The 57,671-nt window shown below is 69.9% G+C and carries 53 protein-coding genes (2 of these 53 running past the window's edge); 21 read left to right on the top strand and 32 right to left on the bottom strand.

What is annotated here, in order from left to right; genetic code table 11:
- From VGB75_12460 to VGB75_12450, 3 genes are all read right to left on the bottom strand, one after another.
- Positions 1-1,489, bottom strand: partial view of a WD40 repeat domain-containing protein gene (locus tag VGB75_12460; protein ID HEY0167844.1) — the 5' portion only. Its footprint begins 230 nt before the window's first position; the window shows 1,489 of its 1,719 coding nt (coding positions 1-1,489); its start codon is at positions 1,487-1,489; the stop codon falls past the left edge of the window.
- Positions 1,486-2,094 carry a GTP cyclohydrolase II gene (gene ribA / locus VGB75_12455; protein HEY0167843.1) on the bottom strand — a complete coding sequence of 203 codons (609 nt, stop codon included), beginning with the start codon at positions 2,092-2,094 and terminating at the stop codon, positions 1,486-1,488. Before ribA ends, VGB75_12460 begins: the two co-directional genes overlap by 4 nt.
- A gap of 467 nt (positions 2,095-2,561) precedes the next feature.
- Positions 2,562-3,743, bottom strand: coding sequence for a class I SAM-dependent methyltransferase (locus VGB75_12450; GenBank protein ID HEY0167842.1), 1,182 nt, complete (start codon positions 3,741-3,743; stop codon positions 2,562-2,564).
- 132 nt (positions 3,744-3,875) lie between these two features.
- Between VGB75_12450 and VGB75_12445 the strand changes: the two genes are divergently transcribed.
- The 3 genes from VGB75_12445 (at position 3,876) to VGB75_12435 (ending at position 7,705) form a co-directional block, all read left to right on the top strand.
- Positions 3,876-5,777 (top strand): hypothetical protein, encoded by a 1,902-nt coding sequence (locus VGB75_12445; GenBank protein ID HEY0167841.1) that lies wholly within the window; start codon positions 3,876-3,878, stop codon positions 5,775-5,777.
- Between the two features lie 124 nt (positions 5,778-5,901).
- Entirely contained in the window at positions 5,902-7,239 is a 1,338-nt protein-coding gene (locus tag VGB75_12440; protein HEY0167840.1) for an ATP-binding protein, read from the top strand.
- Position 7,240: 1 nt separating this feature from the next.
- A complete protein-coding gene (locus VGB75_12435) occupies positions 7,241-7,705 on the top strand; it encodes a hypothetical protein (protein ID HEY0167839.1) in 465 nt (154 codons plus the stop codon).
- A 56-nt stretch (positions 7,706-7,761) separates the two neighbouring features.
- On the opposite strand, the gene VGB75_12430 is transcribed toward VGB75_12435, so the two are convergent.
- The 11 genes from VGB75_12430 to VGB75_12380 all read right to left on the bottom strand — a co-directional run bounded on the left by VGB75_12430 (position 7,762) and on the right by VGB75_12380 (position 18,674).
- Complete coding sequence (locus VGB75_12430) at positions 7,762-8,073, bottom strand: hypothetical protein (protein ID HEY0167838.1); 312 nt, start codon at positions 8,071-8,073, stop codon at positions 7,762-7,764.
- A gap of 186 nt (positions 8,074-8,259) precedes the next feature.
- Positions 8,260-9,597, bottom strand: coding sequence for a ThiF family adenylyltransferase (locus VGB75_12425; GenBank protein HEY0167837.1), 1,338 nt, complete (start codon positions 9,595-9,597; stop codon positions 8,260-8,262).
- Between the two features lie 3 nt (positions 9,598-9,600).
- Positions 9,601-10,008: an E2/UBC family protein gene (locus VGB75_12420; GenBank protein ID HEY0167836.1), complete on the bottom strand. Its 408-nt coding sequence runs from the start codon at positions 10,006-10,008 to the stop codon at positions 9,601-9,603.
- Between the two features lie 4 nt (positions 10,009-10,012).
- Positions 10,013-10,300, bottom strand: coding sequence for a multiubiquitin domain-containing protein (locus tag VGB75_12415; protein HEY0167835.1), 288 nt, complete (start codon positions 10,298-10,300; stop codon positions 10,013-10,015).
- Positions 10,301-10,392: 92 nt separating this feature from the next.
- Positions 10,393-12,144, bottom strand: a complete 1,752-nt coding sequence (locus tag VGB75_12410; GenBank protein ID HEY0167834.1) for an AAA family ATPase — start codon at positions 12,142-12,144, stop codon at positions 10,393-10,395.
- On the bottom strand, positions 12,141-13,142 hold the full coding sequence (locus VGB75_12405; protein ID HEY0167833.1) for a hypothetical protein: 1,002 nt from the start codon (positions 13,140-13,142) through the stop codon (positions 12,141-12,143). Before VGB75_12405 ends, VGB75_12410 begins: the two co-directional genes overlap by 4 nt.
- Positions 13,123-13,743 (bottom strand): hypothetical protein, encoded by a 621-nt coding sequence (locus VGB75_12400; protein ID HEY0167832.1) that lies wholly within the window; start codon positions 13,741-13,743, stop codon positions 13,123-13,125. The genes VGB75_12405 and VGB75_12400 overlap by 20 nt, the downstream gene beginning before the upstream one ends.
- Positions 13,744-13,825: 82 nt before the next feature.
- Complete coding sequence (locus tag VGB75_12395) at positions 13,826-15,568, bottom strand: hypothetical protein (protein HEY0167831.1); 1,743 nt, start codon at positions 15,566-15,568, stop codon at positions 13,826-13,828.
- An 11-nt stretch (positions 15,569-15,579) separates the two neighbouring features.
- On the bottom strand, positions 15,580-16,761 hold the full coding sequence (locus VGB75_12390) for a glycosyltransferase (GenBank protein ID HEY0167830.1): 1,182 nt from the start codon (positions 16,759-16,761) through the stop codon (positions 15,580-15,582).
- 109 nt (positions 16,762-16,870) lie between these two features.
- Positions 16,871-17,605 (bottom strand): class I SAM-dependent methyltransferase, encoded by a 735-nt coding sequence (locus VGB75_12385; GenBank protein HEY0167829.1) that lies wholly within the window; start codon positions 17,603-17,605, stop codon positions 16,871-16,873.
- 46 nt (positions 17,606-17,651) lie between these two features.
- Positions 17,652-18,674, bottom strand: coding sequence for a lysylphosphatidylglycerol synthase domain-containing protein (locus tag VGB75_12380; protein ID HEY0167828.1), 1,023 nt, complete (start codon positions 18,672-18,674; stop codon positions 17,652-17,654).
- 188 nt (positions 18,675-18,862) lie between these two features.
- Here VGB75_12380 and VGB75_12375 point away from each other — a divergent pair, with 188 nt between their 5' ends.
- From VGB75_12375 to helR, 5 genes are all read left to right on the top strand, one after another.
- A complete protein-coding gene (locus VGB75_12375) occupies positions 18,863-20,008 on the top strand; it encodes a glycosyltransferase family 1 protein (GenBank protein ID HEY0167827.1) in 1,146 nt (381 codons plus the stop codon).
- Positions 20,005-21,081, top strand: a complete 1,077-nt coding sequence (locus tag VGB75_12370) for a glycosyltransferase family 2 protein (GenBank protein ID HEY0167826.1) — start codon at positions 20,005-20,007, stop codon at positions 21,079-21,081. Before VGB75_12375 ends, VGB75_12370 begins: the two co-directional genes overlap by 4 nt.
- The gene (locus VGB75_12365; GenBank protein HEY0167825.1) at positions 21,078-22,151 is read left to right on the top strand and encodes an NDP-sugar synthase; all 1,074 of its coding nucleotides are present in this window, start codon (positions 21,078-21,080) and stop codon (positions 22,149-22,151) included. The genes VGB75_12370 and VGB75_12365 overlap by 4 nt, the downstream gene beginning before the upstream one ends.
- Before the next feature lie 29 nt (positions 22,152-22,180).
- Entirely contained in the window at positions 22,181-23,098 is a 918-nt protein-coding gene (locus VGB75_12360; protein ID HEY0167824.1) for a hypothetical protein, read from the top strand.
- 195 nt (positions 23,099-23,293) lie between these two features.
- Positions 23,294-25,537 carry an RNA polymerase recycling motor ATPase HelR gene (gene helR, locus VGB75_12355; GenBank protein ID HEY0167823.1) on the top strand — a complete coding sequence of 748 codons (2,244 nt, stop codon included), beginning with the start codon at positions 23,294-23,296 and terminating at the stop codon, positions 25,535-25,537.
- Positions 25,538-25,567: 30 nt separating this feature from the next.
- Here helR and VGB75_12350 read toward each other — a convergent pair whose 3' ends face one another.
- From VGB75_12350 to VGB75_12325, 6 genes are all read right to left on the bottom strand, one after another.
- Entirely contained in the window at positions 25,568-25,951 is a 384-nt protein-coding gene (locus VGB75_12350; GenBank protein ID HEY0167822.1) for a PIN domain-containing protein, read from the bottom strand.
- Positions 25,948-26,190, bottom strand: a complete 243-nt coding sequence (locus VGB75_12345) for a type II toxin-antitoxin system prevent-host-death family antitoxin (GenBank protein ID HEY0167821.1) — start codon at positions 26,188-26,190, stop codon at positions 25,948-25,950. Before VGB75_12345 ends, VGB75_12350 begins: the two co-directional genes overlap by 4 nt.
- Before the next feature lie 126 nt (positions 26,191-26,316).
- Positions 26,317-27,171, bottom strand: a complete 855-nt coding sequence (locus VGB75_12340; protein HEY0167820.1) for a serine hydrolase domain-containing protein — start codon at positions 27,169-27,171, stop codon at positions 26,317-26,319.
- A gap of 41 nt (positions 27,172-27,212) precedes the next feature.
- Entirely contained in the window at positions 27,213-28,577 is a 1,365-nt protein-coding gene (locus VGB75_12335; protein HEY0167819.1) for a coenzyme F420-0:L-glutamate ligase, read from the bottom strand.
- Positions 28,574-29,527 (bottom strand): 2-phospho-L-lactate transferase, encoded by a 954-nt coding sequence (gene cofD, locus VGB75_12330; protein HEY0167818.1) that lies wholly within the window; start codon positions 29,525-29,527, stop codon positions 28,574-28,576. Before cofD ends, VGB75_12335 begins: the two co-directional genes overlap by 4 nt.
- A 58-nt stretch (positions 29,528-29,585) precedes the next feature.
- Positions 29,586-30,221 carry a GPP34 family phosphoprotein gene (locus VGB75_12325; GenBank protein ID HEY0167817.1) on the bottom strand — a complete coding sequence of 212 codons (636 nt, stop codon included), beginning with the start codon at positions 30,219-30,221 and terminating at the stop codon, positions 29,586-29,588.
- A gap of 137 nt (positions 30,222-30,358) precedes the next feature.
- On the opposite strand from VGB75_12325, the gene VGB75_12320 reads away from it, so the two are divergent.
- Both VGB75_12320 and VGB75_12315 read left to right on the top strand, forming a co-directional pair.
- Positions 30,359-32,875, top strand: coding sequence for a bifunctional FO biosynthesis protein CofGH (locus tag VGB75_12320; protein HEY0167816.1), 2,517 nt, complete (start codon positions 30,359-30,361; stop codon positions 32,873-32,875).
- A gap of 250 nt (positions 32,876-33,125) precedes the next feature.
- Positions 33,126-33,386, top strand: coding sequence for a WhiB family transcriptional regulator (locus tag VGB75_12315; GenBank protein ID HEY0167815.1), 261 nt, complete (start codon positions 33,126-33,128; stop codon positions 33,384-33,386).
- 145 nt (positions 33,387-33,531) lie between these two features.
- Here VGB75_12315 and VGB75_12310 read toward each other — a convergent pair whose 3' ends face one another.
- Entirely contained in the window at positions 33,532-34,011 is a 480-nt protein-coding gene (locus VGB75_12310) for a metallopeptidase family protein (protein ID HEY0167814.1), read from the bottom strand.
- A 92-nt stretch (positions 34,012-34,103) separates the two neighbouring features.
- Between VGB75_12310 and VGB75_12305 the strand changes: the two genes are divergently transcribed.
- The 9 genes from VGB75_12305 (at position 34,104) to VGB75_12265 (ending at position 43,778) form a co-directional block, all read left to right on the top strand.
- Complete coding sequence (locus tag VGB75_12305; protein HEY0167813.1) at positions 34,104-34,463, top strand: DUF3499 domain-containing protein; 360 nt, start codon at positions 34,104-34,106, stop codon at positions 34,461-34,463.
- Between the two features lie 194 nt (positions 34,464-34,657).
- Entirely contained in the window at positions 34,658-36,031 is a 1,374-nt protein-coding gene (locus tag VGB75_12300; protein ID HEY0167812.1) for a phosphomannomutase/phosphoglucomutase, read from the top strand.
- A gap of 8 nt (positions 36,032-36,039) precedes the next feature.
- A complete protein-coding gene (locus VGB75_12295) occupies positions 36,040-36,288 on the top strand; it encodes a Trm112 family protein (protein ID HEY0167811.1) in 249 nt (82 codons plus the stop codon).
- Positions 36,285-37,418, top strand: a complete 1,134-nt coding sequence (locus VGB75_12290; protein ID HEY0167810.1) for an SIS domain-containing protein — start codon at positions 36,285-36,287, stop codon at positions 37,416-37,418. The genes VGB75_12295 and VGB75_12290 overlap by 4 nt, the downstream gene beginning before the upstream one ends.
- Before the next feature lie 49 nt (positions 37,419-37,467).
- On the top strand, positions 37,468-38,400 hold the full coding sequence (locus VGB75_12285; protein ID HEY0167809.1) for a cation diffusion facilitator family transporter: 933 nt from the start codon (positions 37,468-37,470) through the stop codon (positions 38,398-38,400).
- Positions 38,397-39,629: a mannose-6-phosphate isomerase, class I gene (manA, locus tag VGB75_12280; GenBank protein ID HEY0167808.1), complete on the top strand. Its 1,233-nt coding sequence runs from the start codon at positions 38,397-38,399 to the stop codon at positions 39,627-39,629. Before VGB75_12285 ends, manA begins: the two co-directional genes overlap by 4 nt.
- 80 nt (positions 39,630-39,709) lie before the next feature.
- Positions 39,710-40,399, top strand: a complete 690-nt coding sequence (gene mtrA / locus VGB75_12275) for an MtrAB system response regulator MtrA (GenBank protein ID HEY0167807.1) — start codon at positions 39,710-39,712, stop codon at positions 40,397-40,399.
- Entirely contained in the window at positions 40,396-42,045 is a 1,650-nt protein-coding gene (gene mtrB / locus VGB75_12270; protein ID HEY0167806.1) for an MtrAB system histidine kinase MtrB, read from the top strand. The genes mtrA and mtrB overlap by 4 nt, the downstream gene beginning before the upstream one ends.
- A complete protein-coding gene (locus VGB75_12265) occupies positions 42,042-43,778 on the top strand; it encodes a hypothetical protein (GenBank protein ID HEY0167805.1) in 1,737 nt (578 codons plus the stop codon). The genes mtrB and VGB75_12265 overlap by 4 nt, the downstream gene beginning before the upstream one ends.
- A gap of 133 nt (positions 43,779-43,911) precedes the next feature.
- On the opposite strand, the gene VGB75_12260 is transcribed toward VGB75_12265, so the two are convergent.
- From VGB75_12260 to VGB75_12250, 3 genes are read right to left on the bottom strand one after another with little or no spacing between them, the layout of a single operon-like run.
- Positions 43,912-44,730 carry an NAD(P)H-binding protein gene (locus VGB75_12260; GenBank protein HEY0167804.1) on the bottom strand — a complete coding sequence of 273 codons (819 nt, stop codon included), beginning with the start codon at positions 44,728-44,730 and terminating at the stop codon, positions 43,912-43,914.
- Positions 44,727-45,833 (bottom strand): acyl-CoA dehydrogenase family protein, encoded by a 1,107-nt coding sequence (locus VGB75_12255; GenBank protein HEY0167803.1) that lies wholly within the window; start codon positions 45,831-45,833, stop codon positions 44,727-44,729. The genes VGB75_12260 and VGB75_12255 overlap by 4 nt, the downstream gene beginning before the upstream one ends.
- Complete coding sequence (locus VGB75_12250) at positions 45,833-47,632, bottom strand: FAD-binding oxidoreductase (protein ID HEY0167802.1); 1,800 nt, start codon at positions 47,630-47,632, stop codon at positions 45,833-45,835. Before VGB75_12250 ends, VGB75_12255 begins: the two co-directional genes overlap by 1 nt.
- A 129-nt stretch (positions 47,633-47,761) precedes the next feature.
- On the opposite strand from VGB75_12250, the gene VGB75_12245 reads away from it, so the two are divergent.
- Both VGB75_12245 and VGB75_12240 read left to right on the top strand, forming a co-directional pair.
- Positions 47,762-49,240: an MFS transporter gene (locus tag VGB75_12245; protein HEY0167801.1), complete on the top strand. Its 1,479-nt coding sequence runs from the start codon at positions 47,762-47,764 to the stop codon at positions 49,238-49,240.
- 109 nt (positions 49,241-49,349) lie between these two features.
- Positions 49,350-49,949 carry a TetR family transcriptional regulator gene (locus tag VGB75_12240; GenBank protein HEY0167800.1) on the top strand — a complete coding sequence of 200 codons (600 nt, stop codon included), beginning with the start codon at positions 49,350-49,352 and terminating at the stop codon, positions 49,947-49,949.
- A gap of 24 nt (positions 49,950-49,973) precedes the next feature.
- Here the strand turns inward: VGB75_12240 and VGB75_12235 are convergent, their stop codons facing one another.
- The 8 genes in view from VGB75_12235 to VGB75_12200 are tightly spaced (at most 45 nt apart) and all read right to left on the bottom strand, a layout consistent with a single transcriptional unit that may run on beyond the window.
- A complete protein-coding gene (locus VGB75_12235; GenBank protein HEY0167799.1) occupies positions 49,974-50,942 on the bottom strand; it encodes an acyltransferase domain-containing protein in 969 nt (322 codons plus the stop codon).
- Complete coding sequence (locus tag VGB75_12230; GenBank protein ID HEY0167798.1) at positions 50,939-52,510, bottom strand: acyl-CoA carboxylase subunit beta; 1,572 nt, start codon at positions 52,508-52,510, stop codon at positions 50,939-50,941. The genes VGB75_12235 and VGB75_12230 overlap by 4 nt, the downstream gene beginning before the upstream one ends.
- The gene (gene fabD, locus VGB75_12225) at positions 52,497-53,450 is read right to left on the bottom strand and encodes an ACP S-malonyltransferase (protein HEY0167797.1); all 954 of its coding nucleotides are present in this window, start codon (positions 53,448-53,450) and stop codon (positions 52,497-52,499) included. The genes VGB75_12230 and fabD overlap by 14 nt, the downstream gene beginning before the upstream one ends.
- The gene (locus tag VGB75_12220; protein ID HEY0167796.1) at positions 53,450-54,907 is read right to left on the bottom strand and encodes an FAD-dependent monooxygenase; all 1,458 of its coding nucleotides are present in this window, start codon (positions 54,905-54,907) and stop codon (positions 53,450-53,452) included. Before VGB75_12220 ends, fabD begins: the two co-directional genes overlap by 1 nt.
- A 45-nt stretch (positions 54,908-54,952) precedes the next feature.
- Entirely contained in the window at positions 54,953-55,144 is a 192-nt protein-coding gene (locus VGB75_12215) for a ferredoxin (GenBank protein ID HEY0167795.1), read from the bottom strand.
- Positions 55,141-56,331 (bottom strand): cytochrome P450, encoded by a 1,191-nt coding sequence (locus tag VGB75_12210; GenBank protein HEY0167794.1) that lies wholly within the window; start codon positions 56,329-56,331, stop codon positions 55,141-55,143. The genes VGB75_12215 and VGB75_12210 overlap by 4 nt, the downstream gene beginning before the upstream one ends.
- Position 56,332: 1 nt before the next feature.
- Positions 56,333-57,271, bottom strand: a complete 939-nt coding sequence (locus tag VGB75_12205) for an SRPBCC family protein (GenBank protein HEY0167793.1) — start codon at positions 57,269-57,271, stop codon at positions 56,333-56,335.
- A 12-nt stretch (positions 57,272-57,283) separates the two neighbouring features.
- Positions 57,284-57,671, bottom strand: the final stretch of a protein-coding gene (locus tag VGB75_12200) for an SDR family NAD(P)-dependent oxidoreductase (protein HEY0167792.1). 398 nt of this gene lie beyond the right edge of the window; only the last 388 of its 786 coding nucleotides appear in the window; the start codon falls outside the window, past its right edge — the gene reads right to left on this strand; the stop codon is at positions 57,284-57,286.

Here is a 57,671-nt window from a genome sequence, read left to right as displayed (position 1 = left end):
GCACCACGCGGCTCTGCCCGTCCGGTTCCCAGATGCGCAGGGTCATGTCGCGGCTGACGCTGGCGAACCGGTCACCACCGAGGCTGACACAGCCGTTGACGATGCGGTCGTGAGCCATGCGCAAGGTGCGAACCTCGGTCATAGAGGCCAGATCCCACCAGGTCACGCTGTAGTCGGCGCACACCGCGAAGAGCAGGTTCTCGCCGGCCGCGACCCCCTTGATCGCGTTCTGCAACAAGGGCAGGTCCTGAACGTGCTCGGCGCGGTCACCCTCGACCCGAAACAGCAGGCCCTCGCCGGTGTAGGCGCCGACCACCGCGTAGCGGCCGTCGGCGCGGTCGAAGGCCGTGCCGCAGTTGAGCGGCGAGCGATGCTGGTGCAAGACCCTGCCGGTCAGCGCGTCGAAGACTCTTCCGAGCTGGCCGCCGGTCAGGACGAGGTCTTCGACGGGAGTGAGGAAGTTGCAGAGGCTGCCCATCTGGGCGACCTCCTGGCGACCGCGCTCGCTGTCGATCCAGGTGATGCCGGCGTCACCGATGGCCAGCGCCTCGCCGGCGTCGCCGTAGGCAATCGCGGCGTTCACGCCGAAGGTCGGCGCTATCGGGGCCTCGTCCCACTTGCCGGTGGCGTAGTCGAAGGTCCGGTAACGGCTGCCGAACGTTCCGAACACCAGCGTCGTGCCGGCGCCGAAGGCGCAGGAGCGCGCCCAGACGTCCTCGGGGATCGAGGTGTCGCTCACCGCGACGATCTCATCGCCGGTGACGTTCCAGAGACGGGCCGTGCGGTCATAGCTCAGGCTCACCAACAGGCCCTGGGCGCTGCCGAGCACCAAACGTTTGACGCCGGCGTCGTGTGCCATCGTGACGGTGCGAGAGCCGTCCGGACGGACCGTGACGACCTCGCCGGCGTCGTTGCCGGCGTAGATGGTGCCGTCTGCGGAGAGCACGATCGTGTCGGTCTCCACCTGGTCCATGTCGATGTCGCTGAGCAGCGTGCCGTGAGCCACGCTCCAGCGCTTGATAGTCCCGTCATCGCTGGAGGAGATCAGCTCGGCGCCGTCGGCAGACCACTCCACGGAGATGACATCAGCGGTGTGGCCGGCAAGCGAGGCCACCACGTTGCCGCGGTAGTCGAATACCCGGACGAGATGGTCGCGACTGGCCGTGGCGATCAGCTCGCGGGTCGGATGGAACACCGACATCTCGACGTCGTCCTCGTGGGCGTCCATGACCGCGTGCAGGCGCAGGTCGGGCACGGACCACAACCGCGCGCTGTAATCACTGGAGGAGGAGACCAGCCAGCGTCCGTCCGGACTGAACGCGCACTGGTTGGCGAGATGGTCGTGCAGGACGCGGGCCAGCGGCACGCCGGTCTCGGCCTCCCACAGGATTACCTGGTTGTCGTAACCGGCCGTGGCGACGTAGCGGTCGCGCCAGCACGCGACGCCGCTGATGGGACTGCGGTGGGCGATTCCGAGCTTGCCTGTCATGTCGTCTCCTCGTTTATCTCGGTCGCCGACATGACCGACGGCATGACCATGTCGTGGTGGGCGTGGGCCACCTTGGCCTCGAGGTAGGTCCGGTTGGCGCCGCTGACGTACACGCCCGTCGCCTGCCGCTCGACGACCTCGATGCCCCGTTCCTGCAACTGTCGATGCTTCTGCGGGTTGTTGGTGAGCAGACGGCACTTGCGGACACCCAGGGCCAGCAGCATGGCCGCGGCCACCCCGAAATCCCGCTCGTCCTCTGCCCGGTTGAGCGCGCGGTTCGCCTCGTAGGTGTCGAGTCCCCGGTCTTGTAGGCGATAGGCGTCCAGCTTGTTGTACAAGCCGATTCCGCGGCCCTCTTGGCGCAGGTAGAGGACGATGCCACCCTCGGCGGCCATCAACGCCAGCGCCTCTCGCAGCTGGGGCCCGCAGTCGCAGCGCGCCGAACCGAAGACGTCCCCGGTCAGGCACTCCGAGTGGATGCGCACGAGCGGAGCATCCTGACCCATCCAGTCACCGAGCAGAACCGCGACGTGTTCGCCGTCGATGTCAGGACCGAAGGACGCGATTTCAGCCTGAGCCAGAGGGGTTTGGGTCAGTTCGACCACGGGCAGATGAGCCGGCAGCGGAACCCGGGTCAGCACGTTGAGGTCGGGCTTCGATAACTGTGTCAAGTTTTTGTCCGAAGGATGAGTTAATTCCCGATGAGGTGGCACACACGCATAGCCGCCTTGGCCGCAAATAACCATAATGCCGCGTTCGGAGGGCGTCAAGTTAAAACAATTCAGCCCATACACCGCCTATTAGGTGAGCTATCTCGCTAGCGGCGAGAGCAGTCACTCAAAGCGGAGGTCGTTCCGGCTGGCGGCCCGGCCAGCAGGCGAAGTCGTGATTTCCGTTGTGCTTAAAGGATGAATGAGAAAATAGCGACAAGAGTGAGCCACAAGGCAGTCACTCGACGGTCACGGCTCATGTCCAGGACGTTTGCATCCGAAATCCATCGACATGCTTCGGCCCCCGCAGGCAGCGTCGAGCGCGCATTCGCCATCGCCTCGAGGAACGATTGGCGCCTTCGTTAGCTAGGAGAGCCCGACTCGGGCTCGGTCTCCTCGTCCGGCTGCTCGGTCGGCTCGGCGTGTCCGGGATCGGCTGCCGGCTCGTCCTGATCGGCGCCGGGCTCGTCGGACTCGGCGGAGTCCTTGGGCTGGATCGCGACAACGGGTGGGGGCGCGTTGGTGAATTGGGGCGCCGACTCAGCCCAGTGGTCATCGGCGATGGCCAGCAGCTTGATGCCGCTGATGGCCACCTGTGACAGCGGCAGGTGCGAGGCCTCGACCGGGATATGCACCGCCTCGGAGTCCAGCGCCACTTTGACGATCCGGAACCCGGCCTGGCGCAGGGCGTCCTGCAGGCCGTCGGCGGTAATGCCGTTGAGGGTCCGGTAGGCCTCGATCATGTCGCTGGCCATCTGCTGCTCGCCGCTGGAGCGGACCGTGCGCAGGATCTGCTCGTGGCTGTGCCGGAACTGCGCGAAGCCCTCGGGGTACCAGTCGACGAGGTGGGTGCCGTGCGCGGAGTGGTAGAACGGCCACAACTGGATGAACAGCACGCCGTGCGGGCGCAGGATCCGGCGGATCTCACGCAGGATCGCGACCGGGTCGGCGATGTGCTCGAAGGCCGACCAGCTGATCACGTAGTCGAACTCGTCGTCCTCGGCGGGCAGCCGGGTGGTGTCGCTGACGCAGAAGTACAGGTTGTCGGGCAGCTTCTCCAGGCCGGCGTACGTCGCGGCCCGTTCCCGCAGCTCCTCGACGTCGTGGGACAGGATGTCGAAGCCCACCAGCCGGTCGGGCTTGGCGCGCACGGCGACGCCGAGGTCGATGATGCCGTCGCCGCAGCCGATGTCGGCGACCGACTTGCCTTCCAGTGAGATGCCGTCGCCGGCGAAGAAGTCCAGAACCTGCCCGGCCGCCTGCTCGAAGTGGGCGTTCCACCAGATCTCGGCGTTGGCCGACTTCGAGTAGTGGTCGTTGGCGGCTGTCGTGGGCGGCGCCTCGATAGACGTGGTCGAGGCTGCCGTGGTGGTCGCCGTCTCGGCCGCTGCCGGCCCCGGCGTCATCGCCGCCCGCTCGTGCGCGGACGGTGGCGGGGCTGTCGCCGTCTCGGCCGCGATCTCGGCGGCTGTCGGTTCTGGTGTCGTCGCTTCGGAGGCCGGGTGTTCGGGCATCGACTCGGTCGAGGTCGTGAGCTCTGACATGAACCGCTCTCTCCTAGCTGGCCAGGCGGGTTGAGGCGGCCCGCGCAGCGCAGTTTAACGCCGCCAGCGGCCGGGCCGGACCCGCGCCGCACCTGCCCGGCCGGCGGGCGCGGCAATGCCATACTGGCCTTCGTGGCGAGCCAGGCAGTTATCTCCGACGAGCGCAGTCCCCAAGCCCCCGCCACCGACCACCGGCGGTTGCTGGACCGGTTGGCGATCGTGCTGGCCGTGGTGCAGGCGGCGCTGCTGTACCGGTTCATGAGCGTCGGCAGCTGGTTCCTGGACGACTTCCAGAACCTCGAGCTCGCCCAGATGAACCCCCTGTCCCGGGAGTACCTGCAGCTGACCGTGTTCGGGCATCCGCAGCCGGGCAACCGGCTGGTCAACTGGCTGCTGATCCGCGCCTTTCCGATGAACTACCAGGTCGCGGCCGCTCTGGTCGCGGCCGGCATCGGCCTGACCGCCTTCACGGTGTACCGCATCCTGCGCAACCTCTACCCGCCCAGTCCGCTGCACCTGGTGTTCGCCTCGATGGCCGGCGCCACCGCGATGTGGCTGCCCACCGGCGAGTGGTGGGCCGGCGGCTCGGGGGTGACGACCTGCGCGTTGACCAGCGCGCTCAGCTGCGCGTCGCTGGTGCGGTGCTACCTCACCGCCCGAGGCCCGCGCCGGGCGCTCTGGGGGCTGCTGGCCGGTTTCTGGATGCTGCTCGGCCTGATGTTCTACGAGCGGACGCTGTTCGGCTGCCTGTTCGGCGCGCTGTTCCTGCCGGCCGCGGTGTGCCGCCGGGTCAGCCCGCGGGAGCTGCTGCGGGTGCTGCGCCGTGCCTGGGTCGGCTATCTGTCGCTGATCGTGGTGGCGGCCGGTTTCCTGGCGTATTACCTGACCGGCTCGTTCGTCCGCAAGCAACCCGGCTACACCACCGCCGAGGTGGTGGAGTACCTGTGGGTGGCCTGGAGCCGCGCGCTGGTGCCGGCCCTGTTCGGCGGGCCGATCCGGACCGAGCCGCTGGGGCCGGAGTCCACGGCCGGCACCCCGCTGTGGTGGCTGGTCACCACCCAGCTGGCGGTGCTGGCGATCACCGTCTGGGGGGTGCGCCGGCTGGGCTGGCGCGCGCTGCGCGGCTGGGTGATCCTGCTGCCGATCTTCCTGGTGGCGCAGTACTCGATCGCCACCGCCCGGCTGGCCGGGCACGGTCCGCGAATCGGAAACGAGTTCCGCTACATCTCTGACGTGGCGGTGCTGGCGGTGCTGGCGCTGGCGGTGGTGCTGATGCGTCCGGGCCCTGACCCCGATCAGCCCAACGTCGCCGCCGACGCCGAGCCCTCGCACGCGGTGACCGGCTGGCTCGGCGGCGCCTGGCGGGGCCTCAACCGCCGGCACCTGCTGATCACCGGGGTCTTCCTGCTGGTCACCTGGACGGTGTTTCTCACCTCGGCCGTGCCGATCTCGCGCCGCTGGTCCACCGCGCCGGGGCGCACCTACGTGCCCAACCTGCAGCAGGGCATCGAGGCCGCCGACGCCCGGGGGCCGTGGAGCCTCTACACCACGATGGTTCCCCACACGCTGTCACTGACGACCTATGGCCGCTACAGCACCTCGCCGTTCCTGGCCCGGTTGGTCAGCGGGCACGAGGTCAGCGTCGATGACCTGCGGCGGCCGATGTACGTGGTGGACCGGGCCGGGCATCTGGTGCCGGCCACGTTCCAGACCCGCAGCACGGTAGCGCTGGCCTGCAGCACCCGCAGCAAGCAACAGGTGTTCGCGCCGCTGAAGCCGGCGCTGGGCAAGGAGAACTGGACGATCAGGTTCCGCTACAAGGTGGCCGAACCGTCGATGCTGCGGTTCGCGGTGCACGACGGCACCCGCTACATCGAGGCGACCGGGTCCTTCCGCGGCTTTCCGGTGAGGGGCTCGGGGGAGCTGACCTTCATGCTGCGCGGCACCGCGATCAAGGTCCTGCGGTTGGATGCCCAGAATCCTGGGATCTGCCTGACCGACGTCCGGATCGGCCGCCCGGTGCCTGCCAGTTGACGCCGAACCGCCGATCGGATTCAGCAGACGGGAACGTGTAGCCTCGGGCCGGCCGGTACTGCGACAGGCACCGTTCGACAGTCAGCTTCCCACGCGCAGGGGAGCGTCTGGATACGCTAGTGGCATGACCGCAGCGCGTCTGACCGAAATACAACTGCATGCCTTCAAGTCGTACAAAGGCGAAAGGCTTCCCCTTGACGCTGTCACGGTTCTCACTGGCCGAAACAGTTCAGGTAAGTCAAATGCGTTAGATGCTATAGAGGTGTTGTCGCGGCTAGCCGGGGGCGAGGACCTCGCTGATGCATTAGATGGCAGAAGGCGAACGGGTGGACCGGTTCGAGGTGGGTCCGCAGGATGCGCCCCCCATGGGATGAACCGATTTCGCCTCGGGTGCTTGGTGGCCCAGGGGCAGGATGTGTATCGATTCAGCGTAACAGTACAAGTCCGACCAGAACTTCGGATCCTCCAAGAGTCGCTATGGGGTCCCGGGCCCGCGCTTGAGTCTGGATATATCGAGGATCGCCCACTGTTATGGTCCCGGCCCGTGAAGAAGGATTCGACGGGCTTGGTGGCCGAGGTGTTCAATGGTAAGCGCGGAAACAATCCAACTATGCAATTCCGAGATAGTCGACTGTTGGTAACACAATTACCCCTCCGATTTGTGGCTACCAGCCTAGCTGATGAAGCTGTGCTCAAAGGCGCTCAAGCCGTCATTGGGGCACTACGGGCAGTGTTCCACTTCGACCCGGTGCCTCATTTCATGCGCGATTACGTACCTGCTCGAAATGCAGAATTAACACGCAACGGAGACAATATATCCGCAGCAATAGCAAGGCTTCGTAGAGAAGACCCGGATACTTTTACGGAGCTAGAAGAATTGGTGCGGAATGTGGCAGATGATGGTATCAAGAGCGTCACTGTAACTTCATCAGACTTGGGTGATGTGATGCTGGCTCTTCGAGAAGGTACAAAGCGGGGAGACCTTACGCCAGCTCGGGAGATGAGCGACGGGTTATTGCGGTTCATGGCGATTGCTACAGCACTCTTAACATCCAACAAGGGTTTGGATATCGACTCGGGGTTAGTGCTAAATAAGTTACCAGTCACAGTGTTGATGGTTATCGAGGAATTAGAAAATGGCTTACACCCGTCTCAAGCCGGACGTGTGTTGGAGCTCATCCAGCAGACAAGTCAGGAATCGGGTACTAGCATGCTGGTGACGACTCATAGCCCGGCTCTATTGAATGCTATGACTGGCCAGTTGAACCGGAGCATTTTCGTGTGCTTCCGAGATCCAAAGTCTCGGGCAAGTAAAATCTCTCGGATAACTGATCTGCCGGGTTATGCCGGGACGATAGCATCCGGTCGAATCGGTGACCTCGTATCCCTGGGGCGTTTGACGGAACCTCAATCGCGAACTCCTGATGATGATGCCTTCGATCGACTGTTAGGAATTAGTTGAGGTGACGGTAAGTTTTATCGACACCTCGATACTTTGCAATCTTTTACCGGTGCCTGGTCGAGACCAAGGACGAGCAGAGGTGGTCGCAGAATTTGCCAATCGGCGCGCACGTGGTGAGACTTTCATCTTACCGGTGACAGCGATAATTGAAACAGGAAATTTTATCGCGCAAGTGCCCGACGGGAGAATGCGACGAGCGACCGCCCAAGTGTTTGCTGATCTGATCAGCTTAGTGGCCGAAGGCAAAGCTCCATGGACGATGCATCAATTCCTCTGGGAAGGCGATTATTTGCGCAGATTGGTCGCAGGATCGGGCACAGCCATGACGCTAGTCGAGCACGCAGTGAACGGTTTGGGTGGGGGAGACCTCTGCATCCTTGCTGAACGTGATCTGTACCGAGCTCGTTCAGGAATCACCGCAGTGACTATCTGGACAATTGATACCGTTTTGGCGGCACATAATTAAACGACGCATGCCCAGCCAAGCACAAGTGAGGTTCTCGCTAGCAGTCACCACCCACTTCAACTGACGGCCCAGTAGTTGGTGGCGCCGTGGGTCGATTCGACCCACTCCTGACCGCACAGGATCGACACGGCCCGGCCGGTGTTCGGGTCCTCGGTGCGCACCACGGTGGTGCACCGGCGGATGAACAGCTGGTCGGCCGGCCACTCGGTCAGCTGGCCGTTGAGTTCGAGCTTGCGGGTGTCACGCCGCACGCGGTAGGCGGCCAGGGGCAGGGCGTGGCCCATCGGGTGCATGCCCGGACGTGGCTGCCAGTGGCCGGCCGGGCAGTACCGGACCGCGCCGTAAGCGGGAAGAGCTGAGTTATGCATCAGGGACCTCGTAGGAGCTGCAAGCGATGGTGGTCGAACATGTGTTCGATAATAGGTGGCGGGGCGGCGGCTTTGGAAGAGCCATCTGCCCTGAGTGACTCGGCGGATCAACTGGCGGCGCACCGAGGGTGGGATGCGCGCGGTATCGATGCGCCGCCAGCCGCCGTCTTCACCCGGCCAGCCGCTTCATGACCGGACACGGGCGAAGCGGCTTCGGCTGGCGCAGGTGATGCATCCAGGGTCTGGGCCGGCGACCTGGCGCGGGGCCACCTGGGTGCCTGGCCGGGTCGGGTCCCCGATCAGGTCCACGTCCAGCCACCGCGCCGGCACCCGCGCGCCCGACAGCCAAGCGGCCAGCTCCGACAGCGCGGCGTTGACCGTCAGGCCGTTGAGGAACACCACCGACGGGCTCTTGCTGCCGGTGCCGTACCCGTGCTGGCGGTCCAGGCCCTGCTGGTGGGCCGGCTTGGCCCAGCGGGCGATCTCGGCCGCGTCCAGCTCGCCGAGGCAGCTCAGGCACGGACCGTCGGGCGTGGTGAAGATGACCCGGCCCCCCAGCGCGAACGGCTCGACCGTGTCATCGACCCCGGTCGCGATGTCGATGTAGGGCGTCCGGGTGCGGGCGGCGATCACGTTGAGCCGGTTGCGCGGGCCGTCGTCGTCCACGCAGCCGATGATCAGATCGACGTCGTCGAGTTCGGGATGCTCCCCGGCGACGGTGACCCCGCCGGCGACCGACACCTCGATCAGCGGGTTGATGGCGCGCATCCGCGTGCGGGTCGCCTGGGTCTTGCGGTGGCCGATGTCGGCGTAGCCGGCGGTGACCATCCGGTTGAGATTGCTGATCTCCACCAGGTCGTCGTCCATGACCAGGACGTGGCGAAAGCCCAGGTAGGCCAGCGACTGGGCCACGTGCGAGCCGGTGCCGCCGGCGCCCACCACAGCCACCCGCAGGGCGCTGATCGCGGCCTGGGCCCGGGTGCCGAGCAGCGGCAGCTGCCGGGCCAGCCGCTCCTCGGCGGCGGGCGCGGCGTTGAGCACGCGCAACTGGTCGCCGAGGACGGTCACCGTGCTGAACTGGCCGCGTTCGACGCCGCCGTCCAGGCCCAGGCGCCACCACTCGGCGTGGACCGCGCCGTCGGCCCAGACCGCCGCCGCGTAGGGCACGCCGTCGAGCAGGTCCAGGCAGTAGCTGACCGTCGGGGCGAGGGTGTCCTCATCGGTGTGGGAGAAGCCCGGCGGCCCGTGCCGGTGGTTGTGGAACTCCACGATGCCGCAACCGGTGGCCAGGGCATGGTTGTGGACCCGGTCCACGGCAGGGTCGGACAGGTACCAGCCGTCGATGCCGCGGGTGGTGTCGGCGTCGGAGATCAGCGTGATCCCGACGACCTCGAGCACCGGGCCGGCGCCGGAGTCGCTGAGCATGCGGGTGTAGGCGAAGGCGAATCGCTCACCGTTGGCCGCGGCCAGGTGCTGCTCGAGGCGGTCCCACTGGTGCGGGTCGGTGAACTTCAGTGTGCTCACGTGTCAGCTCGCTTCATCGAATCGGGTGAGCGCCCCGGTGAGGTACTCGGTCAAATTGCTGCCCGCCGCCGGGTCGGCCTTGGGCCGCCAGTCGGCGGGATTGACGTGGTAGGACAGCTGCAGCCACGGCCTGCCCGCGTGGGTCTGGACGCCCTGGCTGTTGCCCGGCACGCCGCCGTCGACCAGTGTCAGGTCCGGCCGCGCGCAGATGTTCTCCGGCTGACCGGCGGGGTAGTTGGCCGGGACGGCGAACAGCACCTCGGTGCGCTGATGGGACCAGCCGGGCGGCAGCGAGTAGTCGGCGACGGTGACGACGAGGGCTTCGACGTCGAGCGAGGCGGTGGGAAACGCCTGGCGCAGGTATGGGCTCTCCAGCGCCAGGCGCCGCCGCAGGTCGGCCGGAATCGACATGACCTCAGCCCCGCTTGAACCGGGGGCGGCGCTTGAAGTGGGCCCCGGCGGAGAGGTTGACCGTCTCGGCCGCGGTGATGGTGACCCGGGACCCGTCGCTCAGGATGTGGATCAGCCCCTGCTGCGGGTCAAGGCCGGCCGCGAACATGATCTGGGCGCCGGTGATCACGGGCTGGTCGTACTCGTAAATGGTTCCGTCGACGTCGTAGACGTACACGGCGTGCAGGCGATGCGGGTTGCCGTTAGGCCGTCCCAGGTCCGTCACGTCGGCGTCGGAAATCGAACGGGTCATGGTCGTCCTCCTCGTGGTGGCCCCGATCAGGGGCTCTCACTGGAAGGTCGAGCGGACACGCCGTTCTGCAACCGGCGTGTCTAAAAGATTTTTCAGCGCGTCGTGGTATGGGCGTACGTCAGCGACACGACGTCGGGCGCGGTCGCCTGCAGCCGACGGGCCAGGCCCTCTTCGTAGGTGGTGACCAGGATCTGGCCGATCGCGCCGGTCTGCGCGGCGCGCACCAGGGTCTGGGCGACCGCAGCCCGCCGGGCCGGGTCCAGGTGCTCAAGGGGCTCGTCGAACCAGATCGTCGTGGCGCGGGTCGCCGACGCGGCCAGTAGCAGGCGGGTCACCAGCAGGGCGGTGGCGCGTTCGGCGCCGCTGAGGTCCTCCAGCAGCAGGTCGACGCCGCCGTCGCTGAACGTCAACTGCCCGTGGGTGCCGAATCGCAGTCCCTCGGCGCCGAACAGCAGCTTCCACCGGTGGCTGATCTCGGTCGCCAGCGGGTTGATGCGCTCGGTCAGGTAGCGGTCGGCCAGCGCCGTCATGCTGTTCTGGCTCACTTGAAGAACCAGGTCCTCACGCGAGGCCGCGGCGAGCGAGGCCTGATCGGCGGCAGCGGCGTCCAGGTCGGTGAGCCGCTGCCGGGCGGCCAGCAGCCGGGCGGTGATCGCGCCGTGCCGCTCGGCGAGCTCGCCGCCCCGGCGCCGGGCCTCGGCCAGTTCGACGGCGGCCGGAGGGCCGGGATCGGGCTCCTCGGGCTCCGCGGGCGGGCGCAGCTTGCTGAGGGCGGCGGTGAACCGGGAGATCGCGGTGAGGCGGGTGCGCAGTCGCCGGGCTTCCTCCCGGTGGCGCTGGATGTCGGCGTCCATGTCGCCGCCGACCCGGCCGTGGACGTCGAGGGCGGCCTCGCGCTCATGCTCGCTCAGCGGGCGCAGGCAGGTGGGGCACTGGCCCGAGGCGCCTGCCAGCAGCTGAGCGGCTGACGCCGACTGCGCGACCCGGACCTCTGCCGCCGAGGTCGCGGCAGCGTTGTCGGCCAGCGCGGCGGCCACCTCGTGCTGGCTCTCGTCGATGGCTGTCAGCAGGTCGCGCTCGCCCACCTCGATGGCGTCGGCCATCTGCTCGGCCAGCGCGGTGGCTTTGGCGTTGTAGGCGGCGGCGTCAACCCGGTACTGCTCCCAGCGGGCGGCCAGCCGCGCGGGGAGTTCGAGGGCGGCGATCTGCTCAGCCAGGCGTTGCCGCTGCGCCGACGTCGCCTCCAGTTCGGCTTCGAGGTCTGCCACGGCCTGCGTCGCGGCCGCGAAGGCCTCGTCGGTCGCCTCGACGTCAGCGCGCAACGACTTGATCTGAGCCGCCAGCGCCTGGCGGCGCTCGGCCAGCTGGTCGGCCGCGTTCAGCAGCGTCTGCACCCCGAACACCTGGGCCAGATGGTCACGCACCGGAAAGCCGGTGGCCCGGCCGGCCGAGGGCGGGCCGAACACGATCGCGTCGATCAGGCCGCGGTCAGCCGACCACGCCTTGGCCAGCATCCTCAGATAGCCGCGCTCGTCGACCGGGTGTCCGTCGACGGTCGCCGAGAACGCGGTGGCGCCATTGCGGCGAAGCGTCCTGCTGACCTGGACGTCGGGATGGCCGGGCAGGGCAAGGCCGAGCTGGACCGAGGCCGACTCGTGCCCGCTGCGGATCGCCCGGACCGCCGCGCGGCCGTCGGGGATGCCCAGCAGGCACCAGCGGACGGCCTCGACCAGGGAGGACTTGCCGACGCCGTTGGGCGCGACGAAGAACGTCACCGGGTGGGTCAGCCGCAGGTCCAGGTCCTCATAGGCCCGCCAGTGCCGCACGCCGATCTGGCCGATCACGACGCCACTGCCTCGGCCAGCGCCGACAGCCGGCTGATCAGGGCGGAACCGCTGAGGCGGCCCGCCTGCACGTCGGCCACCACATCGCCGATGCTCGAGGGGTCCACGGCCCGCAACGCGGCGACGGCCTCTCGCTTGTGCTGCAGCCGGGGCCTGGATCGCCGCGCGTGGGCAAGCGTCGCGGCGGCGACCGCGACGGCGTCTGCCCGCACGTCGCCGAGGTCGATCAGGTCGGTGAACGCCGCGACGCGCTCCCACCGGGGCAGGCGGGCCTCGAAGTGGCGCCCGAGGGTGACCTCAAGCAGGTCGGCGGCGGTGTGGACCCCCGGTTCCAGCCACCCCCGGACCGGGTCGACAGAGGCGTTGGCATCCGCCGCGGTCAGCAGGACGGCTTCTCCGGCGTCGGGGGTGCTCAGGCAGACCGCCGAGATGTCGGGATGTCGCCGCAGGAACGCCGCGATATCGGCCGCGTCGCCGGTCAGCGCCCGCGGCGGCGCGGTGAACACCGCGACGCTGTCACCCAGGGCGCTGCACTGGGCCACCGCCGACAACCCCGCCGACTGCCACTCTCGCCAGGCGGGGGCGAAGTCCACCACGACCTGCCGGTCAAAGCGCAGCTCCAGGTGACGCAGCGCCGACCGGACCGGATCGCCGGCCGGATCGTCGCTGGCAACCGCATCGGCGACCGCATCGGCGACCGCATCGCCGGCCCCGATCGGGTCGGGCCGGGCGCCGGTGACGGGCGCGGGTGTCAGGTAGTCGGCCTCCGGACGCGCCAGGCCCAGCCGGATCGCCACCGGGTCGTTCTCCAGCGGCGGCAGCGCCGGCGCCCGGTCGGCCAGCGCGGCCACGATCGCGAACTGCTCGCGGACCCGGCGTCGCCGGTCGGAGGACAGGCCCGACAGGTCGGGCTCGGGGCCGCGTCCGCGCAGGAACAGCAGGTAGCTGTCGACCAGGTCGCTGGACACGTCGTCGAAATCAGCTGCGTCGGCTTCCACGGCTGGCCTCCTTTCCGGCTGACAGGGTGCGCAGGCGTTTGACGCATCGCCGCAGCGAGTCCAATGCCCGCGAACGCTGCCGGCTCACCGCTTGATGCGACGTGCCCGCCTTCAGCGCCCAGTCAGACAGCGTCATCGCGCCCATGACCGTCGCCTGGACCACCGCACGCTGATCGCTGGTGAGTGACTTCATGCACTCGGCCGCCCGCTGGTGCAACGCCTCTTCCTCGGCGGCGGCCAGGATCTCCTGCCGGTCAGGCGCGGTGCCCGCGACGTCAAGGGCGTCAAGACGGGAGATGCGCTGGCGCTCCCGCAGAATCCTGCGGCCCTCGTCGATGCCACGCCGGTAGGCGATCGTCTTCGCCAGGCCGACCGGCGACGTCATCGCCGCGGGATCTCCGCGCAGCAGCTCGGTGAAGGCCCGGTAGACGACATCTTGGACGCGGTGCTCGTCGGGCGGCTTGGCGATGACCCGCTGGATGCCGCGGCGAGCGGTCTGATGCATGCCTTCGCGCAACGAGTCATACAGGCCGCGGACGTCGCCGTAGCCTGTCTGCCACCGCTCCACGAGCTCGGTGAGCTCGCTCGCATCGTCATCCATCACAAGTAGGTCGTCCGAAGCTGGCGGTTTGCAACCTGCTCCGCAAGGTTTTCTACGGGGCGGTCGTCATCGACGTCGCACACTAGGGGACCGGCAGGGTCGGCAGGGTGTAGAAGCCGTCGGAAAAGCCCAGCACCAGCTTGGCGTCGCTGTTGGACGACGGGGTGACGGCGGTGAAGCCGGTGTTGTTGGGAAAGCCTCGGTTGGCGGTCGAGACGTCGGTGCGCACGACCTCGACCGCCCCGCCGCCGATGATCTTCCCGGCGCTGTCGGTCAGCACCACGCACTGCAGCTGGTGCCCGACCCAATGAATCCAGCCGGTGAACTCGCGGGTGCTGCCCACCAGCCGGTCCTGGTCCAGCGAGGCGGACTTTCCGAACAGCCGCGCGGGCAGCGAGCGGGCCTTGGACAGCTCGATCGAGCCCTCAGGCTTGAGCCCGCAGCCCAGCGTGTAGTCGCTGGTGAACGGGTAGGTGCCCAGTCCCTTGAGCCGTGAGATCACCGCGGGCGGGTCCTGCAACCGGCCCTGGAACGGGTCGGCGGCGTTGAATCGCACCCCGGCGGCCATCGCGTTCTGCACCGGCGTCTCGCTGACCGTCGTCTGGTACAGCTGCGGGCTGCCCGCCCAGAACACCGCGACCGCGGCCGCGATGACCGCGATGCCGACCGTCAGCTCGCGGGAGGTGCGCAACGTCCGCAGCCCCACCACCGCCACCGCGATCCAGAACAGCCCGGACAGCGACACGTAGCGGGCCTGCGCCCCGTCGCCGAGGAACGCCTCGCTGCGGCTGAGCGAGATCAGGCCGGAGGAGAGCAGCGCGTAGGCGGCGACGCCCCACCAGGGGATCAGGTCGGCGTGCTCGGCCCGCTGGTTCCAGAACGTCACGAAGCCCACCGCGAGCACCACCAGCCCGAAGGCGCCGGCAACCAGGCCCAACGTCGAGCCGCTGGGGTCCCACAGCGTCGAGACGTTGGTCAGGAAGGTCTGGGCCAGCAGCCCCGGGTCCTTGCTGACGCCCTTGCCGGTGGTGCCGCCGTTGGAGGTCAGCTTGTAGACCACGCAGCCGCCGAAGAACAACCCGAGCGGCAGGGCCCAGCGCCACCAGCGGTCACGCTGCAGCAGGGCCACCACGACGACGGCCAGCGGCGCGGCGAACCCGGTGCCGTAACTGAGCAGCGACAGCGCCGCGGCGGCCACCGCCAGGCCGGTCTGCCGGTTGCGGGCGAACAGCACGCCCAGCAGCCCGAACACGTTGGCGGTGATCCAGGCCGTCCCGCTCATGCCCTTGAGGTAGTTCCAGGCGCCCGTGGGGCAGAACAGCACCGCGCTGGCGGCCAGCATCAGCATCGTCCGCGCCAGCGGAGACCACCGGCTGGGCAGCAGGAACCACAGCACCGCCAGCGAGGCCAGCGCCATGGCGATCGCGAAGTAGCCGAGCTCGTGGTTGGTGCCGTTCAGCAGCTTGGCGTCGAGGTAGTAGACGACCTGCGGCACGAAGAACGGGTGCTCGTTCTGGTAGCTGAACAGGCCCCGAAAGTGCAGGCTGCCGTCGGGGTTGGTGATGCGCACCAGCGTCGGCCAGTAGTCCTGGTACTGCATCTGGGTCGACTTGGCGACCCGCCGGGCCATCAGCAACGCCGGCAGCAACGTCAGCAGCGCGGCCCACCAGCCCGGATTCAGCGTCCGGGCCCGCTCGCCCAGCCGGCCGAACCGGCCAGGCCGATCAGCGACCGGACCCACCGCGCTCGCCCCGGACCCGGCCGCGCCGGTGCGCTCGGGGCCGGTCTCGCGCTCGGAGGGGCTGTCGGTGATCGTGGTGTCCACAGTCGAAAGGCTCAGTTCGCCCGGGGCCGGGCCAGCGCGGGATCGGTCGGGGCGAGCGGGTTCAGCACGGTGGTCTCGGTCGCGCTCGCCGGCGTCGGCATCGAGGTGGCGCCACCGGCTATCGGGACAGTGGTGGCCGCGGGGACGCCGGCGCCGTCAGGGGTGCCCAACACCGCGGTCTCGACGTCGCTGCCGACCGCCGGCACCGTCGGCGCCGCTGGCACGCCGGGGATAGCACCGGTTCTGCTGCGCAAAGGCGTCGAGGTGTCGAAGTTGCGATCTGTCCGATGGATGATCAGCTCGGCCAGCAGTCCCATGCCGATCAACTGGACGGCCAGCATCTCGAGCAGGATGCCCAACTGCAGCAGCGGCCGGGTGCCGATGACGTTGTCGGTGAACAGCCAGACGGCGAACAGGTAGGTCAGGATCAGCGATCCGATCACGCCGAAGATCAGGCCCAGCCCGCCCAGCAGGTGCGAGGGACGCCGGCCGTAACGGGTGATGGAGACCACGGTGAGCAGGTCCAGCGCGCCGCGGGCGTAGCGCTCCAGGCCGTACTTGGACACCCCGTGCAGCCGCGGCCGGTGGTTCACCGGGATCTCGGTGACCCGGAAGCCGTTGGCGTGCGCCAGCGCCGGGACGTAGCGGTGCAACTCGCCGTACAGCGGCACCACGTCGTAGATCTCTTTGCGGGCCACCCGCAGGCCGCTGTTGTGGTCGTTGAGCTTCAGGCCGGTGACCACGCCGGTGGCGCGGTTGAACAGCTTGGACGGCAGCCGCTTGCCCAGCGGGTCCTTGCGGTCGCGCTTGTAGCCGGTGACCAGGTCGTAGCCGCTCTCCAGGGTGGCCAGCATCCGGGGCAGCTCGTTCGGGTCGTCCTGCATGTCGGCGTCCATCGTGATGATGATCGCGCCGCGCGCCTCGGCGAAACCGGCCGCCAGCGCGGCTGCCTTGCCGAAGTTGCTGCGGAACCGCAGGGCCCGCACCCGCGGGTCGACGGCCGCGACGGCCTCGATCGAGTCCCAGGTGCCGTCAGTGCTGCCGTCGTCGACGAAGACGATCTCGTAGCTGAACTCCGGCCGCTGCTGCATCGCGGTCACGATCTCGCCGACCAGCGGAGCGATCGTCTTGACCTCGTCCTTGGCTGGTATGACAAGGGAGATGTCCACGTCGGACAGGCGTGCGTTGGTCACCAAGTACTCCGTTCGGCGCTGAAGGAACCCCGTAGATCGTACCGCCGGAGCTGGGCCCGGCTGGTCAGCGCGCGCGCCCGGCAGGGCGCCGAAGCTGGGCGGGCGAGTGTCACCGCGCCGTCAGGAGCGAGGTCTGGTCGGGGTAGGGAAGGGTCGGCGTCAGGCCGGTCAGCCGGCGCTCGACCATGCCGGAGCGCTGGATCGCCTCGCGGTAGCGGCGCCGGCGGGTGTTGTCGAAGACGATGACGCCACCGGGCTCGAGCCGGCGCTGGGCCCGTTCCAGGCAGGCTTCGCGGGCGCGGCCGTCGATCACGATGAGCGAGAACTCACCCGGCACGTCGTCGATGGCCGCCACGTAGTCGGTGAAGTCCAGGCCGGCCGCGCCCTCTTTGCGCGAACCGATCACCGGGGCGTCCGAGGGGCTAGGCTCGACGATCCGGAAGTCGACGTTGGCCAGCGGCGCCAGCGAATCCCGCAGGTGCTCGCCGAACTCGCGGTGATGCTCGACCGAGTGCACCTGTTCGGCCCGCTTGGCCAGCCACAGGGTGCTGGCCCCCGAGCCGTACTCGAACACCCGGACCGGCTTGGGATGGGCCGCCAGCCCGGACAGGTAAGCCTCGACCACGTCGATGGCCCGGTAGGTCCACCACGGCACGTCCAGCTCGGCGATCGCCAGCGAGTCATAGGCCCGGGTCAGGCTGTACATCCAGTGCTTGGCGCGCTGGTCGCGCGGGGGCGGCTGCTCGCTGAGCAGTCCGGCCCTGGTCAGCGCCGAGCCGGCGCCCCGCGCCCCGGCCGCGTAGAGCCCCTTGGCGCGCAACAACGCGTTCGACTTGTCAGTCACTGCATGCTCCCGTTCGTCAATGCGCTGTCAGTTGGTCAATGCGTTGTCAGTTGGTCAATGCGCTGTCAGTCGGCGTGCCGTCGCCGGCGCCCGCGCGTGCGCTCACAGCCACCCCGGCCCGGCGCGCAGCCCACAGCCCGAGCAGCCCGCCGCCGGCGTCGACGGCGATGAACAGCAGCCGGGCGATGGCTGCCACCGCGACCGCGGGCCCGTTGTCCAGGCCGCTGATCGCCAGGAACACCAGCTCGCGCAGCCCCGCCCCGGCCGGCACCGGAATGGCCAGAAAGCCGATGATCCAGGCCGCCACCGCGGCGAACGCTACCCGAGCCGGCTGCTGGGAGTAGCCCAGCGCCTCGGCGACCCACACCGACACCGCGCCCACCAGCAGCCAGGTCACGATCGACCAGCAGGTCAGGCCCAGCATCACCCGCCACGGTCGCGGCTCGATGCTCACCCGGCCGCGGGTCAGCTTCGCGCCCACCGCCAGCAGCCGCCCCAGCACCGCCGGATGCAGCGCGCCGACCCCGAGCGGGATGAGCGCCAGCATCAGCCAGCCCCAGCTCAGACCGTCGCCGTCGGCTGCCACGAACGGCGCGAGCACCCCGCACACCACGGCGGCGGCCACGCACATCGCGGCGTAGGAGATCAGCGTAGTCACGTAGCCGGTCGAGCGCGCGACGCCGGCCCGCGAGGCCAGCTCACCGCGGCCCAGCACCGGCCAGACGCCGCCGGGGACGTACTTGCCCAGCTCGCCGCCGAAGTACCAGGACACCGCGTCCCGGCGGCGGGTGGCGGCGCCGAACACCTGCAGGCAGCGCCACCACAGCAGTCCCAGGCCGGTCATCGCCGCCGCGGCCGCCAGCAGGGCCAACAGCAGCCAGCCCGGCCGGGCGTCGCCGAGGGCGTCGGAGATGCCGCTCCACTCCCGGGCCAGGGTCAGCACGCACAGCCCGACCGCCAGAGCCGCGATCACCAGGCCGCCGGCCTTGAGCAGCACGCTCAGCCGAGATCGGGCCGGACGGTCCGCCGCTGGCGAGGCCGTTGGCGCGTCGCTGTCGGATACCGGCACGGACATCGAGCTTAGTGCCTGGCAGGACGCCCGACGGCCAGCCACGGGCGGCGCGGCGCAGCCGGGGGCGAGGTGGGTCATATCGATCCGGCAGGCCGCCGCGGTCCCGCTCGGCGCGGCCGGGCCTGAAGGCGTGGTTCGCTACGATCGGTCTTTCCCCGGTCCCTATCCCGGTCTGGAGTCCTGCCGTGCTGCGTGTGCTTGTCGACGCCACGGCCATCCCCGCCGAACTGCGCGGGGTCGGGCGTTACCTCGACAATGTGCTGCCCGCACTGGCGGCGGCCGGTGTAGAGGTGACAGCCGTGGCCCAGGCTCGCGACCGGGAACACTTTGAGGACTTGGGCGTCGGCTGCGTGCCGGACGTGGCGGTGCCGGCCGGCCGGGCCGCCCGGCTGGCCTGGGAGCAGGTCGGGTTGCCCGCGGTGGCCGCCCGGGTCGCGCCCGACATCCTGCACTCACCGCACTACACCCATCCACTGCGCTGGCGGGGCCCGCTGGCGGTGACCGTGCACGACGGCACTTTCTTCTCCGACCCGCAGTGGCACACCCGGTCCAAGGGCCCGTTCTTCCGTGCCGCGACCCGGCTGGCGGTGCGCCGGGCCGACGTCTGCATCGTGCCGGCCCAGGCCACCGCCGACGAGCTGCACCGCCGGCTGGGCCTTGAGCCCGACCGGGTGCAGGTCGCCCACCTGGGCGTGGACACGGCGCTGTTCACGCCGCCGGACGCCGAGGCCAAGGCCCGGGCCCGAGCCGCCGCCGGCCTGGAGCCGGACGAGGAGTTCGTCGCCTTCCTCGGCACCCTGGAACCCCGCAAGAACGTCCCGGCGTTGATCCGGGGCTGGGTGTCGGCCTGCGCCCGGATCGACGGGCGGCCACCGGCCCTGGTGCTGGCCGGCGGGGCCGGTTGGGACAGCGAGGTCGACGCCGCAGCGGCGGCGGCGCCGGCGCACCTTCGGCTGCTGCGTCCGGGCTACCTGCCGCTGGCCGAGCTGCCCGGCCTGCTCGGCGCGGCCGCCGTGGTGGCCTATCCGAGTCTCGGCGAGGGCTTCGGCCTGCCGGTGCTGGAGGCGATGGCCTGCGGCGCGGCGGTGCTGACCACCCGGCGGCTGGCGCTGCCCGAGGTGGGCGGCGAGGCGGTGGCCTACACCGAGCCCGACGACGCCTCCATCGCCGACGCTCTCGGATGGCTGCTGGCCGACCCGGGACTGCGCGAGCAGCTGGGGCAGGCCGGCCTGGCCCGGGCGGCGGGGTTCAGCTGGGCCGCCTGCGCCCAGGCCCACCTGCGGGCTTATGAGGACGCGTTGCGGCGTTGCGGGCTGGAAGGCAGGCGTTGACCGGCACCGCGTTCGACAACGAGCGCTCGACCGGCGACGAGCGCTCGACCGACGACGAGCGTTCGACCGGCGACGAGCGTTCGACCGGCGACGAGCGGACGGACGCCGAGCCGGCCGGCGCCGGGTCGGGGGAGGCCGCCGCCAAGGACACCGTCGCGGTCGTCGCGGTCACCTTCTCGCCGGGCAGCTCGCTCACCGGCTTTCTGGACAGCCTGGAGCAGGCCACCGACCGCGAGGTCGAGGTGCTGCTGGCCGACAACGGCTCCAGCGACGGGGCGCCCGAGGCAGCCGCGCGGCGCGCCGGGGTCAGGCTGATCAGCACCGGCGGCAACGTCGGTTACGGCCGGGCCGCCAACGCCGGCGTCGCGGCGACCAGCGCCGACTGGGTGGTGGTGGCCAACCCGGACGTGGTGTGGGAGCCGGGCTCGCTCGACGAGCTGCTGGCCGCGACCGAGCGCTGGCCCCGAGCCGGCTCGCTCGGCCCGCTGATCCGCCAGCCCGACGGCCAGGTCTACCCCTCGGCCCGGGCGCTGCCCACCCTCGGACGGGGCATCGGGCACGCCGTGTGCGGCTGGTGGTGGCCGAGCAATCCCTGGAGCGCCGCCTACCGTCGGGAGAACTCAGAACCGACCGAGCGGACCGCCGACTGGTTGTCAGGGTCATGCTTGCTGCTGCGCAGGCAGGCCTTCGAGTCCGTCGGTGGCTTTGACCCGGCGTACTTCATGTACTTCGAGGACGTGGACCTGGGGGAGCGGCTGGCCGCCACCGGTTGGCTGAACGTCTACGTCCCCGCGGCGGCGGTGACCCACACCGGATCGCACGCCACCTCGCGGCACGCCTCGGCGATGACCTCGGCCCACCATCACAGCGCCTGGCTGTATTTCAGCCGGCACTACCCGGGACTGCGCTGGCTGCCGTTGCGGCTGGTGGTACGCCTCGGGCTGGCGGTTCGGGAACAATTGTCACTACGCATCGGCGGCGTCAGCGCCGGCGCCCGACCGCACGGCAAGCAGCGCCGCCTACCAGAGGACTCCAACCGCATGGACAACGCTGATAAGGGGAAAGCCGGATGACTGCATCGGTCGAGGCGATAGTGCTGGTGGGCGGCAAGGGCACCCGGCTGCGGCCGTTGACGTTGTCGGCGCCCAAGCCGATGCTGCCGACGGCCGGCGTGCCCTTCCTGACCCACCTGCTGTCGCGGATCAAGGCCGCCGGAATCTCCCACGTCATCCTGGGAACCAGCTACCAGGCCGAGGTGTTCTCCGAGCACTTCGGCGACGGCGCGGCGCTGGGCCTGGAGTTGGAGTACGTGGTGGAGACCGAGCCGCTGGGCACCGGCGGCGCGATCGGCAACGTCGCGCACCTGCTGCGCGGGGACACCGCGATGATCTTCAACGGTGACATCCTGACCGGCTGCGACCTGACCGGCCTGCTCGACCAGCACCGCCGCACGTCCGCCGACGTCACCCTGCACCTGACCACCGTGCCGGACCCGCGTGCCTTCGGCTGCGTGCCGACCGACGCCGACGGCCGGGTGACCGCCTTCCTGGAGAAGGACCCGAACCCGGTCACCGACCAGATCAACGCCGGGACCTACGTGTTCTCCCGCGCGGTCGTCGAGTCGATCCCGTCCGGACGCCCGGTCTCGGTGGAGCTCGAGACCTTTCCGGGCCTGCTCGCCGACGGCGCCCTGGTGACCGGCTACCTGGACACCAGCTACTGGCGCGACCTGGGCAAGCCGGCCGACTTCGTGGCCGGATCTGCCGACCTGGTAAGGGGAATCGCGCCCACCGAGGCGCTGCCGGGGCCCACCGGTGAGTCTCTGGTGCTGCCGGAGGCGAAGGTCGCCGACGGCGCGATCCTGACCGGCGGCTGCACGGTCGGCCGGAACTGCGTGATCGAGCCGGGCGCGGTGATCGACGGCTCGGTGCTCTTCGACGGCGTGCGAGTGGCGGCCGGCGCCTCGGTGCGTGCCAGCATCGTCGGCCGCAACGCGGTCATCGGCGCCGGCGCCGTGCTGGACACGGTGGTGATCGGGGACCGGGCGGTGATCGGCGCCCGCGTGGAGTTGCTGTCCGGGGCGCGGGTCTGGCCCGACGTCCAGCTTGCCGACGGCAGCGTGCGATTCTCGGCCGACAGCTGACCGACGGGCATGCGATGAGCAGTGTGGGCATGGTCGAACTCCGCTGGCAGCCGCCGGCGCCGGTCGACCTCGCCCGCACGCTGCGACCGCTGTGCCACGGCGCCGGCGACCCGGTCGCCCGGTTCGTCGACGGGACGTTCTGGTGGGCCTGCCGCACCCCGCAAGGCCCCGGCACCCTCGCGATCAGCGCCGGAGGCGGGCAACTGCACGCCCGCGCCTGGGGGCCCGGCGCGGACTGGCTGCTGGCCGCGACGCCCGACCTGCTCGGCGCCGGCGATGACTGGTCCGAGCTCGACGTCAGCGGCCATCCGGTGCTGCGGCGGGCCCGGCGCGACCGGCCCGGCGTGCGGCTGATGAGGACCGGCCGGGTGCTGGACTCGCTGGTGCCGGCCTGCCTGGAGCAGCGGGTCACCGGCCGGGAGGCGTTTCGCGCCTGGCGGCTGCTGACCTACGCCTACGGCGAGCCGGCGCCGGGACCGGCCGAACCGCGGCTGTGGCTGCCGGCCGAGCCGGCCCGGCTGCTGGAGGTGCCCAGCTGGGACTGGCACCGGTTCGGGGTGGACGCCAAGCGCTACCGGGCGGTCCGGGCCGCGGCGACGGTGGCAAACCGGCTGGAGGAGTGCGTGGAGCTGGCTGCCGGCCAGGGATTGGCCGCCGCGCGCCAGCGGCTGGCGCTGGTGCCCGGCGTCGGGCCGTGGACCGTCGCCGAGACGACGGTGCGGGCTCTCGGCGATCCGGACGCGGTCAGCGTCGGGGACTTTCACCTTTCCAACATTGTGGGTTTCGCCCTGACCGGCGCGCCGCGCACCGACGACGCGACGATGCTGGAGCTGCTCAGGCCGTGGGCCGGGCAGCGGGCCCGGGTGATCCGGCTGATCCTGCTCAGCGGCCTGACGCCGCCCAAGTACGGCCCGCGGTTCAGCCCGCAGGACATGTCCCGCATCTGAGGAAGACGGATCCGAGTGAGACGGATCTGGGGGCAACGGGGTCTGGCACCCCTTGCCACTTTCAACATATAGCGCACCCGGGGGCTTGCGGCAAGCCCCGGGTGGCGGCGCAGAATCGCCGGCCGGGGCCAGACACCGGACACCGGACACCCAGACACCCAGGCTCGTCCCCGGCCTCAGATCGGAGCTCAGAGCGTGAACCCCCTGACTGCCAGCGCGTTCGACCTTCCCCACCACCTCGCGGCCAAGGCCGACCCGAGTTTGATCGCCGGGGACGAGCGGCACTTCGCGGCCCTCGCGCGCAGCCTTGAGCAGGCGATCGCCGACCTGTCCGACCGCCTCGACGCCGAGCGCAAGGCGCCCGGCGGCAGCGGCCAGCACGCTCTGGACCGGGACCTGGAGATCCATCGGCTGACCGCTCGGCTGCGCGCCCTGCGCCGCTTCGGCGTGGACCTGTGCCTCGGGCGCATCGTCAGAGCGGACGACCCCGAGCCGCTGTACATCGGACGGCTCGGCCTCACCGACAGCGAGGGCCGCCGGCTGCTGCTCGACTGGCGCTCCGCCGCGGCCGAGCCGTTCTTCGGCGCCACTCACGCCCACCCGATGGGCCTGGCCAGCCGCCGCAGGTATCGCTGGAGCGCGGGGCGGATCAGCGACTACTGGGACGAGGTGTTCACCGCCGACGGGATGGCCGGGACGGCAGGCCACGCCGCGCTCGATGACCAATCGGCCTTTCTCGCCAGCCTGGGCAGCAGCCGGTCGCCCCGGATGCGGGACGTGCTCGCCACCATCCAGGCCGATCAGGACGCCATCATCCGCGCGGGTTCGGCCGGCGCCCTGGTCGTCGACGGCGGGCCGGGCACCGGTAAGACCGTCGTCGCGCTGCACCGCGCCGCCTACCTGCTCTACTCCGACCCCCGGCTGCGTTCCCAGGGCGGTCACCACACCGGCGGGGTGCTGATCGTCGGCCCGCACCAGCCCTACCTGGACTACGTCGCCGACGTCCTACCCAGCCTCGGCGAGGAGGGCGTGCAGCTGTGCACCCTGCGCGATCTGGTCGCCGAGGGCGCGAGGGCGGTGATCGAGACCGATCCGGAGGTGGCGCGCCTGAAGTCCTCGGCGGGACTGGTGACGGCGATCGAGGCGGCCGTCCGGTTCTACGAGGAGCCGCCGACCACACCGCTGACGGTGGAGACCGACTGGGCCGACGTCCGGCTGACACCCGACGACTGGGCGGAGGCGTTTGAGGCGGCTGAGCCCGGAACCGCGCACAACGAGGCGCGTGAGCAGGTCTTCGGAGAGCTCCTCACAATCCTGGTGGACAAGCACGAGGACGTCCCGGAGGAGCAGCTGCGCAGGTCGCTGCTGCGCAACCGGGAGCTGCTGACTGCCTTCAACCGCGCGTGGCCGCTGATCGACGCGGCCGACCTGGTCGCTGACCTGTGGTCGGTGCCCGCCTACCTGCGCGCCTGCGCTGCCTGGCTGAGCCGCGACGATGTGCTTGCGCTGCAGCGCAAAGATGCCCGGGCCTGGACGGTGTCGGACCTGCCGCTGCTGGACGCTGCCCGGCAGCGGCTCGGCGATCCGGAGACGGCCCGGCGCTCCCGGCGACGGCAAGCCGAGATCGCTGCCCAGCGGCAGACGATGTCCCGGGTGATCGATGACCTCATCGCGGCCGACGACTCCGAGCTGCTCCTGATGACCACCCTGCGCCACCAGGACCTGCGGGACGCCCTGATCGACCAGGACGGGTTGCCCAAGGCCGACCCGGACCTGCTCGCCGGTCCCTTCGCGCACGTCATCGTCGACGAGGCGCAGGAGCTGACCGACGCCGAGTGGCAGATGCTGCTGCTGCGCTGCCCGTCCCGGAGCTTCACCGTCGTCGGCGACCGCGCCCAGGCCCGGCACGGGTTCGCCGAGTCGTGGCAGGAGCGGCTGGAGCGGATCGGGTTCGACCAGATCAAGCTGGCGACGCTCAGCATCAACTACCGGACGCCGGAAGAGGTGATGGCCGAGGCCGAGCCAGTCATCCGGGCCGTGCTCCCGGACGCCAACGTGCCGACCTCCATCCGCAGCACCGGGGTGCCCGTCGTACATGGATCGGTCTCCGAGCTGGGTTCGATCCTGGACGGCTGGCTGGCCGAGCACGCCGACGGCATCGCCTGCGTCATCGGCGCCGGTGACCTCGAAGACTCCGCGTTCCGGGCAGTGCTGCAGGACAGGCCGCGGGTCCGGTCGCTGACCCCGCTGCTATCAAAGGGGCTCGAGTTCGACCTGGTCGTCCTCATCGACCCAGACACCTTCGGCACGGAGCCGGCCGGCGAGCTCTCAGGCGGCGGGCCGTTCGACGGCGTCACCAGTGGCATCGAAGGCGCCGTCGACCGCTATGTGGCGATGACCCGGGCGACCCAGCGACTCGTTCTGCTCACCAGCTCCTGACCTGTGGCCCTGGCGGTCTGACGTCAGTGCTCAAGCCGATTGGTGGATGTCGACGAGGCCCTCAAGCCCTGCCAGGTCGCTCGGGTTGCGGGTCCACAACGTCGCCTGGTGCGCGGCGGCGGTCGCGGCGATGAGCAGATCGGCGACGCGGGCTCTCGGTTGCCGGCCGGCCGCTGCCACCGCCGCGGCCAATCGGCCGTACTCACGTGCGACGGCGTCATCGACCGGCAGCGCGTCGAAGGTCTTCTCGATGACGCCCAACCGACGGAGTCGCTCAGCCCGCACCGTCGGCGAGGCCGCGACGAGGACGCCGAAATGAAGCTCGGCAAGCGACACCGCGCAGATGGCGACGTCTGCCTCGATCGGACCGGGGTCGGGGCCCAGCAACACGCTGGTGTCCAGCACGACCCTCATCGGCTGAACGGGTCGACCACGCTGCCGTCGACCGCGTCCCGGTCCCGCGCCCAGTCCTCGTCGGGCGCCCCGCGGAACACGTCGGCGATGTCCGTGCCCCGCCGCCAGCGGTTTCGGCGCACCGGTCCCAACTCAGCCACCTCGCGGCCCGAGACCGTCACCGTGATCGTCTCACCGGCTTCAGCCTGCCGAACCAGCTCACTGGCCTGTTGGCGCAGCTCCCGCAAACCCGTCATCATAGATTCACGCTAGCACATGTGCTACCAAGATGTCGGCTTGGATGTCCGACTCCCTTTGTGCGGCCTGAATCCGCGGTTACCAGGCCGGAAACCGCGGATTCAGGCCGCACTATGCCGACGAGGTTCTCAGCTGTAGCTGTCGAGCACCGCCTCGGCCAGCTGCGGCCAGGCCCTGATCGCCCACGGGCCGAAGCCCTTGTCGGCCAGGGCCACCAGGCCCAGCTGGGCCTGCGGGTCGATCCAGAACATCGTGCCGCTGCGGCCGAAATGGCCGTAGGTGGCGGGGGAGTTACGTGGCGAGGTCCAGTGCGGGTCCTTCTGGCCGCGGATCTCAAAGCCCAGCCCCCAGTCGTTCGGGCGCTGGCCGCCGTAGCCGGGCAGCACCCCGAGGATGCCGGGGAACTGCACGCTGCGGGCGTCGGCCAGGGTGTCGGGGTGCAACAGGCCGCTGGGGCTCAGCAGCTCGCCGATCACGGCCTGCAGGTCGGCCACCGAGGCGGTGCCCGCGAAGGCCGGTGAGCCGGCCAGTGAGGCGGTGCTCATCCGCAGCGGCGCGAACACCGCTTCGGCGAGGTAGTCGGCGAAGTCGATGCCGGTGGCGTCGGCGACCAGCTCGCCGACCAGGTCGAAGCCGACGTTGGAGTAGATCCGCTTGGCGCCGACGTCGGCCCCGCGCTTACGGCGGTCCGGGGCCAGCCCGGAGGCGTGGGAGAGCAGGTGCCGCAGGGTCATCGACCCCAGTTCGGCGGCCAGCTCGTCGCCCAGTCGCTCGGCGGCGTACTCCACCACCGGTCGGTCGAGCTCGATGGCGCCCTCCTCGACGGCGACCAGGGCGCCCAGCGCGGCCAGCGGCTTGGTCACCGAGGCCAGCGGAAACGGCATCGAGGTGTCGCCCACGACAGCCAGCACGCCGGCCGGGCCGAGCACCGCGGCCGCGGCGTGGGGCACCGGCCAGTCCGACACCTGTCGCAAGGGGTCCATCGAGTGTCCAGTCGTCGGCGGTCGGGCCATCGGTGGTTCGGTCATCGGTTGCCCGCCACCCGTTGGACGGCCCGGCCGATAAGAATCGGCAACTCCGGTGAGACGCCGGCCGGCAGATCGTCGACCTCAAACCAGCGCAGGTCATCGGACTCGGAGCTGATCACCGGCTCGGCGCCGGCCGGAGCCCGGCCGACGAACTGGACGTCGTAGTGCCGGGTGGGCAGCCCGAGCGCGCAGGTGAGCGCGTGCACGTCCAGGTTGACCGGCAGCGGGTCCAGCACCAGGCCTGTCATGCCGCTCTCCTCGGCCGCCTCGCGGGCCGCGGCGGCCAGCAGCGAGGAGTCGGTGTCCTCGATGTGCCCGCCGAGCTGCACCCAGGCGCCGACTCGCGGGTGCAGGGTGAGCAGCACCCGGCGGCCTTCGGAGTCCAGCAGCAGCGTGCTGGCGGTGACGTGACCGGGCACGCAGGCCAGTCGGGTGGCGTCCGGACGGGCCGCGAGCAGCCCGTAGAAGCCTTCTCGGATCGCGGACTGGCCGGTGCCGTCGGCCGGGTCCAGCGGCATCGACGCCAGGGTGGCCAGCACGTCGGCGTGCAGGCCCGAGACGTCCGGACGGGGCGAGTCGCCGTCGGAGTCGCCGTCGGCGGGAGCGGCGGCCTGGGCGCGGCCCAGCGCCAGCGCCTCGGCGGTGCCCATCCGGAACAGGTCGCCGTCGGCGCCGCGGATCAGCGTGCTGGAGCCGCGGCCGTCGTCGGAGTAGGCCAGCCCGCGCACCACCGCGACCGGGATGTCGGACAGCTTGCCCTTCACCAGGTCCGCGGCGGCGGCCAGCTCGTCGGCCACCGCGACCTCGGTGACCTCGAGCAGGTTGCCGTGCCGGTCCCGCTCGCCGCGCTCGTCGCGGACCGCGCTCAGCCCCGCCACCCCGATCGCCACGTCGGTGATGCCGTGGCGCCAGGGCCGGCCCATCGAGTCGGAGATGATCACCGCGACCCGCACCCCAGCGCGCTCGGCCAGGGCGTCGCGCAGCCGGCGGGCCGAGCCGTCCGGGTCCAGCGGCAGCAGCGCGATCTGGCCGTCGGCGACGTTGGAGGCGTCCACCCCCGCGGCGGCCATCACCAGGCCGTGCCGGGTCTCGGCGATCCGCAGCGGTCCCCGGCGGGCGATCACCCGCACCGTCTCGTCGGTGATCGCCTGCTGCCGGGCCGCCTCACGCTCGTCGGGGTTTCCGGAGGTGCTGATCAGCCGGCCCTCGACCTTGGACACCGCCTTCGACGTCACCACCAGGATGTCGCCGTCGGCCAGCCACGGCGCGCACCGGGTGATCTCGGCGGCCAGGTCATCGCCCGGGCGCAGCTCGGGCATGCCCTGGACCGCGAGCAGCTCGATGCCCGGCACTGCGCTCACCGGCCCGCCAAGCGCACCGCGTCGGCGACCATCGCGGCGGTCGCCTCGGCACTGGTCATCAACAGGTCCCGCGCCAGCACCGCGATGCCGGGCAGCTCGGCGGTGTCGCCGGTGTGGATGAGCCAGCCGTCGAGCACGCCGCCGGCCGACCGGGCGCCGTACAGCCCGGCCACGCCGGCCGCCGAGGTCTGCACGCCCAGCACCGGCAGGCAGGCGTCGGCCATCCCCCGGACCGGCGCGTCGCCGATGATCGGTGACAGCCCGACCACCGGGGCCGGCCCGCCGCGCAGGGCCTGGCCGATGCCGGGCACGTTGAGGATGGTGTTGATCGAGACCACCGGGTTCGACGGCGCGATCAGCACCAGGTCGGCCTCCTCGATGGCCGCCACCACGCCGGCCGCCGGCCTGGCCGACTCCAGGCCGACCTGGACGAACTCCAGCGCCGGGATGCCGGCCCGGTGCCGGACCCACCACTCCTGGAAGTGGATGGCCCGGCGGCTGCCGTGATCGGCTATCACCACGTGCGTCTCGCAGCGCTCGTCGGTCATCGGCAACATGCGGACGCCGGTCTGCCAGCGCTGGCACAGCGCCGCGGTGACGTCGGAGAGCGGGTACCCGGCGGCCAGCATCTGGGTGCGGACCAGGTGGGTGGCGATGTCGAGGTCGCCGAGGCTGAACCAGGTCGGCTCGGCGCCGTACTCGGTCAGCTCGTCCATGATCCGCCAGCTCTCGCCCTCGCGGCCCCAGCCCCGCTCGGTGTCCACCGCGCCGGCCAGGGTGTACATCACGCTGTCGAGGTCGGGGCAGATCCGCAGGCCGTGCATGGTCACGTCGTCACCGGTGTTGATGATCGCGGTGATCTCCGAGCCGGGCAGCCCGGCCGCGTAGGCCCGAACGCCCTGCAGGAACCTGGCTCCGCCGACTCCGCCTGCCAACACCGTGATGCGCACCCGAGGAACCTATTTCATGCAGGGCCGAGCGCAGTCAGCGGACTCCCGCCGGACACGGTCAGCGGGACAGCGACGGAATGGAGTCAGCCCGGCGCATCGCGCGGAAGGCGCCCACCAGCGCCGCCAGCGTGGCGTCGCCGCCGTGCCCGGAGGCCCGCTGCTGCAACCAGGGCTTGGCCAGCCGCCGGCTGCGCCGGGGCCCGGGCCGCCGCGAGCCGGCGCCGTGGCCGCCGGCCAGCAGCACCAGCAGCGTCAGCTCGAGGGTGTCCGGCGCCTGCTTGGCATCCAGCAGCAGCTCGGCGACCCGCTGCTGCTGCAGCACCGTCGAGGCCGGGTCCTCATCGACCAGCCGGCGGCCCTCCTGCCGCCACCGGCCGGCCGCGACCAGGCCGTCGGTGGCCGCCCGGCGATCGGCCTCGACATGGCCGTACCAGCGCCGCCAGGCCGTCGGACGGCGCCCGGCCACCGCCCGGTGCAGGGCGTCGGGCAGCGGATCGCCGGTGTCGGACTCGCCGATCACCTCGGGGTAGTGGATTCCGACCAGCCGGCCGGCGCCGGCCAGCTCGGTGAACAGCGCCGCCCGGACGGCGATGCCGACCTGGTGCGGGTGGCGCAGGACGCCGCGGGTGGGATCCAGGCCCAGGCGGCAGACCGCCAGGGCCAGTGGCTCGACGCTGCCGGGCAGCTCGGTCACCGGGACCTGCCTGCATATCGTGGCGACCTGGGCACGCCGGCCAGCTTAGGCGGGTCATCCCGCCCCGAAGCGGGCGTGTCCGGTGTGCCCGGCTCGCCGCGCGCCTCGGCCGTGGCCTCGGTGGCTAGGCTCACAGGGTGACCCAGCAGCAGCCATCCGAATCCGCCGTCCGAAGGGCGCTTCGACGAGCCCGTGACGGCGCCGCGTTGGACGTCGTCGAAGCGGCGGTGCTGATGTCGACGCGCGGTGCCCAGCTGAGTGAGCTGATGGCGATCGCCGTGGGGGTCCGCGACGCAGGCCTGGTCGCCGCCGGGCGTCCCGGCGTGATCACCTACTCGCGCAAGGTCTTCATTCCGCTGACCCGGCTGTGCCGGGACCGCTGCCACTACTGCACCTTCGCCACCGTGCCGCACCGGCTGCCGGCCCCCTATCTCGAGATCGAGGAGGTGCTGGCGATCGCCGAGCAGGGCGCGGCGCTGGGCTGCAAGGAGGCGCTGTTCACCCTCGGAGACCGGCCCGAGGACCGCTGGCCGCAGGCGCGGGAGTGGCTGGACGAGCGGGGTTATGACTCCACGCTGGACTACGTCCGGGCGGCCGCGATCGCGGTGCTCGAGCGCACCGGGCTGTTGCCGCACCTCAACCCGGGCGTGATGAGCTGGGACGAGCTGCAGCGGCTCAAGCCGGTGGCCCCGAGCATGGGCATGATGCTGGAGACCACCGCCCGGCGGCTGTTCACCGAGCCCGGCGCGCCGCACTTCGGCAGCCCCGACAAGGACCCCGAGTTGAGGCTGCGGGTGCTGACCGACGCCGGCCGGCTCAACATCGCCTTCACCACCGGCATCCTGGTGGGCATCGGCGAGACACGGTCCGAACGCGCCGAGTCGCTGTTCGCGATCCGGGCCAGCGCCCGGGAGTTCGGCTCGGTCCAAGAGGTCATCGTGCAGAACTTCCGGGCCAAGGACGACACCGCGATGCGCGATGACCCGGACCTGGACCTGGAGGAGTACCTGGCGACGCTGGCGGTGTCACGGCTGGTGCTCGGGCCGAAGCTGCGGCTGCAGGCGCCGCCCAACCTGGTCGATGAGACCGAGTGCCTGCTGCTGCTCGACGCCGGCGTGGACGACTTCGGCGGCATCTCGCCGCTGACGCCAGACCATGTCAACCCCGAACGGCCGTGGCCCGCGCTCGACAAGCTCACCGACCTGCTGGCCGGGCGTGGCCTGGCGCTCGTCGAGCGGCTCACCGCCCAGCCGCCCTACGTGCTGGCCGAGGCGCCGTGGCTGGACCCACGGGTGCTGCCGCACGTCCGGGCGCTGTCCGATCCGAGCACCGGGCTGGCCCGGACCCTGCCCGACGGCGGCGTGCTGAGCCCGGTCGGCCTGCCGTGGCAGGAGCCAGACCCGGCGTGGGAGTCCAGCGGCCGGGTCGATCTGCACTCCGCGGTCGACACCGAAGGCCGCAGCGGCGACCGGCGCAGTGACTTCAACGAGGTCTACGGCGACTGGAACGCCCTGCGCGACCGGGTCTTCTCGCCCGGGTCCAGCGCGCTGGACTCCGACGTGCTGCAGGCGCTACGGGCCGCCGAGCGCGATCCCGGCGGGCTGTCGGACGAGCAGGCGTTGACCCTGATGCAGGCTGACGGCGCCGGCCTGGCGGCGGTCGCGGCGCTGGCCGACGACCTGCGGCGGGACGCGGTGGGCGAGGACGTCACCTACGTGGTCAACCGCAATATCAACTTCACCAACGTCTGCTACACCGGCTGCCGGTTCTGCGCGTTCGCCCAGCGGGCCAGCGACGCCGACGCCTACACCTTGTCAGCTGATGAGATCTTCGAGCGGGTGCGCGAGGCGCACGCCGACGGCGCCACCGAGATCTGCATGCAGGGCGGCATCGACCCCAAGTTGCCGGCGAGCGCCTACTTCGAACTGGCCCGGGCGGTGAAGCGGGCAGTGCCCTCGATGCACCTGCACGCCTTCAGCCCGATGGAGATCGTCAACGGCGCCTCGCGGGCCAACCTGTCGATCGAGGAGTTCCTGATCGGCGTGCGGGAGGCCGGCGTCGACTCACTGCCCGGCACGGCGGCCGAGATCCTCGACGACGAGGTGCGCTGGGTGCTGACCAAGGGCAAGCTGCCCACCTCGGCGTGGATCGAGGTCATCACCACCGCGCACCGGCTGGGCATCCCGACCACCTCGACGATGATGTTCGGCCATGTCGACCACCCCCGGCACTGGGTGGCGCACCTGCGGCTGCTCGGCCGGCTGCAGGACGAGACCGGCGGGTTCACCGAGTTCGTGCCGTTGCCCTTCGTCCACAACCAGTCGCCGATCTACCTGGCGGGCCTGGCGCGGGCAGGCGCCTCGCAGCGCGAGGTGAAGGCGGTGCACGCGATGGCGCGGATCATGCTGCACGGCAGGATCGCCAACATCCAGACCAGCTGGGTCAAGCTCGGCGAGGCCGGCGCGGCCGAGATGCTGCGCGGCGGGGCCAACGACCTCGGCGGGACGTTGATGGAGGAGACCATCTCGCGGATGGCCGGGTCAGAGCACGGCTCGCGTCGCTCAGTCGCCGAACTCGAAGCGGTCGCGGCGCTGGCCGGGCGTCCGGCCAGGCAGCGCCGCACCTCCTACGGCCGGTTGCCCGAACCGTCCTAGCCCGCTTGGGCCCACCCCGGCGTCACCGATCTCAGCGACTGACGGCGGCGATCCCAGCGATTGACGGTGCCAATCTCGACGAATAGCAGACTTCAGCTTGACTAATGGGTAACGACACGAGTGTAATTCCAAGTATGTCGTATGGCTCAGGTGTCCTTCGCCAGAGCCGATACGGACTCCAGCCGGCGGGCACCGGCAGGTCCATATCAACATCCGTAGTAGGAGAGCACTCGTGACCGAGACCACGTACCTGGCAGAAGCGGACCTGTCGGAGATCTTCGGCCTCCCCGAAGAGCAGAGCTGGCAGGAGCGCGCTCTGTGCTCCCAGACCGATCCCGAGGCGTTCTTCCCTGAGAAGGGCGGCTCGACCCGAGAGGCCAAGAAGATCTGCGTCGGCTGCGAGGTGCGGGGCGAATGCCTGGAGTACGCCCTTGAGCATGACGAGCGCTTCGGCATCTGGGGTGGCCTCAGCGAGCGGGAACGCCGCCGGGTCAAGCGCCGCGTCAGCTAAGACCGCCGCGCAGCTCACTCAGCTGTGCTGCTCACTCAGCTGGGCTGCCGATTCGCTCCGCTCCTCGGTGCCAAGGCGCCTGCGATGCTCACTCAGCTGTGCTGCCACTTCGCTCCGCTCCTCGGCGCCAAGGCGCCTGCGATGCTCACTCAGCTGGGGGCGGGTCGATCTCGTCGGTCGACCGGCCCAGCAGCCTGGCCAGCTGCTCCACCACCACGTCGTGCACGAGATCGGCAAGGTCCTCGCTCTGCGCGGCCCGGCTCTCCAGCGGCCGCCGGTAGACCACGATCACCGGGGCCGAGATGCCCGCCACCCCGTTGCGGTACAGACGTGACAACGGCACCGCGTTGTCATCGAGGATGTCCTCGTCGAAGTCGAAGTCGGCGGCCCCGTGGTGGCTGACGTCAGGCACGTCCTCGACGGCGAACTCGACCTGGGCCAGCTGTTCGGCCAGCCGCGGCTGCAGGTGCTCGACCGCGTGCAGCACCATCGCGTCGAAGGCGTCGCCGCGACTGTGCGCGATCGGCACCGGCCGAGGCGCCAGCATTCCCCGCAGGCCACGTCCGTGCCGGTCCCGGCGGCGGGCCGGACGTCGTGCGGTCGGCGAGTGCCCATCGGTGCCCATGGTCAGCGAGCCTAGTGGGGTGGGGCACGCGACACGCGGCGGCGAACGGCGCTCACCGGCAAAGCCCGGAACGGGGGCTAGTGTCGGCCGTTGTGAGGCATGTCCGTCGCTGTACCCGCACTGGCTGCAGCCAGTCTGCTGTCGCGACGCTGACCTACATCTACTCCGACTCGATGGCAGTGGTCGGGCCGCTGGCCGCCTTCGCCGAGCCGCACTCCTATGACCTGTGCGAAGAGCACGCCGTCCGGTTGACCGTGCCCCGCGGCTGGGAGGTGGTCCGCCACGCCGGTGAGTTCCCCTCTCCGATTCCGCACGCCGATGACCTCGAGGCGCTGGCAGACGCCGTCCGAGAGGCCGCCCGGGTCGAGACCCCGCGTCAGGTGAGCGTCGCCGACGACAACGGGTTGACCGGTCGCCGGGGTCACCTGCGCGTGGTTCCGCCACCGGTCTGAGCCCGCCTGTCACCGGCTCCGCGCCTGGACGCCCCTCGTGCCTGGCAGGTGCGCGGGCCCACCGGTCTGCGGCCTTGACAGGCGCTCGCCTAGGCTGGCAGGCCACGACCCGCGACGGAGTGAGAACCGCTGCTCTGCGTGCTGAGCAAGCCGCTGCTCAGCTTCCGACCACCTCCAGGGGAGGCGTCCGCAAGGTGATCAACCTTTCCGACATCGTGAAGGCCTACGACGTCCGAGGCATCGTTCCAGAGCAATTGAACCCTGAGGTCGCCCGCGCGCTGGGGGCTGCCTTCGTGACGGTGACCGGCACCGGTGAGCTGGCCGCCGGCCATGACATGCGCGAGTCCGGACCCGAGCTGATGGCCGCGTTCGCCGAGGGCGCGACCAGCCAGGGCGCGAACGTGCTCGACATCGGGCTGGCCTCGACCGACCTGCTGTACTACGCCAGCGGGCAACTGGGGCTGGCCGGCGCGATGTTCACCGCCAGCCACAACCCGGCGCGCTACAACGGGATAAAGCTGTGCCTGCCGGGCGCGCAGCCGGTCGGGCAGGACTCCGGCCTGGTGCAGATCCGCACCACCGCCCAGGGCTACCTGGCCGACGGACTGCCGGCGCCGGTGGACCAGCCGGGAACCCTCAGCAGCCGGGACCTGCTGGCTGACTACGCCCGCTACCTGCGCGGGCTGGTGGACCTGTCGGCGTCCCGGCCGCTCAAGGTCGTGGTGGACGCCGGCAACGGAATGGGCGGCTACACCGTGCCCGCCGTGCTCGGCGACGCGGTGCTCGAGCCGTTGCCGCTGCAGATCGTGCCGCTGTACTTCGAGCTCGACGGCAATTTCCCCAACCACGAGGCCAACCCGCTGGAACCGGCCAACCTTGTCGACCTGCAGCGCCGGGTCGTCGAGGAGGGCGCCGACATCGGGCTGGCTTTCGACGGCGACGCCGACCGGTGCTTCGTCATCGACGCCGACGGCAACCCGGTCTCGCCGAGTGCGATCACCGCGTTGGTCGCGGTCCGCGAGCTGGCCAAGGCGCCGGGCTCAGCGGTCATCCACAACCTGATCACCTCCAAGGCGGTGCCCGAGATCATCGCCGCCCACGGCGGCCGGCCGATCCGGACCCGGGTCGGGCACTCCTACATCAAGGCCGAGATGGCCGTCACCGACGCGGTGTTCGGCGGCGAGCACTCGGCCCACTACTACTTTCGGGACTTCTGGCGCGCCGACACCGGGATGCTCGCGGCGATGCACGTCCTGGCGGCCCTGGGCGAGCAGGACGGCACGCTGGGCGCGCTGACCGCCGAGTACGAGCGTTACCACGCCTCCGGTGAGATCAACTCCAAGGTGGAGGACCAGGCCGGGCGGGTGGCCGCCGTGCGGGAGCGGTTCGCCGACCGGACGGTGGGCGCCGACACCCTGGACGGGCTCACCATCGACCTGGCCGACGGCTCGTGGCTCAACGTCCGGGCCTCCAACACCGAACCCCTGCTCCGGCTCAACGTCGAAGCCCCCACCAGTGCCGCGCTGGACGCCGTCCGCGACGAGGCGCTGGCCGTGATCCGGTCCTAGGAGAAGACGTGTCCATTTCAGCTGACCTGCTTTCGATCCTGGCTTGCCCCAGCGCCGACCACGCCCCGCTGCGGCTGGAGACCACCGGCGGCGGACGGGAGGAGCTGGTCTGCACGTCCTGCCTGAGCCGGTTCCCGGTGTCTGACGGCATCGCGGTGCTGCTCGCCGACGAGGCGACTCCCGGCCCGCGTGGCCTCGGGCTCCCCGCCGCCGATGAGCCGGCAGCCTCTGGCGATCGCCCCGGGACCAGCGGGTGAGCTCCTTCCAGCAGGAGCTGCTCGATAACCCGCAGGCGCTGATCCAGGCCGACCGCGGGGGCCTGCTGCGCGCCCTGGCCGGCGCCGGCGCCCAGGTGCGCCGCAGCATCGACACCGTCGGCGAGTTCGGCGTCGACCGGCTGCGCGGCTCGACGCCGCCCCGCGCCGTGCTGGTGGCGCCGGACGCCGCCGCCCCGTACCTGTCGAGCCTGCTGGCCGCGCTGGCCTCGGCCGAGGCGCCGGTGATCGACTGGCGCGACCCGGCCCTGCCCCGCTGGGCGGGCCCGGCCGACGCGCTGCTGGTGGTCTCGGCCGACGGCCGGCATCCGCGGCTCGCCGAGCTGGTCGCCCAGGCCGACCGGCGCGGAATGGTGATCGCGGTGGCCGCTCCGGTCCGGTCCCCGGTGGCGGCCGCGGCCGCCCGGCATCCCGTCGCCGACGTCACTCACCTGGCCTCGGTGCCGCCGCGAGCGGTCTGGTGGGCGCTGGCGACACCGGCCCTGCAGGCTCTGGACGCTCTGGGGCTGACCTCCACGGCGCACCTGCTGACCAGCGTGGCCGACAGCCTGGACGGGGTCGCCGAGGTCGACCGGCCGGACTCCTCGGCCTACACCGGCCCGGCCAAGTTGCTGGCCGCCGAGCTGGCCGAGTCGGTGCCGGTGATCGCCGGCATCGGCCGCGCCGCGATGGTGGCCGCCCGGCGCTTCGCCGGCGCCGTCCAGCTGATCGGGGGCTCCACGGCGATGGCCGCGGCGCTGCCCGACGACGTCGCCCGGATCGGTTCGCTGCTGGAGTTCGCCACCACCGAGGCCGACTTCTTCGCCGACCGGGTGTCCGATCCCGGGGTGCGCCCGCGGCTGGTGCTGATCGGCGACGATGACCGCTACGGAGAGCCGCAGGACACCCAGTGGGACGGCCTGGGCGATGACGCTGGCCGGCGGGCCGGCTCGGCGCTGGCCGGCCTGGCTGCCAGCCGGGGCATCGGCAGCTCCCGGATACTGGTGCCGGACGCGCCGCCGCTGGTCCGGTTCGCCGCCGCCGCGGCCACCGGGGACTTCGCCGCGACCTATCTGGCATTGGCCCGCGGGATCGACCCGTCCGCACCGAGATTAGGGGAGTTGCCACATTGAACCGCTGTGCTGCTGTTGAAGCCCGCCGTTTCGGTCGCGGAGCACGGACATGAGCGCCGCCGGCGGCACCAAGGCGGTGCTGGCCGCGCTGCTGGCGAACGCGGGCATCGCCGTCATCAAGTTCATCGCATTCCTGATCACCGGATCGTCGTCGATGCTGGCCGAGTCGGTCCACTCGGTGGCCGACTCCGGCAACCAGGGGCTGCTGCTGCTCGGCGGGCGCCGCTCCAGGCGGCAGGCGACCGCCGAGCACCCGTTCGGCTACGGCCGCGACCGGTACGTGTACGGGTTCCTGGTGGCCCTGGTGCTGTTCAGCCTCGGTGGCCTGTTCGCGCTGTACGAGGGCATCCACAAGATCACTCACCCGCATGAGCTGGACTCGCCGCTGGTCGCCGTCGGGGTGCTGGTGGTGGCGATCGCCCTGGAGACCTGGTCCTTCCGCACCGCCATCCACGAGTCGCGCAAGGTCAAGGGCGACGCGAGCTGGCCGCAGTTCATCCGGCGGGCCAAGGTCCCCGAGCTGCCGGTGGTGCTGCTGGAGGACCTGGCCGCCCTGGTGGGGCTGACGCTGGCGCTGGCCGGCGTCGGGTTGAGCGTGCTGCTGGACGAGCCGATCTGGGACGGCATCGGCACGGTGGCCATCGGCGTGCTGCTGATCACGGTGGCGATCATCCTGATCATCGAGACCAAGAGCCTGCTGCTCGGTGAGGCGGCCAGCCCGGCCGCGATCTCACGGATCGAGGCGGCCCTGGTCGGCGAGGGCATCGACCGGGTGATCCACCACCGCACCCTGCACCTGGGCCCCGAGGAGGTGCTGGTGGCCGCGAAGGTCTCGATGGCGCCGGGCAGCTCGCTGAGCGAGGTAGCCGCCGCCATCAACGCCGCCGAGGCGCGGATCCGCGCCGCCGAGCCGACGGCCCGGGTGATCTACCTGGAGCCTGACATCTACCAGCCCGAGCTGATCGAGGGCGCGGCTCGATGAGCCCGGCGGCTGGGCAACCGCGGCTGATCACGCTGGACAACGCGATCCGTGAGTACGCCTGGGGCTCGGTCGAGGCGATTCCGGCGCTGCTCGGCGTCCCGCCCACCGGCCGGCCCGCCGCCGAGCTGTGGATGGGCGCGCATCCGGACGAGCCGTCGCGGTGTGCCGAGCACCCTGACCGGCCGGCGCTGGACGAGCTGATCGCCCAGGCGCCGCGGCAGTGGCTGGGCGAGGCGAGCCTGGCGGCCTTCGGTCCCCGGCTGCCGTTCCTGATGAAGCTGCTGGCCGCCGACCGGGCGCTGTCGATGCAGGTGCACCCGAGCCAGGCGCAGGCCGAGGCCGGCTTCGCCGCCGAGGAGGCCGCCGGCGTCCCGCGCCGCTCGGCCGAGCGCACCTACAGCGACCCCCATCACAAGCCGGAGCTGGCCTACGCCCTGACCGAGTTCGACGCCTTCTGCGGATTCCGTCCGGTGCCGGCGACCCTGGAGCTGCTTGAGGCCCTGCAGGTGCCGGAGCTGGCCGGCTACCTGCCGCTGCTGGCCGGCCGGGACGGTCTGCGGGCCACCTTCACCACCCTGTTGAGCCTGAGCGGCCAGGCCCGCGAGCGGCTGGTCGAGGCCACGGTCGCCGGCTGCCGGCGGCTGGCTGAGCAGGACAGCCCCTGGGCCGCGGCGGCGCGGGCCTCGGCGCTGGCGGCCCAGGACTTTCCCGGCGACATCGGCGCGGTGCTGGCGTTGCTGCTCAACTACGTCCGGCTGGCCCCGGGCGAGGCGATCTACCTGGGGGCCGGCAACGTGCACGCCTACCTGCGCGGGGTGTGCATCGAGATCCTGGCCAACAGCGACAACGTGCTGCGCTGCGGCCTGACCCCCAAGCATGTCGACATCCCGGAGCTGCTGCGGGTGGCCGACTTCAGCAGCCTGGCCGAGCCGCGCTGGCAGCCGAGCCGGCTCGCCGAGGGCCAGCTGGTCTTCGAGGTGCCGGTGCCCGACTTCCGGCTGTCGGTGCTGGATCTAGTCGCCAGCACCCATGAAGCGAGCGCCGCCGTGCGGCTGCTGCCCGCCGACGGGCCGCACCTGGTGCTCAGCGGCGCCGGCGAGGTCACCGTGGACTGCGGGGCAGAGTGCCGCACGATCCGGCGCTGGGAATCGCTCTACGTCGCACCTGGGGCGCCTGCCTGCACCGTCTCGGGCAACGGCCAGGCCTTCGTGGCCAGTGTCAATCTGTGATCCAGGCTTAAAATAAGGGATGGCGTCTGCCGTGGGGCGTCCTGCCAGCGGCTAAGCGATCAAGGTGCCACGATGGGACCATGAAGCCTCGCGTACTGGTAGTCGACGATGACTCCTCCCTTGCCGAGATGCTCGGCATCGTGCTGCGCTCGGAAGGTTTCGAGCCCGCGTTCGTGCCCGACGGCTCCCGGGCGCTGGCCGCCTTTCGCGAGGTCAAGCCCGACATCGTGCTGCTGGACCTGATGTTGCCCGGCATGAGCGGGATCGACGTCTGCCGCGCCATCCGGGCCGAGTCCGGCACCCCGATCATCATGCTGACCGCCAAGACCGACACCGTCGACATCGTGCTGGGCCTGGAGTCCGGCGCCGATGACTACGTGGTCAAGCCGTTCAAGCCCAAGGAGCTCACCGCCCGGATGCGGGCCCGGCTGCGCCGCTACGACGAGGCCGGCGGCGAGACGCTGCTGATCGGCCCGCCCGACTCGCCGGTCAGCATCGACGTCCAAGCGCACCAGGTGGTCCGTGACGGCGTGCAGATCTCGCTGACCCCGCTGGAGTTCGACCTGCTGGTGGCGCTGGCCCGCAAGCCTCGCCAGGTCTTCACCCGCGAGGTGCTGCTGGAACAGGTCTGGGGTTACCGCCACGCCGCCGACACCCGGCTGGTGAACGTGCACGTGCAACGGCTGCGGTCCAAGGTCGAGCGCGATCCCGAGCGCCCTGAGGTCGTGCTGACCGTCCGCGGCGTCGGTTACAAAGCGGGGCCGCCGTGAACCCAGCCGCCCGAGGCTGGATCTCCGGCGGGCTCGGCGCTCTGCCGGCCCGGGTGAACCAGCTACTGCAAGGCGCCGCCGACTGGCTGAACCACCGGTCGAGCCCGGGTGTGTCGCGGCTGTCGACGACCTGGCGGCGCTCCCTGCAGCTGCGGGTGGCCGCCACCACCACCATCGTCACCGGCGTGATCGTGCTGCTGATCGGGGTGTTCCTGATCGACCAGATCGGCAACGGCGTCCTCAAGGCCAAGCGGGACGCCTCGATCAGCCAGGCCTCGCTCGGCCTGGAAGCGGCCGGCGCGCAGTTCGAGGGGCTCACCCCGGGTGACCTCAACGGCATCCGGCAGGCCGTCGACCAGATCGCCTCGGACCCGGCCAGGTCGGCCGGCACCCTGAGCGGCGACCTGTTCACCAAGGTGGTCCGCTCGACCGACCCGGTCGTCAACCGGCAGCTGCCGGTCAGCCAGCCGATCCCGGCCGAGCTGCGCCGCCAGGTCGACCGGGGCGCGGTGGCCATGCAGTACGCCCCGATCCGGACGCCGAGCCAGTCCGGAGAGGTGCCGGGCCTGATCGTCGGCCAGCCGCTGGACACCCAGGCCGGCGCCTTCGAGCTGTACTACCTGTTCCCGCTGACCGCCGAGCAGCGGACGCTGAGCCTGGTGCAGCGGACCGTCCTGCTGGCCGGGCTGGCGCTGGTGCTGCTGGTGGCCGTGATCGCGGCGCTGGTCACCCGCCAGGTGGTCCGGCCGGTCCGGGTGGCCGCCCAGACCGCCAGCCGGCTGGCCGGCGGCCAGCTGTCGGAGCGGATCAAGGTCAAGGGCGAGGACGACATCGCGCTGCTGGGCGAGTCGTTCAACGACATGGCAGCCAGCCTGCAGCAGCAGATCCAGCGGTTGGAGAACCTGTCCCGGCTGCAGCAGCGGTTCACCTCTGACGTCTCGCACGAGTTGCGCACTCCGCTGACCACCATCCGGATGGCCGCCGAGCTGCTCCACGGCAGCCGGGAGGACTTCGCTCCCGAGCTTGCCCGCTCGGTCGAGCTGCTGACCAACGAGCTGGACCGGTTCGAGAGCCTGCTGGCCGACCTGCTGGAGATCTCGCGTTACGACGCCGGCGCGGCGCGGCTGGAGACCGAGCAGGTCGACATCCGCGGCATCGTCGAGCGGGCGGTGGCCGCTGCCCAGGCGCTGGCCGCCCGGCACGGGGTGGAGCTGCGGGCCGACCTCGGCGACGAGCCGGTGATCGCCGAGGTGGACGCGCGGCGCATCGAGCGGGTGCTGCGCAACCTGCTCGGCAACGCCCTGGACCACGCCGAGAGCCGGCCGGTCACCGTCCGGGTGGGCGCCAACGCGGCCTCGGTGGCGGTGACCGTGCGCGATGAGGGCGTCGGGTTGCGCCCCGGTGAGGCGGCCCTGGTGTTCAACCGGTTCTGGCGCGGTGACCCCTCGCGCAGCCGGCTGACCGGCGGCACCGGCCTGGGTCTGGCGATCAGCCTGGAGGACGTCCGGCTGCACCATGGCTGGCTGCAGGCCTGGGGCGCGCGAGGGCGCGGCGCGGTGTTCCGGATGACGCTGCCCCGGGTGGCCGGCGGCCCGCTGGAGAGTTCCCCCCTGCCGCTGCAGCCACCGGAGGTGCTGGCATCGTGAAACGCTTGGCAGGCCTGTTGCTGACAGCCTTGCTGGTGGCCGGTTGCACCGGCGTTCCGACCGACTCGGCGCCGCTGGTGGTGCGCACGGTCGACCGGGCCGGCGTGGCGGGTGATTCCCAGGCCGACGCCGCCCCGCGCCCGGGCGCCGGCTCGCGTGACATCGTCATCGGCTTCCTGAACGCGGGCGTCGCCGCCAACGCCGGGCACTCGCAGTCCAGGCAGTTCCTGACCAACGCCGCGGCCCGCAAGTGGCAGGACAGCACCGTGACGGTGGTCGACGAGTGGACCGCCGGAGTGCGGACGGTCACCGGCTCGGGCGAGACGGTGGAGGTCTCGGGCCGCCGGGTCGGGCAGCTCGATGCCAGCGGGGTGTACAGCCCGACGCTGAAGGGCGCCGGAGTCGGCGACCAGGAGACGTTCACCTTCGACCTGGTCCAGGTGGACGGGCAGTGGCGCATCAACCAGCTGCAGCCCGGGGTGCTGATCAACCAGTCCGCCTTCGAGCGGGCCTACCTGGGCCGCAAGCTGCACTTCTACGACTCCTCCGAGACCAGCCTGGTGCCGGATCTGCGCTACACCGCGCTGGCCGGGCAGGCTCTGGCGACCTGGCTGCTCGGTGCGCTGGTGCTCGGGCCGCGCCCGGAGCTGGCCCAGTCGGTGGTGAACGAGGTGCCCGACCAGGTCGGGCGGCCCACCGTGCTCGACAGCGACCCGATCGTGGTGGAGATGCCCGGCAGCAGCCAGCTGGACTCCAACGGCCGTAACCGCCTGGCCGCGCAGCTGGCCTACACCCTGGCCCAGATCCGGTTCGTGCCCGGCGCCCAGCTCAAGCTGACCGACGCCGGCCGCCCGGTCGTGATTCCGGCCGCCAACGGCCCGAGCTTCGCCGCCGTGGACTTCGCTGCCGCCGGGCCGGACAGCATGGCGCCTGGGGTGCAGTCCTACTTCCTGCGCGACGGCGCGGTGATCGCCGGCGTCGACAACAAGCCGGTCCCCGGCGTGCTCGGCCGGCCTGGGCGCGGCCTGAGCTCGGTGGCGTTGCGTCGCAACGCCGCTGGTGAGCTGCAGGCCGCCGCGGTGGCCGGCAACGTGCTTCAGATGGGGTCCACGGCCAGGTTGTCGCGGGTCAAGTTGCCCGCGGGCGCGTTGAGCCGGCCGGAGTGGCGACCGCACGCCGCCGACGTCTGGATCGGGGTGGGCGCCCGGGGCGCGGTCTACCGGATCAGCCCCGACGGCGTTCCCAAGCAGGTCTCGATCACCTCGCCCGTGGGCGGCCTGCCGCCGGGCCAGGTGGTGGCGCTGCGGTTCAGCTCGGACGGGGTGCGCCTGGCCGCTGTGCTGCGGTCGGCGGACGGGGTCATGACCGCCTGGATCGGTTCGGTGGTCACCTCCTCCAGTGACGTCCGGGTCGACTCGTTCGAGCCGTTGACCCCGGCGCGGCTGGCAGTCAGCGACCTGGCCTGGGCAGACGCCACCAGACTGCTGATGGTGGCCCGGGCGCCGAACGACGAGACCCGGGTCTGGCAGGTGATGTCGGACGGCTCGGCGCTGGGCAGGCTGAGCAATCTCGGGTTGCCCGGCCCGCCCACCTCCATCGCCGCGGTGTCCCAGCAGTCGCCGCTGGTCTCGGCCAGCGACTCGATCTGGATCCAGTCCGACAGCAGTGGCTCCTGGACCTCATTCCCCGGCAACAGCCCGACGCCGGGCGTCAATCCGACCTACGCCCCCTAGATCTGGCTTCCAGCCCTGTGGAATGCAGGCTGGAAGCACGTGAGCACGGCTCGACCGAAAGCGGACCGAGCCCGAGCAGGCGCGGAGCTGCTGGCGCTGATCGACGGCAGTCTCCTGATCCGCTCGACATCAATCACCGGAAAGCATCGATATGGTCACGAACCCAGTCGGCGTAGGTCAGGCCGGGGCGGCCGATGAACGGTTCGATGGGATCGACTGGGTGGCTGACCCCGACCATCGAGGCGAACATGCCCAGGCGCGCTTGGATCGCGTGCGGTGGAACACCGGCCTCAGCCCACACGACGCGGGCATCCTCATCAGTCAACTCAACAAAGGTGATGGGTTCCCCCAGCACCTCGCTGATTATTTCGGCGCGACGACGGTAGGAGATCGACTCGGGTCCGCTGAACTGCGGCTCCTGCCCGAGCAGATCCTTGGTGGTCAGACCGGCGAGGCAGACGGCAGCGATGTCCTTTTCGTGAAGGGGCGCTCCGTGTGCCTCGCCATAGGGGGCGCGGACCGTCCGCTCCCGCTTGATCGAGCCGGCCCACTCCAACGTCGTCATCGCAAAGCCCCCTGCTGGACGGGGCAGTACCCACTCCATGCCTGAGGCCCGCACGATGTCTTCCAGATGCCGGTGTCGCACCGCGATGGCGTTGCGCGGGTTAGGGTCCCCGACTGAGTATGTGGACAGGCCGACGATGCGCTGCACACCGCTGTCGGCGGCGCGCGCGACAATCTCGTCCGGCCCGTCGGGGAACGCGGCGATGTTCACAAAGATCGACTCGACCCCGCTCAGGTCGATGTTCTCGGTGGGCTGGACTCGCACCTCGGGCGGGAACGCCGCCGTCGCAGGAGTTCTCGTCACCGCGGTCACGTCGTACCCGTCTCGATGCAGCCCCGCCACGATGTGGCGTCCGACGTTGCCGGTGGCTCCAGTCACAAGGATCACAGCGCACTCTCCAGCTCAAGTTTGGTGTAGTCAGTCGCCGCCGGCTCGAACTGCATGACGGCGTGACTGGCAATGGAATGGACGTCTCGCCAGAGCCGCTGGGCGGGTTCGTCCCGCGACTGTCCCCGAGTGCCGCTGATCCGCAGACAGCGGTCGACCACGTTGACGAGACTCTCAAGGGCGTAGGTGGCGTCTCGTCGGTTGCGTGCGACGAGAGCGGGGGTCAGCCCCCCTTCATCGGCCGAACGGGCAATGCGCCGCAGGAAGAACTCCGCGGTCTCCCACTCGGCCGCAGCCCGGCCGTACTCCACCAGGTACGGCGCGGTCGCGAACGCGCGCGGCCCGGTGACCGGCGCCCGCAGGCTCCGCCGGCCCTCGGCGAGCGCCGCCTTCGCCGCGCCCAGGGCAGGGGCGACGAAGGTGATGCCGTTGACCGCCACGTTGGGCGCCTGGCGACCCGGGGTCACCTCCGGGCCCCGTCCAGCCATGACGTCGTCCCGCAACGCAGTGCGCTCCGCCGGAACGAAGACCTTGTCGAGGGTCAGCGTGTGACTGCCGGTCGCTCGCATCCCCAGGGAGTCCCAGGTCATCTCGATCGAGTAGTCGGCGCGCGGCACCAGGAACAGGCGTACTGGAACCTCCGGATTCGGCGGACCGCCCGGGCCCATGAGCATCGCCCAGTCGCTGAACTCGACGCCGCTGACGTAGGTCCACTCACCACTGAGCTGGAAACCGCCCTCTGTCGGCACGACCCTGCCCTGAGGCTTGATCACGGTGACCAGGAAGGCGTCGGGGCCCTCCCTCCAGATGTCCTCCTGCGCTGATCGGGGCAGGCACGAGGCGTACCTGCCGCCGAAGGCCAGGAGTGAGGCAAGCCATGCGGTCGAGGTGCACGTGCCGGCGAGTGCGGTGACTTCGTCCATCAGTTCTTCGTAGCTGCCCTCTCGTCCGCCGAAGGCCTCTGGCACGAACCAGGCGGCGAAGCCGGCCTTGCCGAGCCCCCGCGCGACCTCGAGTGACAGTTGGCCCGTCCGGTCGGCTTCGGCGGCGTGAGTCGCATCGAACACCGTGTCCGGTGACGTTTCCTGCGTACTGAGCACCATCAGTCGGACTCCTTGTCATCGTTGCGGTTCGCTGGGCCCATGGGCGGGATGTTGTGGTTGACGCGCAGCGTGTTCTTGGGGTCGTAGGCCTGCTTGGCCGCCTGCAGCCGAGCCCAGTCATCGTCGTCGTACGCGCGCTGGACTGCCTTCTCGGTGACGTCGCGAGTGAAGAGGAATCCAGGCCACGCATGACCACTCAGCCACGGACCGAGCTCTTCAAAGATGTGGTCCTGTGCGGCGACCACCTCCTCGAGCCGGTCGTCGAAAGCCGGGTTGGTGATGAAGAGCTGGTACTGGGCAGCGCGGTAACTCACCGGCGCCGGGCTGGTCGAGCGGGCGAGCACGCCGCCGAGATGGCGGAACTCCACACCACCGAAAGGCAGTTTGGCATCTGCGCCGGCGACGCGGACGAGCGCTTCAACGGCCTCGGCGGGGAAGTCCCAGGTGAGTTCGGTCCTGATCCGCGCGGGCGTGGGGCGTGGGGGTTCGGCGTAGATGGTGCCGATTTCCGTGTACGGCATGACCCGTACGCTGTCCTCCTCGGTGCCCAGCGCCCGGAGGGGCTCGATCAACCGCTGGCCCTCCGCCGGGTCGCCGGTGTAGGCGATGCGCACCTGGACGAAGTACCGGTTGCGCATCTCCGGTGGCGTCTGCGGTAGGTCGGGGAACCGGAGCACCGCGATCGAGGAGTTCATCTCGTCCGGTAGGTCGGGGGTCCATCCGAAGTAGGTTCGCAGCGCGGCGTCGACCTTGTCTTCGCCGAACATCAGGATTCCGCCGAACAGCTGCGGGTCGTCGATGAGCCGCAGCCGGACCGACGTGATCGCGCCCAGATTCCCGTGCCCGCCCAGAGACCCCCAGAACAGCTCGGGATGGTCCTGCGGTGAGCAGGTGAGAAGCTCTCCGCTCGTGGTGGCGACCTCGAGCTCGAGCACGGAATCGGCCGCCAGACCGTGACTGCGGCAGAGCACGGGCAGCCCTCCGCCGGACACGAACCCCGCGATGCCGACGTCAGGGGAGGACCCGCACAGGGCCGCCTGGCCGCTGGCGACGATGGTGGGAAGCGCGTCGCGCCACCGCGTGCCCGCGCCCACGGTCGCGACGTCGCCCTCCAGAACGCACCCGGTCAGGCTGCTGGTGTCGATCAGTAGGCAGTCCTGCATCGGGCTCGAGGGCCCGTGTCCGGTGGCCTGCAGCGCTACCGGCAGCTTCAAGGCGTCGGCGAAGGCCAGCGCGCTTGCCACGTCGCTAGCAGTGACCGGCCGCAGGATTGCGCGCGGTCGGTTGTCTCCGGACAAGTTCCAGCCCGCGCGGCGCTCGTCGTATGTCTCGTCCTCAGGCGCGATCACCTGGCCGCTGAAGCCGTGTTGGCGCAAGATGTCGATCTCGGGCTGGGTCAGGCTCTGCCGCGCGGCGTCTTGGTGATGCTCGGTGTGCCAGGACGGGTTCGAGCGGTCCGTACGACGTCCCGTGAATGTCGCTCGGGTGGTGTGCACGACCCGGCCGTTGAACACGACGTCGGCCGAGCCGACGCCCTCGTAACTCTCGGCCATGACGTTTGCCGCGACCTGGATGCGCACGTAACCGCCCTTGCGGGCCTCATCGGTGAACATCTCTCGCAGGAAGTAGGAGAAGGACGAGCCCTCACCTACTGCCCACGCGCCACCACCGATGCTGGTCGGTGTTTTGAGCGCGACCGAACCGTCCGCGCCGAACGAGATCTCGAACGGGTCCAGCTGGTCATCGTGCTCGACCGTGCCGGCCCACGTGCCCACTGGGCTCGCCTTCACTTGGCTCATTTGAAGTCCCTCTGGTCAAAAATGGCAACGGTTGTATACTTCCATGGAGTCGCCTCGGCTGCAATCCCCCTTCTCGGACATAATCCCCTTCGTGGGCACAAACCCCTTTTTGGACAACAGGAGTTAGGCATGACGACTTCCCAAAGCAAGCCGCAGCAACAAGACGCCCCACCTGCCGGGCGCACGAACGCCCAGCGGCGCGCGCTCGCGGTCATCGCAGTCGCTCAGCTGCTCCTGGTCATGGACGGGACGCTGATGAACATCGCGCTCCCGAGGATTCAGACCGGGCTTGACGTGTCGCCGGCGGCCCTGACGTGGGTGGTGACGGCCTACGCCCTGGGTTTCGGTGGGCTACTGCTCGTCGCGGGACGGCTTGGCGACATATTCGGGCATCAGCGCCTCTTCACGATCGGCATGACGGTGTTCGCCGTCGCCTCCTTGATCGGGACGGTGGCCCCCAACAGCGCGGTCCTTATCGCCGCGCGTGGCCTACAAGGGGTCGCGGCCGCGATCGCCGCGCCCAACGCGCTGTCGCTGATCAGCTCGACATTCCCCGACCGGGCCGACCACCAGCGCGCTATGGGCGTGTACGGCGCCATGTCCGGTCTGGGCTCGACCGTCGGGCTTCTGCTCGGCGGGGTGTTGACCAGCTACCTGAACTGGCGTTGGGCGCTGCTCATCAACGTGCCGATCGCGCTGTGGATCATCCTCAACCGCAAGGCCCTCGTGCAGGCTCGGCCCAGCCGTGGCCGAATCGACGTGTGGGGCGCAGTCACAGGGACCCTGGCGGCCGTCGCGCTGGTGTACGGCGCGACCCGTGCCGGTGAAGAGGAGTGGAGCGATGACGTCGTCGTCGGCTGTCTCGCACTGGCCGCCCTCAGCGCCGTCGTCTTCGTGATCATCCAGATCCGCTCGCACCACCCCTTGGTCCCATCCGACGTGGTGCGGTCCCGACCGCGAGCCGGCGCCTACCTCACGCAACTGCTGGTGGGCGCGTCGATGTTCGCGACCTACTACTTCCTCACTCTCCACATGCAGTCGGCGATGGGGTATGACGCCCTGCAGACCGGATTGGCATACCTCCCACTGAGTGTGACGCTCGCTATCGCGGCGGGAGCTGTCGCGCCGAGGCTGCTGCAGCAGGTCAGCGGTCGAGCCATCGCAGCAGGAGGACTGCTGCTGGCCGCCGTCGGCGCCGGGTGGCTAAGCCAGCTCGAGTACCCGACCAGCTATGCGACCTCGATCGTGCCGGCCACCGTGTTGATCGGGCTCGGACTGGGGCTGGCCTTCGTATCGGTCACGTTGACCGGTATGGCAGGGGTGGAGCCGCAAAAGATGGGCGCGGCCTCCAGCGTGCTCAACACGGCCCTGCAGATCGGCGGCGCCATCGGGATGACCGTGCTGGTCACCCGGGCGACCCAGGTGGCCGACGCAAGGGTGCCGGGCGCCGTTGCCATCGTCGGCCGGTCGGAGAGCGTCGGGTGGAGCCAGGCTGTCGACGCGGTGACGCGCGGCTATGCCAGCGCCTTCGTCGTGGTCGCCGCCATTTATGTCGTTGCGGCCGCCATAGTCGTCTCGACGTTCCGCACTCAGCACCAGGACCGCTGATCTCACGGGCGGCTGGCGTGCCCAGGCTATACTTGACAGTAGCGTTCGATACCCCTTGAGGAGTCCAGCGAAAGAGCCGATGCCCAGCGAAAGAGCGCCTAAGGTCGTCATGCCGGCCAGCGAGGACTCCAAAGGGGGCCGCACCCGACAGCGGGTGCTCGACGCGGCCCGTGCGCGTTTCGCCGCGGTCGGTTATGAACGAGCGACCATCCGGGACATCGCCGTGGCGGCCGACGTCGACAAATCATCGGTGATGAAGTACTTCGGCAACAAGGAGAACCTGTTCCGGGAGTGTGTCCGGTGGGAGATCCCGATCGGAGAGCTGACCACCACCGATCCCGCGTCGTCGGCCAAGAACTACCTGCGCGCGATGCTGAGCGCTTGGGCGCAGGAGCCGAACACGCCGATGGCCGTCCTGCTGCGGACCAGCATGACCAGTGAGACGGCGGCGAACCTGCTGCGCCATCACATGACCTCAGCCTCAGTCGACGCGATCGAACGCCATATCGACGGCGCGCACGCCCGGCTCCGGGCTGCGCTGTTCGCGGCAGTCATGATGGGCATCGCCAGCGGGCGGTACCTGATCAAGCTGCCAGATCTAGCCGAGGCCGACCTCGATGACGTCATAGAGTCCGCCGCACCGCTTGTCGCCGCCTTGACGGCGACACCTCCCACCGCCGACGGCGCCCCGGCCAGAACCCGCAGGTAACCGCCTCAGTCGGGCGCTGCCGCCTCAGTGCTCAAGCGCCTGCAGCATGCAGTCGCGCGCTTTGGACCAGCTGGACCACCCAGCCGCACGCCCGGAGGGAACGGGCGTGATGACCCGGGATGTCCCGCCCCGAACAGAACTCAGTTGCTTGGCGATGGCAGACAGGCCGCTACCTGGCCCTGATTCCACGAAGAGCGTGTTCGGACGGTCGAGCCGGGTCAACGCCTCCCAGAAGCGAATACAGCCGGCGACCTGTCGGGTCCAGAAGGCGGGAGTGCGAGCTTGCGCCGTCGACAGCTGGTCAGCAGACCAGGACGATATCAGCGGCAGACGCGGGCCGGCCAAGGCCGTGGCAGGGAGCATGTCGGTGAGCTGATCGGCCATGGCGCCCAGGACGGGGGAGTGGAAGGGCTCGTGGGCCTTGACCCTCATGCACGACCAGCCACGCGCCCGTGCCTGCGCCAGAACCGACGTGAGCAGCGGCTCGGGCGCAGACAAGACCACCTGCTGAGGGGCGTTGACCGCTCCCACGGCCACCGAGTCGGGAAAGGAGTCCACCAGGTCCTGGACGTCCTCGACGGAGGCGGCGACCGCGAGCATTCCGCCCGGCGCGCTCTGGGACAGCAGCCGGGCGCGTTCGGCTACCAGCCGGGCACCCGTCTCCAGCGTGAAGACGCGAGCCAAGCACGCCGCGGCCCACTCGCCGATGCTGTGGCCGATGACCGCAGGCTTGACGCCGACGTGCTCCACCAGGCTCACGGCACAGGCGTATCCCACCATCATCAGCAATGGCTGAGCGAAGGGCCCGCGGTGGATATCTGCGGCATCACCCCGGCCGAACCAGGCCTCGCGCAGCGCCGGCGCGTCGGGGCCGTATGCCTGGAAGAAGGCGTCGGCGGCGGCGGTGAAGAGTTCGTCCCGGCCGTAGAGCTCGGTTGCCATACCCGCGAACTGCGATCCTTGTCCCGGAAACAGGAGCACGAGGCCTGTCATAGCGGCGGGTTCCCGTGTTTGCGCTCGAGCGAACGGGAGCTCTTGTCGCGGAGCATCTCGACGGCGTCAATGAGGATCCGGCGGGTGTCGCTGGGGTCGATGACCTCGTCGACCAGGCCTCGTTCAGCAGCGTAGTAGGGGTTCATGAACTCCTCGCTGTACGCCCGCACCTTGACTTTTCGATGCGCCTCCGGATCCTTCGACGCGGCGATCTCGTGCCGAAAGATGACGTTGGCGGCTCCCTCTGCGCCCATGACGGCGACCTCGTTGGTCGGCCAGGCGAGCGCCAGGTCGGCGCCGATCGATCGGGAGTCCATGACGATATAGGCGCCTCCATATGCCTTGCGCAGGATGAGGGAGATGCGCGGCACGGTGGCGTTGCAGTAGGCGAAGAGCAACTTCGCTCCGTGACGAATGATGCCATTGTGCTCCTGGTCGACCCCGGGCAGGAATCCTGGCACATCGACCAGCGTCACCAGAGGGATGTTGAAGGAGTCACACATTTGCACGAACCGGGCGGCCTTCTCCGAAGACTCGATGTCGAGGACCCCGGCGTTGACAGCGGGCTGGTTGGCCACAATGCCGACCAGGCGCCCACCGAGGCGGGCCAGCGTGCACACGATGCTCGGCGCCCAGTCGGCCTGTAACTCGAAGTCCTCGCCGTCGTCTACAAGCACAGTGATGACGTCGCGGACGTCGTAGCTCATCCTCGGCGAGGTCGGCACGATGTCGAGCAGCTCGGGCACCCGCCGGTCGGGATCGTCGGCGGTGGCGTAGTCGGGGGCCAGGCCCTGATTGTTGTCGGGAAGCATGGAGAGCAGGAAGCGGACGTCGGCCAGGCATTCGTCCTCGTCGTCGTAGCGGCAATGGCACACGCCAGAACGCTCGGCATGGATCCGCGCGCCACCGAGGTCGTCGTGCGAGACCTCTTCTCCCGTCACGGCACGCACCACGTCCGGCCCAGTCACGAACATCTGCGCGGTCTTGTCCACCATGAAGACGAAGTCGGTCAGGCTCGGTGAGTACGCGGCGCCGCCCGCGCAGGGTCCGAGCATCACGCTGATCTGGGGAATGACACCAGAAGCCTGCACGTGCCGGGTGAAGATCCCGCCGTATCCGGCCAGGGCCGAGACGCCTTCCTGTATCCGTGCGCCGGCGCCGTCGTTCAACGAGACGATGGGCCGACGCGCCTTGAAGGCGAGGTCCATGACCTTCTGGATCTTCTTCGCATGCTCCTCTCCCAACGACCCGCCGAACATGCGGAAGTCGTGGGCATAGGTGAAAACCGTGCGGCCGTACACCTTGCCCCAGCCGGTGACCACACCGTCGGTGTAGGGCCGGTTCTGCGCGAGGCCGAAGGCGTGGGACTGATGGCGCCGCAGAGTGTCGATCTCGACGAACGTCCCTTCGTCGAACAGCGCCTCGATGCGCTCCCGAGCGGTCTTCTTTCCTTTCTCGTGCTGTCGGATCGTGGCCTGAGGGTTAGGGCCGGCCTCGGCGAGCTGGCGTTTGCCTTTGAGCTCATTCACGAGGAAATGCATGTCCGGGGTGTCCTCAGGGCTGGTCATGGCGTGCACCTTTCACAGCGGTCGAAAAGGTGAGGTCGTCGTTGGTTCGATAGACCTGGATGGCGGGCTGATTGCGGGCCACGAGGCTGGACAGGACCTTGCCGGGGCCGACCTCCACACCGACGCCAACCCCGACGGTCACTAGGGCTTGCATCGTCTCGACCCAACGCACCCGTTGGACGAGTTGGCTGCTGAGAACTTGGCGTACCTCGGCCCCGGTGCGCAATGGTCCGGCAGTCGCGCTGGAGAGCAGCTCCACCGTGGGGTCGCGGAAGGGCAGGGACTGCATGAACTCGGCAAACGGGCCCGCTACGTCTGACATCAGGCTGCTGTGGGCGGGCCCGCCTATGCGCAGGGTCGTCACTCGTTCGGCTCCGGCCGCCGTCACCAGTTCCAAGAGCCGATCCACACCGGCAGATTGGCCCGAGACGACTACCTGATCGGGTTCGTTGTGGTTGGCCACCTCTACCACCAGGCCGCACTCGTTCACCACCTGAGCGCACAGCTGCTCGACCTCGATGAGTGGGCAGCCAAGTAGGGCGGCCATCTTGCCGTCGGTACGCGCGTGGACGCTGGCCATCAGCAGCCCACGGTGGTGCACGAGCCGTAAGGTGTCCCGCCAGTCGAGCACGCCCGCGTAGGTGAACGCCGCATACTCACCCAGACTGTGGCCGACAGCGACGTCGGCTTGGACGCCTTCGGCAGCGAGTGCACAGGCCGCCGCGTGACTCACCATGAACACTGCCGGCTGGGTGATCGGCATCTCCCTCAGGCGCTCGGGAGGCCCGTTCGCGCAGAAGTCCGACAGGGGAAACCCGAGGATGTCGTCGGCCTCGTCGAAGAGCGCCTTGACTAGCCGCGGATACCGCTCGACTAGGAAGACGCCCATGCCGGGCTTCTGGGTTCCCTGACCGGGAAAGAGAAAGGCGGTCTTGGCCATCAGGGCGTCTCCCAGGCGGACATGGCCGGCGCGGCGTGCACCGGGAACCAGTAGTCCAGCGCGGACGCCAGCGGCAGTTGACTGACACTGCTGCTCACCAGGTGACCGTCTGGACGTAAGAGGAAATCTTCATCAGAGGCGTGCGCGGCAGCTGAGCCCGGACGGCGCTCCAGGACTGCCACGGTGCTCTCCCGTCGGTCCGTCCACTCGCTGGGGGACCGCGTGGCCAATAACCCGCGACCCTGCTGCCGCAACCGGCGCACGAGGTCGGGGTCAAGGCCCCGACGGCGCAACTCGGTCGCTGACAGCCGGGGTCCCACCGCCGGAGTGCTATTGGGGTAACTGACCGATGTCCCTGAGACCGCGGCCGCGAGCCGGTCATGGGTGGCCTCGTCGTCGGCGATCGTGTGGGCGAGGGCCGACCGGCGCCGGCGATCCTCAGGACGGCCAGAGAAGATCAGGTCGTCCTGCGACTGCACCGACTCCTGGCTGGCGTGCGCTGCCGATCGGCGTTCCCGCGCGTAGTTGTCGAGCAGGTGATCGGTGCCCGAGCGCAGCGACTGGACTAATTTCCACACAAGGTTATCGGCGTCGATCAGGCCGCTGTTGAGGCTCTCCCCGCCGACCGGCAGGAACTGGTGGGCGGCGTCGCCTGCCAACAGGACTCGCCCGACGCGCCATTGTCGGGCGACGCATGACCGATTGTCGAAGTGTTCGAACCACCGGGGTGGCCCCACCAGATGCTCTCCGGTGAGAGCCGACCACATATCCCGGAGCCGATCGAAAGTAAGAGTGTCGGTACCGCTCCACGTTTCGTCGCACGCCATGACGCGGGTCACCTCCGGGCTGATGCGGCCGACCGTCAGCACGGTGGTTCCATGGCGCTCGAACCGCCGCGGCGAGAGCGAGACATCGACGAGGTCGCAGCGCACCATCCTGCGGGTGGCCTGGCGGCGGTCGTACTGGATTCCCAGGCACTGAGCGACTGTGCTTCTGACGCCGTCGCAGCCGACGACATAACGGGCGTGGACGGCCGATCCGTCAGCGAGCTTCACCGCCGCGGATGTCTCATCGCTGTGCACGTCGACGACCTCGGAGGCGAACGACAACCGCGCGCCCTGAGCCTGGGACCACTCCGCGAGCCGGCGCACCAGTTCGGGCTGGGCAAGCTTCCACTGGCCCGACCAGGCGCTGTCGACCCGGGTGAGATCCAGCGGCAGGCCGGCGTAGTGGCCGTGCGTCAGCCGGGGCACTGCATCGAGCCGGGGCACGCAGTGATCGGCGAGGATCTCCATGGCCCGGGCCTGCAGCGTCGACGCACGCGACTCGGCGACGAGGCCGTCGCCGCTCTCCAGGACGATCACGTCCAGGCCTGCGCGCGCTAACGCTCCCGCCAGTAGCAGACCCACCGGTCCGGCCCCGACGACGACCACGTCCACTGGCGCCGTGCTAGTCATGGGTCCTCCGCTTCCGACCGTGCCGGTCCCGTCAACCTCTGGCCCCTACGTCAGCCGCAGGGCTCCGACCGGGCAGACCTGCACGGCTGCCACGGCCGGCTGGTCGTCCCCCAGCACGGCGCCCTCGGTTCTGAGGACCAACTCGCCTTCCTCGTCGAGAGCCAGCAGAGCCGGTGCGGCGTCCACGCACAGGCCGTGCCCTTCGCATCGGTCCCAGTCCACAAGCAGTCGGGTCATGACACGGTCGCCACGAAGCTGGCGTCCAGACGCTCGATCCCGCGGATCGTGTTGTGCAGCCGCCAGGTCGGTTCGCCGACGTCGATGCGCGCCACTTTGCGCACCAGGGACGACATCAGGGAATGCCCTTCCATTCGCGACAGCGCTTGGCCCACGCATCCATGAATGCCGTGGCCGAATCCGAGGTGACGGGTGGCATCCACCCGCTGGATGTCGAAGACGGCGGGATCGGTCTGCCAGAACGTCTCGTCGCGGTTTGCGGAGGCGAAGAGCAGAAGCACCCGGTCCCCGGCGGACAGATCGCTCGAGCCGAGCCGGAAGTCGCGGGTCACCAAGCGAGTGAACCCGCGCAGGGGGGACTCGAAACGCACGATCTCGTTGAACGCGCTCGGGATCAGGTCCGGTTGCGACCGCAGTAGGTCGTACTGGTCGGGGTGCTTGCCGAAAAGGTGGATGAGACTGGCGAGCGCACTCACCGACGTGTCCATCGACGGGAACAGGTAGTCGCCGAGGAGCGCCGGGAGCAACGCCTGGTCGATCTCGCCTCGCTGCGCCTCCTCGACCAACTGCGCGCCCCAGCTACCGGGTCGGAGGTTGCCGGGCTGAGACATCCGCGCCAGGAACCCGTGCATGTCGGCGAAGTGGTGCAACCCGCCGAGCGTCCGCTCATTGGCAGGCCCGAACGCGTTGAAACCCGCCGACGCCCAGTCGAGAAGCCGTTCCCTGCCTTCCTCAATGGGCCAACCCAGGAGGTCCGGTACCAGAGAGAGCGGAAAGGCCTGCCCGAAGTCCCTTACGGCGTCGAACGAATCCTGGGCGATGAGGGAGTCCACCAGTCGGTCGGCCCACTCTTGGACGTAAGCGGTGATCTCGCGCAGCGCCCGTGGGGTCAGGTTCCGCGCTACCAGCCCGCGCACCAGGTCGTGATAAGGCGGGTCGCTGGTCAGCGTGCTCCCCGTCTGCGCCTGATTGAGCCGCTCGGTGATCCCGACGCCCGAGGCGGAGGAGAAGACCTCATGGTTGTGGAGCGCGTCATAGACATTGCGGTAGTGGGGGATGGCGTAAAAGCCGTACTGCTCGCTCCACACAGCCTCCCCGGTAGCGCGTAACTTCTGGTACGCGGCGTACGGGTCGGTGAGCACCTCGTCGCTATAGAGATCGATCTCTTTGGCTGCGGTGACGGTCATATCAGGCTCCTTCTGCGTAGGAGACGGCCTTTGCCAGGGTCAAGCGGCTGTTGTTGCCGAGATTCGACCGCGCCAGCTCGCGCGCTGTCTGCACAGTCGCATCGGGACCCAGCACTGCGCTGACCCGCTCGCTTCGGATGGCAACCGTATGCTCGGAACTGATCTGCCATCCCTGCTCATGGGGCCGGATGGTCCAGACCCCCGTGTGCAGGCTCATCAGCGCAGGCAGGGTGGTCTGCTTGTAGACGATTCGGTCGGGTTTGAAAGAGACTCGGAACGACTCGGTCGTGTGCGTCGAGCCGTCGGGGGCCAGCGTGTCCATCTTCAGACGTTGAAGACCGTCATCGAACTCGGTCATCACCGCGGCGGCGACATGATCGAGCCGTTGCTCCCACGCGTCAGCGCGATCGAGGAACTCAAAGACCTTCGCCGGGTCACCGACTGTCGTCAGGCTGTCCTGGAAGGTGAAAGGCGCGTCCAGGCCGTCACGAGACTCACGCTCCAGCGCCGACTTCAGCGCCTCGAGTTCGGCCCGCGAGTTGCCGTCGACCGCGCGGGCGATCCACGACAGCTGCTCGTCGGTGTCATCGATCGCGCTGTACTCGTGGACGAGTGAGAGGAGGGAGCTCCTGTCGTCCAGTGGCTTGATCGTCCATTCGCCGCGCATGTGCCGAATCGGATGGACAGACCGCTCCTGACGGAAGTCGATTCTGAGCCCCGCCGAGTCGAGTGCCCGCCGCGACGTCCAAGAGTGCGCCTCGCCATGCGCGGTTGCCCACAGCCGGATGCGCTCTTCCCCTCCGCTGGCGTCCAGGACTTCTGCGTGGATCGTCGGAGGGAACAGGGTGGGCCAACGGCTTACGTCGCTGAGCCGGGTGAAGATCGCCGGCGCCGGGGCGTCCACCTTTATGTCATGGGTATCGGTGCGGGTTCTGGCCATGCTCGCTCCTCCTTAAAAGTTCCCGAGTCCGCCGCAGACGTTGAGCGCCTGAGCGGTGACCGACGCCGCGACCGGCATGGCGAGGTAGAGGATCATGGAAGCCACCTCTTCGGGCGTCGAGTAGCGGCCCAAAGGAATTTTCGCCTCGAAAGCGGTCAGCACGTCGTCCTCGGTCGTTCCCCACGCCTCGGCGTAGGCGTGCCTCACCCGCTCAGCCATCGGCGTCTCGACGTAGCCGGGGCAAACGGCGTTGACGGTGATTCGTTGAGGAGCCAGCTCCTTGCCCAGCGCCTTGGTGAACCCCACGACTCCGTGCTTGGAGGCCGAGTAAGGCGCTGCCAGCAGAACTCCCTGTTTGCCGGCGGTCGAGGCGACGTTGATGATCCGTCCGCCCTCTGTC

The organism is Jatrophihabitans sp. (assembly GCA_036399055.1).
Lineage (GTDB): Bacteria > Actinomycetota > Actinomycetes > Mycobacteriales > Jatrophihabitantaceae > Jatrophihabitans_A.
This window is presented reverse-complemented; position numbering and strand designations above follow the sequence as displayed.

What these genes read in the sequence shown, in the direction of transcription:
- VGB75_12450 (HEY0167842.1), bottom strand. Translation starts at nt 3,743, where the DNA reads ATGTCAGAGCTCACGACCTCGACCGAGTCGATGCCCGAACACCCGGCC.
- VGB75_12440 (HEY0167840.1), top strand. Translation starts at nt 5,902, where the DNA reads ATGACCGCAGCGCGTCTGACCGAAATACAACTGCATGCCTTCAAGTCG.
- VGB75_12430 (HEY0167838.1), bottom strand. Translation starts at nt 8,073, where the DNA reads ATGCATAACTCAGCTCTTCCCGCTTACGGCGCGGTCCGGTACTGCCCG.
- VGB75_12420 (HEY0167836.1), bottom strand. Translation starts at nt 10,008, where the DNA reads ATGTCGATTCCGGCCGACCTGCGGCGGCGCCTGGCGCTGGAGAGCCCA.
- VGB75_12415 (HEY0167835.1), bottom strand. Translation starts at nt 10,300, where the DNA reads ATGACCCGTTCGATTTCCGACGCCGACGTGACGGACCTGGGACGGCCT.
- VGB75_12400 (HEY0167832.1), bottom strand. Translation starts at nt 13,743, where the DNA reads ATGGATGACGATGCGAGCGAGCTCACCGAGCTCGTGGAGCGGTGGCAG.
- VGB75_12365 (HEY0167825.1), top strand. Translation starts at nt 21,078, where the DNA reads ATGACTGCATCGGTCGAGGCGATAGTGCTGGTGGGCGGCAAGGGCACC.
- VGB75_12360 (HEY0167824.1), top strand. Translation starts at nt 22,181, where the DNA reads ATGGTCGAACTCCGCTGGCAGCCGCCGGCGCCGGTCGACCTCGCCCGC.
- VGB75_12350 (HEY0167822.1), bottom strand. Translation starts at nt 25,951, where the DNA reads ATGAGGGTCGTGCTGGACACCAGCGTGTTGCTGGGCCCCGACCCCGGT.
- VGB75_12345 (HEY0167821.1), bottom strand. Translation starts at nt 26,190, where the DNA reads ATGATGACGGGTTTGCGGGAGCTGCGCCAACAGGCCAGTGAGCTGGTT.
- VGB75_12340 (HEY0167820.1), bottom strand. Translation starts at nt 27,171, where the DNA reads ATGGACCCCTTGCGACAGGTGTCGGACTGGCCGGTGCCCCACGCCGCG.
- VGB75_12310 (HEY0167814.1), bottom strand. Translation starts at nt 34,011, where the DNA reads ATGGGCACCGATGGGCACTCGCCGACCGCACGACGTCCGGCCCGCCGC.
- VGB75_12285 (HEY0167809.1), top strand. Translation starts at nt 37,468, where the DNA reads ATGAGCGCCGCCGGCGGCACCAAGGCGGTGCTGGCCGCGCTGCTGGCG.
- manA (HEY0167808.1), top strand. Translation starts at nt 38,397, where the DNA reads ATGAGCCCGGCGGCTGGGCAACCGCGGCTGATCACGCTGGACAACGCG.
- mtrA (HEY0167807.1), top strand. Translation starts at nt 39,710, where the DNA reads ATGAAGCCTCGCGTACTGGTAGTCGACGATGACTCCTCCCTTGCCGAG.
- VGB75_12255 (HEY0167803.1), bottom strand. Translation starts at nt 45,833, where the DNA reads ATGGTGCTCAGTACGCAGGAAACGTCACCGGACACGGTGTTCGATGCG.
- VGB75_12250 (HEY0167802.1), bottom strand. Translation starts at nt 47,632, where the DNA reads ATGAGCCAAGTGAAGGCGAGCCCAGTGGGCACGTGGGCCGGCACGGTC.
- VGB75_12245 (HEY0167801.1), top strand. Translation starts at nt 47,762, where the DNA reads ATGACGACTTCCCAAAGCAAGCCGCAGCAACAAGACGCCCCACCTGCC.
- VGB75_12240 (HEY0167800.1), top strand. Translation starts at nt 49,350, where the DNA reads ATGCCGGCCAGCGAGGACTCCAAAGGGGGCCGCACCCGACAGCGGGTG.
- VGB75_12235 (HEY0167799.1), bottom strand. Translation starts at nt 50,942, where the DNA reads ATGACAGGCCTCGTGCTCCTGTTTCCGGGACAAGGATCGCAGTTCGCG.
- VGB75_12230 (HEY0167798.1), bottom strand. Translation starts at nt 52,510, where the DNA reads ATGACCAGCCCTGAGGACACCCCGGACATGCATTTCCTCGTGAATGAG.
- fabD (HEY0167797.1), bottom strand. Translation starts at nt 53,450, where the DNA reads ATGGCCAAGACCGCCTTTCTCTTTCCCGGTCAGGGAACCCAGAAGCCC.
- VGB75_12220 (HEY0167796.1), bottom strand. Translation starts at nt 54,907, where the DNA reads ATGACTAGCACGGCGCCAGTGGACGTGGTCGTCGTCGGGGCCGGACCG.
- VGB75_12215 (HEY0167795.1), bottom strand. Translation starts at nt 55,144, where the DNA reads ATGACCCGACTGCTTGTGGACTGGGACCGATGCGAAGGGCACGGCCTG.
- VGB75_12210 (HEY0167794.1), bottom strand. Translation starts at nt 56,331, where the DNA reads ATGACCGTCACCGCAGCCAAAGAGATCGATCTCTATAGCGACGAGGTG.
- VGB75_12205 (HEY0167793.1), bottom strand. Translation starts at nt 57,271, where the DNA reads ATGGCCAGAACCCGCACCGATACCCATGACATAAAGGTGGACGCCCCG.